Genomic DNA, 57,671 nt, shown 5'->3' with positions numbered 1-57,671 from the left:
AACGCGACGACGGCGTCGAGGCCGGCGTGTGGGAATGCACTCCCGGCCGCTGGCGGCGCCAGATCGTGCAACAGGAGTTCTGCCATTTCATTCAGGGGCGTTGCACCTTCACCCCGGACGGTGGTGAGGCCCTACATATCCAGGCCGGCGACGCGTTGATGTTCCCTGCGAACACGACGGGAATCTGGGATGTACAAGAAACCGTTCGCAAGAGCTACGTACTGATTTTCTGAACTGCCTTCATCCATAACGCCTAGAACAAAGGTTGAGGTCTCGCATGTTGAAGTCGATCTTTCCGTTACTGTTGATCGCGTCTACCGCTCAGGCAGCAGACACCGTCAGGATCTACAACTGGAGCAGCTACATCGCTCCAGATACCCTGCAAAACTTTACCACCCAGACCGGGCACCAGACTCAATATGACCTGTACGACAGCAACGAGGTGCTCGACGCCAAGCTGATGGCCGGCCACTCAGGGTATGACGTGGTGTTTCCGTCCAACCACTTCATGGCCCGGCAGATCACGGCCGGCGCACTCAAACCGCTGGACCGCGGCAAACTCCCGAACTGGCACAACCTCAACCCGACGCTGATGAAGGTTCTGGAGGCCAATGACCCTGGTAACCGCTACGGCTTTCCCTACCTGTGGGGCAGCACCGGCATCGGCTACAACGTAGCCAAGGTCAAGGCGGTCCTGGGCGATGTACCGATAGACTCGTGGGACATTGTGTTCAAGACGGAAAACATGAAGAAACTCGCCCGATGCGGCGTGGCTATGCTCGACAATGGTCCCGAGATCCTCCCCATCGCCTTGAACTACCTTGGCCTGCCGCATCACAGCAAGGACAAGGCCGACTATGAGAAGGCCCAGGCCTTGCTACTCAAGGTGCGCCCCTATGTGAGTTACTTCCACAACTCCAAGTACACCAGCGACCTTGCGACGGGGGACGTGTGTCTGGTCGTGGGGTTTTCCGGCGATGTGATGCAGGCCGCAGCGCGAGCCAATGAGGCCGGGAACGGCCAGCAGATTGCTTACGCCATCCCCAAGGAAGGCTCACCGATGTGGTTCGACATGGTCGCCATGCCCGCCGATGCGCCAAATGAAGGCGCCGGCTACGAATTTCTCAACTACCTGCTGGACCCCAAGGTGATGGCTGGCATCAGCAATCATGTGCACTATGCCAACGGCAACACCGCCGCCGAGGGGCTGGTCGACAAGGCCATCCGCAACGACCCGATGGTGTACCCGCCTGACAGCGTGATGAAAAAACTCTTTGTACTGGAGGCCATGCCATTGGAGAACGACCGGCTGCGCACGCGGGTCTGGAGCCGGATTAAAAGCGGGCAATGAAACCTGTCGCCGATGAAGCAGACACCCGGATCATCGGCGACATCTCCAGGGTCTCATCAGCCCTCTCGCGCATCGGGCAAGCGCAAGCGATCTATTTCGTCAAAGAGATTACAAAAGACGTCCACCAGGGAGGGATCGAACTGGGTACCGGCTTGATCGGTGATGAAACGCCTCGAACGCTCGACATCCCAAGCCTGTTTGTAGGCTCGAGGCATTCTTATGGCGTCATACACATCGCATATCGACACAATCCTTGCCGATAACGGAATCTCCTTACCTCGCAATCCCTTGGGATAACCGGTGCCGTCCCAACGTTCGTGATGCGCCAGGGCAATTTCCGCTGCCAAATCGGTCAAAGGGGAACCGTCCGGGTCATGCAGGATTTCATAACCGATACGGGCATGTTCCTGCATGATCTCTCTTTCCTGCGGTGTCAACGCGCCAGGTTTTTGCAGAATCGCGTCCTCAATGCCGATTTTTCCAATATCGTGCATCGGAGCCGCCATCTTCATGAGGTCGCACCATTGAGAGGGCATGCCGATCGCCTTGGCCAACATCGCAGCGGACTCGCCAATACGAACAATATGATGCCCCGTGTCATCGTCGCGATAGCTGGCCGCTCGACTCAAGCTGCTGCTGATCGCCTTGTAGCTGGAAGCCAGTTGGGCCGTGCGTAGCTCGACTTTGCGCTCAAGCTCAACGTTAACGTCGCGCAGCTGCTTCGCCGCCTGCGCCAGCTCCAGGCAATTGCGTACTCTGAGCAGCACCTCAGGCAGGTCAATGGGTTTGGAGATGAAGTCGTTAGCGCCCTTCTCCAGCCCTTTTCGTCTGCTCTGCTGGTCATTCAACGCCGTTACGATGATGACCGGTGACTCAGTGCGGTCTCGTTTATTGAGCCGATCAAGGATCTCGAAGCCATCGGGCGCGGGCATATCCAGGTCCAGCAACACCAGGTCCCAGGCGTTCGAAAGCAACCAATCCAGTCCTTGGACCGAGTCGCTGAAGGTCGTGATGTTGCGCAGGCCTACGGCTCGCAAGCATGAATCCAGAAGCCGGAGATTGGTGGGCACATCGTCGATAATGACAATCCTGCTTTCAGCATTTACTTTGGCGAACATGCATCTGCCCTCTTCGTGGCGAGCGTCAATACCAGATGGCGAATACTCTGCCTCTCCAAGGGAGAAGCCACGATGGCCTGGCACTCCAGCTGGCTAATCGAAGCGTGATCAGCGGCCGCACGAACCACGATGATCGACAGGGCAGTTTCTGCGATCCTCGTGCGCAAACCGCGGAAAAAAGTCTCCAGCACAGGCACACGGTCCGTGGTGGCGACGATCAACACGCTGATTGCCGTGGCATCAAGCACAACGCTGGCCTCGGGCAACGTGTTGACCCATTGCAACTCGAAATCACCGGCCAGTGCCTCCCGGACCACCTCATCATCCTTGGGGTTGCTGCTTACCAACAGGACGCGCGGCAACGCTATCGTCGACAGGTTGGACTCCCTCCCGGGTGCGGGAAAAGCCGACGAGTACATGTCGATCCAGAAAGTCGACCCCACATTGACGTGGCTTTCAAAGCCCATGCTGCCGTGCATCAGAAGTGCCAGGTCCCGACACAGCGCCAAGCCAATACCCGTGCCCTGGATGGAAGAGTTCTCTTTACCCAAGCGCTGGAAGGGCCTGAACAGCTCGTCCTGCAAAGCCGGGGGAATGCCCACACCGGTATCCGTCACATAAAGACGCAGCCGGGCTCCCCCCTCGACAACCATGGCCCCCAGGGTAATGTCACCACCGGGTCGGTTGTATTTGATTGCATTGGATAACAGATTGATCAGGACTTGCTTGAGGCGACGCTTGTCCGCCCAGACATGCCATGTATCCAGAGGAGCGGTGGTGTGCAAGATCTGGCCCTGCGCTGCGATCTGCTGGCGAACCATGTCAGCGCAGTTGGATAACAGGCTCGCCACGTGCACCGGCTTGAGATCCAGCAGGGGCCTCTCAGCCTGCAAACTGGAGAGTTCGAGCAGATCGTCCATCAACTGCATGAGGTGCTCGCTGGCCTCGATGATTTCCTGCAGGTTGGCCGTTTGCTGCGATGCGTCGTCAGGCGGCTGCATGAGTCCCAATTGAGCAAACCCGTAAATGGCATTCAATGGCGTTCGCAACTCATGACTCATGCTGGAGATGAACTTGGATTTGGCTGTACTGGCGGCTTCTGCCTCCAGGGTTTTCTCCCGCAGATCCAACTGGGTCTGCTTGAGCGTCGTGATGTCGACACACGCCACGACCACGACACTGGCATCCTCAAGCCGCGAGGGTTCCAGCATGCGCCCCCGGCAAAGGATCCAGATCAACTTGCCATGCACGTCCCGGATCCGGAACTCCGCTTCCGGCGCCACGCTGGCAGTGCCCCTGGCCTCCTCCAGAAACCGCATGAAGGTCTGCCTGTCTTCAATGGGTATGTTCTCCAGCAGTGTCGCCATCGGCACTTCATTGGCGGCAAAGCCGAAACGCTGGCACAGGGCGCCCTTGAGAATAAAACGCTGCCGCTGGGGGTAATACTCCCAGAGCCCTTCGGCAAAACTCTCCATGACCAACTCGAGACGCTGCTGTGTGGAACTGCGGACAAACTCGGCCTGGGCCAACTGCCTGCCCATTCCCAGTGCCTGGTTGGACATTGACCAGAGTTCGGAGATATCGGAGGGGCTCTCCGCCGGTTGCCAGTTACCCCGGCCAATCTCTCGCATCATTCGTGAAACCCCCTGCACCGGCGCGCTCAACTGGCGACTGAGGTCACGTGTCCGCCACCACATGAAGGCAAAGAACAAGGCGTAGAACAGGACCAGCCCCGCGACCAACAAATAACCCACATCGCGGTAATGACTGGCGAGCAGATTGGTTTCCTGCATGACCGCCGCTTCGTCCACCACCGCCAGCAAGAACCACCCGGTGGAGGGAATCACATTCCAGGCGACCAGATGAGGCCGTCCATTCAACGTCAGGGCAACAATGCCCCCCGGATGGCCCGGTAAGTTCTGATTGAGGCTGGCGAGGTCCGGATGACGGGTAAGATTTAAATCCGGGGACTGCAGACGCTCGTGATCAACAGGCTCTGCGGCGGGCTGGTTCTCGACTCGCAGGGAGAAGTCACGTTGGCCCGCCTTGGGTACGGCCATGACATCGAGCTTGTCATTGACCAGCATCAGGTAGCCATCCCACGGCATCTGCAACTGCTCTATTCGCTTCAAGATGCCGTCGACCGTGACATCAACTCCGGCGACACCCTCGAGAAAGTCGCCCTTATAGACCGGCGCAATGGCAGACATCATCCACCCCTGGCCGGCGGGGTCCAGGTAGACATCCGTCCAGACTACTTTTTTATCAGGATTGTGCTGTGCATCGGCCAGGTAGTAGAAGTTGTATTGGGTGATGTCCATATCATGGGGGTATTGCTCGAGCGTATTGAACCAGGGGTAAATCCGGTTGTAGCTGTCCCAACTGTTGAAATAGATACTGGCAATCAGAGGATCCCCGTCCTTCAACTGCTTCATCATGAAATCCTGATTGGCCAGCAGGGATACCTTGTAGAGATCCTGATCTTGCGGCGCAGTGATATTCGAATAAAACGAGGCGGATGCTCCATCGTTTGCTGCGCTGTAACGAACACCGTCGGCACTTAATGATAGCGATGCTGCCACGAGGTGCTGTTTCTCGGTGAGTTCATGCTCCGTGGATTTGGCATAAAGATCGATCGCCTTGTGGATCTGCTCAAGTTGTCCCTGCACCAGCAATGCATTCTGCTGAACCGAAGCCTGAATGTCTCGTGTTGCACTTTGATGCAGGTACTCGATCTGAGAACTTCGAATGGACTGGTTGGTGATGAAATAAGTGGTGATCAGCACACCCTCCACCAAAACAAGCGGCAAGAGGCTGGTACTGGCGAATGCTCGCCAGATCCATCTGCGCAAACTCACCCTCTTCTTCTTTGAAGTTGTTTGCATAAGCACGCTCGTTGCGTTGGCGGCACAAACGATATCACAATGATATCATTGTGAGCCCATCCTCGGTTTCTGTCCAACGGGACTCTTTTCTATCGTCCCCCGTCTACACGACCTTGCAGGTCCCCCCAGCATCGATCAAAAGCGTGTGGGCAGCCTTATGACCATAGTCGAACACTCGATTTCGGCCTCAAGACTTAAGCTATGCTCAAAAACAGTGATCAGAGGATGGGGCGAATGGATTCAGCCATAGCGGTAGCAACACCGTTCACGCAGGATGCGGATGACGTGGGTGTCGTGTTGCTGGATGCCCAGGGAACGTTGCTCATCATGGATGACTGCGCCAGTCGGCTACTGGGGCTGAGCGAAAGCGTCGCCGCCCTTGTTCCCTCGCCTGCATTGTTTTCTCTCAAGCCTCTGACTTTTGAAAAACACCTGACCCATGCGCGACTCAAAGGGAACTGGCATTTTCAAAGTGCGTCGGCGAACGGCGACACGCTGAAAGTGACACTCGACTACAGGGCACAACAATCCACATTCCTGGTGAAGATCCGCCGCGCCGAACGCATCCACCTTGCCGAACAGGATTATCGCCTGGCGTTCGATTCTGCCGGCACAGGCCTGGCCTTATTGCGAATGAGCGGTGAATGGATCGCGGCCAATCAAATGCTGTGTCAGATGCTTGGCTACACCGAAGAAGAACTTCGCGCCACGTCTTTCCAGCGTTTGACGCATCCGGACGACACCGATATCAGTAAGGATGAATTGCACAGACTCATCCTGGGACACCGTACGAGCCTGACGCTGGAAAAACGCTACATCCGCAAGGACGGCAGCACGCTGTGGGCACGCCTGACCCTGGGCATCGCCCGTAACGCTGATGCAGAAGCGCTTTACTTCGTATCGCAGCTGGAAGACATCAGTGAACATCTCGCCTTGCGCCAGGCATTGTTCAATAACGAACAGAAGTACCTCTCACTGGCCAAAAGCTCACAAAACATCATCCTTCGCTACAACCGGCTAGGACAGCAAATCTATGCCAATCCCGAGCTTGAGCGCGCCCGGGGTTTTCCCAACACTCACATCACCGAACGCGCCTCGACGCACAATCCGCTGGACGAATATTTTCGCACGCAAGTAGAACTCACGCTTTCAACCGGCGTAGCCCATACGTTCCTGCTGGAAAACAAGGACTCGCACTCACGTCGCTCCGTGGATTTCCTCTGCAACCTGACGCCGGAGCATGACGAAACAGGCGAGCTGTGCGGGGTACTGGTCACAGCCCAGGATATCAGTGCGTTGCGCCGACAGGAGCGGGCCGAGAACGCGCGCTCCGCCATTTTTCAAAAGATGGTCACTCACGACACACTCCGGGAGGTGCTGCCACTGCTCGGTGCCTACCTGGATATTCTGACGCCCGGGCTTCACAACGCCATGGCGTTCAAGGCTGTGCCTGGCGACGAATCCCTTCGCGCCCCTCCTACGGACACGTCCTCGATTACAACCTGCCTGGCCGAAGATCTTGATCGACAGCCCGAGCGGTTCGAGCACCATCACTTCATCGCGGATTTGAAAAGCGACGCCGCGGGCCTCGCGTTCAGCCAGCCCGCCTTGCAGGCAGGCTATCGAGGTTGTTGGGTAGAACCGGTGGTCAATAAGACCGGTGTCGCGATGGGGGCCATCCTGTTGTTCGTCGGTGGGGACGCCCAACTGAGCGAGCAGGATCGCAAGCATGCACAAATGGCCAGTCATATCGGTGCCATCGCCTGGGAGCGCTGCTCGGCCCATAGCCACCTGGCGCAAAGCGAACGCCGTTACCGCGAAGTCTTCGACCATTCGCAAGACATGCTTTGCCTGCTCGCCGTGGAAGCCGACCAGCAACTCAGTTGCCTGGAGGCCAATCCAAAGCTGTGCGACATGCTCGCCAAAAGTCACTCGGACATGATCGGCCAATCGTTGGGCCAGTGCCTGGAAAAAGAAGCCGCCAGTATTGTCGAGGCGATCTGCCTGCACTGCATCGCCGTGGGAGCCCCCATCGAACTGGATGCACATCTGCCCTGCGGTCAACGCTCACTCGTTGTCCATTTCAACCTGATACCCGTAGCCGACTCAAACGGGCGCTTGCATCGCCTGGTGTGCATTGCTCGCAACATTACCGACATCCTGGAGGCCCAGCGCAACGAACTGGCCCGGCAGCAGGAAATCGGCACACTGGTTGAAAACTCTCCAGACGGTATTGCACGACTGAGTCGAACGGCAGAGCTGCTGTTCGTCAATCCGGCATTGGAAGCCTGGCTGGATCGCCCGCAAATCGATTTACTGCACAAGGACCTGCTCGAGATTCTGCCGAAAAACCTGCAGAGCCAATTATTCCATGCAGCCGTCATAGAAGCGGTGGAAAAAGGCCAGCCTCTGGAGCATGAATATGTGCTCACCGAGCAACATCGATTGCAACGCGTCTATCACATCAGTCTCGTTCCCGAGCAGAACATCCAGGGGAAAATCGCCACCGTTCTGGCTGTCGTTCGCGACATATCGCAGTTGCGCCTGGCTGAACTGCGCCTGGCTTCGCTCAACAAGCAACTGCGCCAATTGATGTCCAGTCGAGAAAGTGCGCGGGAAGAGGAACGCAAGCTCATTGCGCAGGAGATCCACGATGAGCTCGGACAACATCTGACCGCCATACGCATGGGCACTTCGCTGCTGCGCTTTCAGTACGGCGAACAACTGCCCCAGCTCAGCGAACAGGTGGCACGCCTGCTGCAACTGATCGACCAAACGGTGCAGGTGGTCAGGAACATTTCCACCAGCCTGCGCCCCTCCATCCTCAACATGGGTATCGCCGCGTCACTGGAATGGCTGACCGACACGTTCAAGCAGCAACAAGGCATCGACTGCAACCTGCAGATCCACCCGCAGAAAATCCATTTGGACGATGCCAGCGCAACCGCTGCATTCAGGATCGCCCAGGAGTCGCTGACCAACATCGCCCGGCACGCCGAAGCCACTCGGGTCGATATCACGTTTGAGCAAGGCGAGAACGGCTGGACACTGGAAATCATCGACAATGGCAAAGGCTTCGAGCAACGCGAGCAATCGTCCAGGACCCTCGGCTTGCTGGGAATGCGCGAACGAGGCCTGACCTTGGGGGGAACCACCACCATAACCAGCACCCCGGGCAGCGGCACGACTGTCCAATTACGTGTACCCGCTTCAAGGAGTCAAGACTCATGATCCGTTTAATGGTGGCCGACGATCACACGATCATGCGCGAAGGCCTCAAGCAGTTGTTCGCGCTGGTCAAGGATATTTCCGTGGTGGCAGAAGCGGAGAACGGGGCCCAGGTCCTGGAGTTGTTGCGCCATACCGATATCGACGTGCTGCTGCTCGACATGACCATGCCTGGTTCGAGTGGCGAAGACCTGATCGGCCGTATCCACGCCCATTACCCCAAGCTGCCGATGCTCATTCTGAGCATGCACAATGAAGCCCACATCGCCCAGCGAGCCCTACGCGCCGGCGCTTCAGGCTACATGACCAAGGACCGCGACCCGGAGGCGCTGCTGGCGGCGATCCGCAAGGTGAGCACCGGTGCACGCTACCTCGACCCACAACTGGCCGAACAAATCGCACTGCAAAGCAGCGGTGTGACGCCCGAGAACGCCTCGCAGAGCCTGACCTCCCGTGAATTCCAGATCCTGCGCATGCTGGCCCAAGGGCTGAGCGTCAACCAGATCGCCGAACAACTGGTGATCAGCAACAAGACCGTCAGCACGCACAAGACTCGGCTGATGGAAAAGATGTGCTTTGCCACCAGTACCGACCTGGTGCGCTACGCCTTGAATGAAGGGCTGGTCTGAAGACGCCGCGACTCAGGGCTGATGGCCGCGAACGCCAAGGATGGCGGAAGCGATCTGCTCCAGTGGCAGCTCGCGCTCGACCGCGCCCAGCTTGAACGCCTCGCGCGGCATTCCATACACCACGCACGACTCTTCATCCTGCCCCAAGGTCCTGGCGCCGGCATCACGCATCTCCTTGAGGCCCCGAGCGCCATCATCCCCCATGCCCGTCATGATGATGCCCAAGGCATTGCTGCCGGCGCTGCGTGCGACCGAACGGAACAGTACATCCACCGAGGGTCGATGTCGGCTGACAGGAGGTCCCTGCACAATATCCACCTGGTATTGGGCGCCACTGCGCTTGACCAGCATGTGAGTGCCTCCCGGTGCAATCAGCGCACGCCCGGGAATGATGCGATCACCCTGTACCGCCTCGCGAACCTCGATCTCGCAAACGTGATTGAGGCGCTCGGCGAAGGCGGCGGTAAACTTCTCCGGCATGTGCTGCACGACGACAATGCCTGGACATACCCGCGACAACCCTTGTAGGACCTGTTCAAGGGCCTGGGTGCCCCCGGTGGAAGTGCCTATGGCAACGATGCTTTCAGTCGTGCGAGCCATGGCCATGGACGCAGGGGCCAGGATCGCGTCGGCATTGAGCCGGGGCGGTACATCGACAGGCGCCCGGGCGCCCGCTACGCACCGCATGTTGGCCTTCGCCGCCGCCCTGACGGCCTGGACCAGTTCATCCGCACTTTCAGTCAGGAACTGCCGCAGGTTGGACTGTGGCTTAGTGACGATACTCACTGCACCGGCTGCCAACGCCTGCAAGGTGGTCTTGGCGCCCTTCTCTGTCAGCGTCGAACAAATCACCACCGGCGTAGGCTTTTGCGCCATCAGCTTTTTCAGGAAGGTGATGCCGTCCATTCGGGGCATTTCGACATCCAACACGATGACGTCAGGCCATTGCCTGCTCATCTTCTCCATGGCGTATACCGGATCTATGGCAACATCGATCACCTGGATCCCGCTGGCCTGGTTCAGAACTGCACTCAGCACCTGGCGCACCACGGCGGAATCATCCACGATCAAGACCTTGATATCCGTCATCAGACATTACTCTTGGGCGATTCGAATACTTTGCGTACCGAGTCGGCATGATTGAGCTGAAGGCGTCCGGTGCTCACATCGAACACCAAGTGGCGATACCCCCGGCCACCTACGTGATACACCCGGCATTGCAACCCATGGTCCTGGATCAGGCGCCTGGCGGCGTTGACGTTCTGTTGGCCAATCCCGATAGCGTCACCGCGCTCCACCCCGGGAAACATGTCAGCCCCGCCAAAAAGGCTCACCTCGAACTGCTCGGGCCGGGCACCCGCTTGACGAATGCACTCGAACAGCAGCATCAACGCATCCGTCGCATAACGACCGTTCAGGTGTCCCGCGCCGTGCCCTCCCCGACGAGGCAACATGAAATGACACATGCCGCCCAACAAGCGTTGCGGATGCCAGAACACCAGGGCAACGCAGGAACCCAGTACCGTACATAAGCGCATCTGGCGCCCTCCGAACGCCACCTCGCCGGGCTGCAGGAAATACTCGACCACCCGAGCCATCTCAAGCATCCGGTTTACGATAGATCGAGGGCTTGACCACCTGCAATTCATCGCTGATGCCATTCAGGCTTTCCGAATGGCTCACGATGAAATAGCCACCCGGCCTCAGGTGTTTGCTCAAGCGCTTCACCACCTCGGACTTGGTCTGGTTATCGAAATAGATCATCACGTTGCGCAGGAAAATCACATCGAACTGCCCCACCGAAGGCAGCGCATTGTTCAAGTTGATCGAAGTGAATGTGATCCGTGACGCCAACGCGCGGTCGACCATGAAAATACCGTTGTTGCAACCCACGCCCTTCAGGCAGTACTTGTTCAACAGCGCCTCGGGAATACCGCGGATACCATCCAGTGGGTAGCGTCCGCCCTGGGCTTTTTCCAGCACCCGGCTACTGATATCGGAAGCGAGGATCTCCCATGGCCGGGTGCCCAGGCTGTCGGCCAGCACCATGGCCAGGGTGTAGGGTTCCTCTCCCGTGGAGCAGGCACCACTCCAGATACGCACTGGGCCATTGCCACGAAGCCCGGGAAGAATCACGTCGCGCAGAAACTCGAAATGCTTGGGTTCGCGGAAAAAGTAGGTTTCGTTGGTGGTCAGCAAGTCCACCGCCATTTGCAACTCGGCCCGATCCTTCATCAGCAAACGGTAATAGCTGCCATAGGTGGTCAAGTTGAAAAACTGCAGACGCTTGGCCAAGCGGCCACTGACCAGCTGTTTCTTGGCGACGGATAAGCTGATCCCGGCAATTTCATGAATCATTGACCGGAACTGCTGGAACTCGTTGTCGGAGAGAACGGCATTCATGCTTGCAACCCGTCCTCGTTGATGTTCGAAGGAAACAGCACCGGCCAGTCATCGCTTCCGAGCATGTGCTCGATGTCCAGCAACAAGACGAAACGGTCACTGAGCTTGCCAATCCCCACCACGAATTCAGGGCTAAGGCGCCCCTGGAGTGCCGGTGCCGGCTCGATCTGCTCGGCCGGTATCTCCAGCACCTCGCTGACGGCGTCCACGATGATGCCCACCAGGCCTGTGCCACCGCTGCCGTGGACTTCCAGCATGACGATGCAGGTGCGTGGGTTTTCCAAAGTCTGGGCACCGCCAAAACACAATCCGAGATCCAGCACTGGAATGGCCGCACCGCGCAGGTTGGTGATGCCGCGAACCTTTGGCGGCGCCATCGGCAACGGGGTAATCGGGCCGTATTCGACAATCTCCCGGACGCACAGGGTACCTACCGCAAACATCTCCTGACCCACGCTGAAGGTCAGGTACTGTGGGGCTGCCGTCCCTGGGGCCGGCGAACGCGACGCGGATATGGACATGTTTCACTCCTCGGGACCCACCACAGGCGGCGGCCCCCTCTCAAGACAACGTACGCACGCGTGGGCGCGACGACTCAATGCAACTGGCTGGCGATCTCACGGACACACAGCACCTGGTCGAGCTGAAGCACCGTCAGGAACGCCCCTCGTATCTTGACCATCCCTCGAATGAAGTCTTCACGGATCCGGTTCCCGATCGCTGGCGCGGCCTTGATGTCGGCCAGCTCGATTTCGATCACCTCGCTCACCGAGTCGACGACAATGCCCAGCACGTGGGGTTCGCCTTCCTGGATCAACTCCAGGATAACGATGCAGGTCCTGTTGCCTTGCTGCGTGGTGCCCTTGCCAAAGCGCGCCTGCAGATCGATCACCGGGACCACCGAACCGCGGAGGTTGATTACCCCGCGGATAAAATCCGGCATCATCGGTACGCTTGTCACCTGGCCGTATTCGATGATCTCGCGCACACACAAGGTATCGATTGCATAGACCTCCCTGGCGGACACGAATGTCAGGAATTGCAGGAACTCGCTGTCGCAAGGGCTCTGCGGCGCATACTCGAAATGACTCACGACTGCAGCGTCCATGGCTCAACTCCCGAAGCGAATGAAACCGCCTTCCTGGGCATGCTCACTGCTTTGCATGCCGCCCAGGCTGGAAGAAGCGGCCCGAGGAACGGCAGACACCGCCACCCGACCCTGCAGGGTGAAAAAGCCCATCAACTCCTGCAACTGTTCGGCCTGGCTGCTCATTTCCTCGGCGGTGGCGGCCAGTTCCTCGGAAGCCGAGGCGTTTTGCTGAGTGATCTGACTCATCTGCGACATGGCGGTATTGATCTGCTCGGAACCGATGGACTGCTCTTCAGATGCAGCGGCGATCTCCTGGACCAAATCGGAAGTCTTGGTGATCGAGGGCACGATTTCATCCAGCAGGTTGCCGGCCCGTTCAGCCAGGGCAACACTGCTTTTGGCCACCTGGCCGATTTCCTGCGCCGCGACCTGGCTACGTTCAGCAAGTTTGCGCACCTCAGCGGCGACGACCGCAAAGCCCTTGCCATGTTCACCGGCACGGGCCGCTTCGATGGCCGCGTTGAGCGCCAACAGATTCGTCTGATAGGCAATCGAGTCGACGATCCCAATCTTCTCCGCGATGGTTTTCATGGCCGAGACGGTGTCCTTGACGGCCTGCCCACCCTCGCTCGCTTCCTTGCTCGCCTTGCCGGCCATGCCATCGGTCACCTTGGCGTTCTCGGTATTCTGAGAGATCGACGCCGACATTTGCTCCATCGACGCCGACGTCTCTTCAACCGACGCCGCCTGTACCGAAGCCGATTGGCTGATGCTCTGGGCCGTGGCGGAGATCTCTTCCGAGGCACTGGAGAGCGAATCGGCGGAACTGCGAACCTCGCCGATGATCTGCGAGAGTTTGCTCACCGTTTCGTTGACCGCGTTCTTCAGGTCTTGCAGGCTGCCCTGGTAATCACCTTTGACGCTGCGGGTCAGGTCACCACCGGACAGGGCCACCATGACCTCCATCGCCTCGCTGAGCGGCGCGACGATCGAGTCCAGCGTGCTATTGATCCCCGCCACGATGCGGCGGAAATCCCCTTGATGGCGAGTACTGTCCGCACGGGTATCGAGCCGGCCGACCACCGCATTCTCGCTGAGCATCTGGGTGTCTTCGATCAGCGCCTGGATGTTGCGGCGCAGTTGTTCGATGTTGTCGTTGATAAAGGCTTTTTTGCCGGGGAACTGGGCCAGGGGCGCCGACAGGTCGCCTTCACCGAAAGAACGTATGCAAGCCATGGCCTGTTTTTTCACGCTGATGTGGCCATCGACCATGTCGTTGATGCCTTGGGCGATCTGACGGTACGAGCCTTGGAATCGCTGTACGTCGATATGCACATCGATGTCACCTTTCTCATGCTCCTCCGACATGTGACGCATCTCTTCGATCAACGCCATGATGGTGCTGCGCAGATGCTCGATGGTGACGTTAATGAACGCCTTCTTGCCGGGGAACGCTTGCAGAGGCGCCTGCAGATCGCCCTCGCTGATCGACTTGATGCAGGCCATCGCTTGCTTCTTGACGTTGATATGCCCGGCAACCATGTCGTTGATACCTTGCGCCATCAGCCCATAACTGCCAGCGAAGCGTGCCGCATCGATCTGCACGTCGATGTCGCCTTTGTCGTGCTCCGCGGACATCTGGGTCATATCGCTGATCAACTGATTCAAGGTCCCGCTCAGGCGGTCCATGGAACCCATCAGTCCGGTACGTTCAAGGCCATTGCTACTGCCTTGCACGTCCAACTGCCCGGCCACGAACCGCTCCGCCAGCAGGCGTACATCGTCGGGCTCGCCGCCCAAGGTGTGCAGCAGCCGGCGTACCAGGAAGAAACCGATCAAGCCGATCACCAGCAAGGTGGCGCCACCGACCAAGGCAATGCTGTAGATCGCCGTCTGTTCGGTCGATGCCGCGATCGCTGCGTTTTTTCGTCCCAGGTCCAGGTTGTGCTGGCGGATATCACTCAAGGCCGAAGTAACCTTTTCACGTGTCACGTCCAGGTCGAGCAGCACAGTGCGGGCTTCAGGGGCTGCATTGCGCAGGGCGTTGTCGAAACGCTCCACACCCCGGTTGTATTCGTTGACTGTGCTGCGCAAGGCGCTGAGCAGCGTCGCATCACGATCGTCGGAGACGAACTCTTTCTGGTAGCGATCGAGTGCCTGGAGTACCGACTCCTTGTCACTTTGCTGGGAACTGGCAGGTCCGGACAGGCTCTGCCATTGGCGGCTGTGGCTATCTGCAAGGGCCAGGGCCACATGATCCAGCAACTGCAGGCTGGGCACGGTATTGACTTGCGCATAGCTGGCGGTGCTCCTGACCCCACCCATCAGATAAAGACTGAGACTGACTAGGACCAGGATGCCCAACAGAGCAGAGGCGACCAGCAGCGAGATATTTTTTTTGACGGTCATGATGCTGTACTCCAGGGAAAACTATTGAGTCAATTCAGGGCTGAGGGTCGTACCGTGCTTCTGTCGGCTGACGACTTGCCCGAGTAGTTTGGGAATATCCAGGATCAACGCGACTGCTCCGTTCCCCAGGATGGTGAAGCCGCCCAGTCCATGAGCTGTACCGAAAATCTTGCCCAGCGGCTTGATCACCGTCTGGAACTCACCCAGCAATTGATCGACGACCAGGCCCACCCGCATCCCCGCGTAATGCACCACCACGATGTTTTCACGGCCATGGTTAGGCTCATCGATGGCGAACATCTCGCGCAGGCGCAGGACTGGAAGCACCGAGCCCCGCAGGTCTAGGAATTCTTGATTGCCGTAGTCGTCGGTCGACAGTTCGATGCACTCCTCGACCAGGTCCAGAGGCACGACATAGGAGGCATTGCCGACCCCGATCAGAAAACCATCGATGATGGCCAGGGTCAGCGGCAGGCGGATACGCACCGTGGTGCCCACGCCCTCCTCGCTTTCCAGATTGACCGAGCCGCGCAGGGCAACGATGTTCCGTTTGACGACATCCATTCCCACGCCGCGCCCGGACAAGTTGCTGACCTGATCGGCCGTGGAAAAGCCGGGTTCGAAAATCAGGTTGAGAATGTCGCCGTCGGCCAACTGTTGCCCTTCGGCAACCAGGCCGCGCTCCATCGCCTTGGCCAGGATGCGTTGCTTGTTCAGGCCACCACCGTCGTCACTGACTTCAATGACGATGCTGTTGGCCTCGTGATAAGCATTGAGGCGAACCGTGCCCTGCTCCGGCTTGCCACGTTCACGACGCAGTTGGGAGGCTTCTATGCCGTGATCCATGGCGTTGCGCACCAGGTGGGTCAGGGGATCGCCGATGCGCTCGACCACCGTCTTGTCCAGCTCGGTCTCGGCGCCAAGTACTTGCAAGACGATGTCCTTGCCCAACTCCTTGGATACATCGCGCACCACCCGCTGGAAGCGGTTGAATGTGCCGCCAATCTGCACCATTCGCAGGGTCAGGGCACAGTCGCGCACTTCCTCGACAAGACGCGAGAGCGAACTTGTCGCTTCAATCAGCTCGCCGATGCCGCTTTGGATGGCCCCCAGATTGGCGCCAGCACCGGCGATGATCAGCTCGCCCACCAGATTGATCAGTTGATCCAGTTTGCCGGCGTCGACCCGAATCAGATTACCTTCGGCCGGACGGGCCTCTTTTGCCCCCCGGCTCTTGGTCACGTCATCGCGCATCGCCTGGTCTGGCACCACCGGGGCAATCGCAACAGTCGTCGACTCGTCAGAAGACGAACCGGCCAGCCATGCCTCACGGGTCACGGAACCACAGGCGACAAAGGCCTCTACCATGGCATCGGGCTCAGCTTCGAGACGGCCGATCAACGCCCGGAAACCCGTCAAGTCGCCGTTGCACGGCAACACGCAGATCTGGCTGCCCTCGCGAACAAAGTCGAAGGCCCCTTCAATGGTGGCCTGGCCGGCATCGCTGACAAACCCCAGTTCAAACCCCAGGTAACACGCTTCCGGATCCATCGTCGCGATATCCGGCATGCCATCGGTCATGCATACGACTGCACTGATTTGGCCGAAACTGTTGAGGTAGCGCAGCAACGAAAGCGGATCCATACCGTTACGCAGGACGTCCGGACACAGGCGAAGGGACAGATGCCAACGCGCGGCACAAGCCGATTGCGGCGGCTCGATCGGTACCTGGGACAGCTCCGGTTCGTGACGGTTTTCCAGGTAACGGTTGAGACGCTCGACCAACGCCGCGCCCTGCCGCTCATGCTCTGCGGTCATGCCTTGCAAGTCACCGTGGCTGGCCAGCAATTCAATCAGCGTGCACAGGTGGTCCCGCACTTCCAGGAACAAGGCACTCAGCGACTCGTCCACCCGCAGTTCATGTCCACGGACGCGATCCAGTACGCTTTCAGCCACGTGGGTAAAGGCTACGATCGGCGTGAAGCCAAACAGGCCGGCGGAACCTTTGATGGTGTGGGCGACGCGAAACAGCGCGTTGATGGTGTCCACATCGTCCGGCGCCTGTTCGATCTGCAACAGCGCGTCTTCCATCAGAAGCAAGAGCTCTTGGCTTTCGGCGATGAACGTCTGTAGCACGTCGTCCAGATTCATGGGCGAACTCATGGTTTCAACCTCTCTGCCGACGGGTCGTCGACTCGTCGAAAAAGCTGTGCAGCCCACTCATATCCAGTGCATCGAGCACCGCTGTGCTGGGATTGCTCAGCAACAGACTGGAGCCGTGGCGCAGTGATTCCTGCTTGATCAGCACCAGCAACTGGAGCCCGGCGGTATCCATTTCGTCCACGCCCCCCAGATCCATTTCGACTTCCTGAGCCAAGGGAAACAGCTCCACCAACAGGTCTTTGCGTTCAGCGGCGGTGTAAATGGTCAGCGGCCCTTCGAGAACCAGAATCCGACGCAGACAAGCCGTGGTGTTTGTCATGACAACCTCCTTTTCCAGGAACTCTGGGCAGTGCTACGGCATGATCAGTTTGGAGACGGCGCCCAGCATCTGAGCCGGCTGGAAGGGCTTGACCATCCAGGCCTTGGCACCGACGGCCTGGCCCTGTTGTTTCATGGCCTCACCGGTTTCGGTGGTCAGCATGATCACGGGCGTGAACTTGTAGGCCGGCAGCTGTTTGGCTGCCTTGATGAAGCTCAGGCCATCCATGTTCGGCATGTTCACGTCACTGACAATCAGGTGGATCTTGCGTCCGTCCAGTTTGGTGAGGGCATCGCGGCCGTCGACACCTTCAATGACCTCGTATCCGGCGCCCTTCAAGGTGATGCTCACCACTTGGCGAATGGAAGCAGAGTCATCGACAATCAGGATGGTTTTGCTCATGGGGAAACTCCCTAGAAAAAAGTGATCTCGGATGAAGGACTGCTCACCACAGGCTTACCGTGATGGATCGCGTGCTGTTCAGGCATCGTGTAGGTGCTTGCCAATTGCTCAAGCCAGGTATCAGCGATAATCGGGCCAGGTGTACCGCCGGCGAGGGCCAGTTGCTGGCGTTCGGCGATATGCGCATGCAGCTTGCAAAGATCGTTGTTGACCAGGGAAAGCATCTGGCCCACCCGATCCTGGAACTGCAGGGCGACCAGTACCCCCGATATCTCAATGGCAACGTTTTCGCTTTGCTGCTGGAGACTGCTGCTGGTATCGACGATGGCCTGGGCGTTGTGCCGGAAGTGCTCGATCACCTGGGACACCAGTTGCTCTGACTGAGCCAGGGTTTGCGAATCCTGCTGCGCCTGATGCCGGGAAAGCTCGACGGTGCGGGAGATGGCAGCATTGACAGTGTTCACCGTTTCACTGATTTTCTGCCCCGTCTCCCCGGATAAGCTGGACAGCTTGCGCACTTCATCCGCCACCACCGCGAAGCCGCGCCCGGCATCCCCTGCCCGCGCCGCTTCAATGGCAGCGTTGAGCGCCAGCAAATTGGTCTGTTGGGCGATATCACCGACGAACTTGGCCATTTCCTGCAACTGCGAAGTGAAGTCGGAAAGGAGCAAGACCTCCTTGAGCTCCGACTCCTTGCGCAAAAGCGCGTCGCGCAGGGCAACCATGATCGAATCCAGGTCCCGCTGGCCAACTTCAAGGATTTCCAGCAACCGAGCTCCTGAACTCTGGCCTGCGCCGTGGGAAGCAGAAGCACTGATGTCCCCCGACAACGTCGCGAAGCGGTTGCTCAGCTTGAGGATCGATTCCTCGCTGAGGATGCGCGCCGCTTCGATCTGGTGGCTCCAGATCGGCAGTACCTGCGCGCACACTTCGCCCAGCCCTTCATCGGGTGAAACGGCCAGCGGGAGGTGACCTGGCTGATCGTCTTGCCGGGCGTGCAAACGGCGGCTCACTAAACGCTTGCTCCACATGCCCATGAACAGCGAGCCCAGCAGGACAAAAGCGCAACTGACTGCACTGCGCAGGGTGAAGTCCGCGTTGATCAGAATCGCGGCGCAACCGAGCGCTCCCGTCAAACCCGCAGGCAGCAGCATCAAGATCAGGGGGGAGGAAATTACCTGTCCTTTCACCTTCATCTCTCCAGTTCAGTGCGGATCCGGCGGGATCTGCGCAAGAGCATCCACCCTTGGGATGCCCGGTTTTGTTGGCCTGAAGAGATAATGGCCAAGTAGTGGCAGCGAAACTATCGGAGCATCCTGATTTGCAGCTAAGGATTGCGGCTGCGCTGTAGGAGAATTCCTACGCCCCGCTGACAGCCCCCAAGACGCAAAAAAAAACCAGCGACAAGCGCTGGTACGAAAACTCAGGCTCGCACCGCGCTACCCGAAATGCGCCTCGCTGCCTTGCACCTTGCCGGCCCAGAGCACTTCAAGGTTCTTGAAACCCCAGGTTTTCTCCGACTCGAAGCTGACAATCCTGTCCTGCCCGCAGGCCAGATCAACGCTTTCGGGCGGAAGTGGCGTGCGACTCGACGCCGAGAAGAAAACCTTCACGGTGGGCGTGAGCAAACATTCGGCGTGCTGCTCCATGACCACCGCCAACCTGCCGCTTTGCAGGCGCACCAACGCGCCCACCGGATAGATACCAATGCATTTGACGAAGGCGTGAAAGACTTTCTGATCGAAATGCCCAGTCCATCCGGCCATTTTTCGAATGGATTCGGCGGGGCACCAGCGATCTCGATAAGGTCGGTCGGACGTCACGGCGTCATACACATCGCACACAGCAGCCATGCGCGCGAATAGGCTGATTTGGGTTCCGCACAACTTATGGGGATAGCCAGTGCCGTCCACCTTCTCATGGTGATGCAGACAAACGTCCAGCACCCGGGCCGTGAAATGCCTGCTGTCGGACAGCATCCTGGCTCCCGCCTCAGGGTGGGTGCGCATCGTCGTATATTCGTTGTCATTCAAGGCTAATGGTTTAGCCAGGATGGCCGTGGGTATCGTCATCTTGCCCACGTCATGCAGCAAGCCGGCCAACCCGGCCTCTTCCACCAGCGGCGGTGGTAGATCCAGTTGACGAGCCAAACCAATCATCAACCCACAGACCGCGACGGAATGCATGTAGGTATATTCATCGGCGTTCTTGAGGCGCACCAGACTGAGCAGTGCGTCAGGATGACGTAGCAGCGAGTCGGATATTTCACCCACCATGTCCGTGACGCGATCGAGCTCAACGATACGCCCCATTCGCAAATCGCCGAACATCTCCATGACCGCAGCCTTGGACCTGGAGCAAAGCTTGAGCGCCCTCGACAACTCTTCACTCATCGACACCCGGGGATGGGGGCCGGCGGCTTGCGCGCAAGATTGGTCAGACGCACAAGGAGGTTGCCGTCCACCCCGATCCGCCTGCACAAGGCTTTCATCAGGCGCAGAAGCCGGCACATCCGCCCCCTTTGAAGGGTCGATCCATGCACCGGCGATGCCTGAAACAAGGATTTTTTCCAGCACTTCTTCATTCTGGATCAGGAAGCTCTTGTTCCAGAACGGACGTTCTACACAGGAACCAGATAGCTCCTGGACATACATTCCTACGCAAAGATCGGTCACGCCGATATGTTTCAGCACGATGCAGATCCCCTTTCTAACCCCAACCGACTTCCCTGAATTGTCCGAACGCAATCACCAAGTGCGGTATGTCTTGGATTGGTTTCAGGATGCCACTCCGGCCTTTGAATAATAGCCATGAGCCATTAAGCATAGAATCAGAGCAGTCCTATTTAGGCTTAGGGATTTAGGATGATGGCGTAGGAATTTCCCTACAGCGCTCCGTTCAACGGACATGGTTTCCAACAGAGTGAGCTATTTTATTTTTGCTTTGCGCGGCAGGAAAACCTGGCTATTCATGCGCAGGTTCGGCCTTGACCTTACCGCGAAAGACCCAAAATCCCCAGATGTTGTAAGCCAGTGTCACTGACACCAGAACAGCGAAACCGATGAGTATGATGCCTCCCACGCTGGCAATCAGCCCAGCGCGCGCCAAAGCTATTCGTCATGCAACAAACGGTAGGCGCCTCCCACGCCTGGCGCGACATCGTCGTTGTCCGGCGCGGTCCATTGACTGACCGCAGCGCCGGCATCTTTCAGCGCGAAGACCAACCGGTAGAACTCATCGGGCGGGACGCGCGAAAGCGCCATCGCGAGGATCGACAGGTTCTGAATGACGTTGAGCAGAAACGCCGTGTCCGCCATGCCATGGTCGAACAGGTAGCGTGACATTGCGCTGGCCCAGACGATGTCCGTGCTCGATCTGATCTGCCGGAACAGGTCGGCGCGCTCCGCCATTTCATGTTTGCGCGGATCGACCACCGGTAGCTTTTGTCCCCGATGCTTGCGCGCGGCCTTGATTTTCGAAGCGATAACCGGGTGGTTCTCCGCCCCCTGCGAAGCTTGGGGCCGGATGCATGGACGGAAAATGTTCAGTTACAGAATCGATATCTGAGCGCGGAAATTGTTCATTAATTTTGCCAGGTGGTTAGGCAGGCGGTTCCCATGTCTCAGAAGGTGTTCCACACAGCCATGCTCGCGATGCTGGTCGCGCAGTGGCTCTGCGCTCTATTGCTGAGGGCCACTCAGGAAGATGGTCACCCGAAGAAAACCAAGACGTGCCATTCATTATCTTGCGCTCCTCTGTCTTGCGGCGAGCGAATAGGTCACTTGCACTATTGATATAGATGACTCTTCAGCATCAAATGGACCTGAGGAGTGTGCTTCGCTGATTCAATAGTGTTCTGCCCTTGCCACTTCTCTGCTGTCTTATTCAGATGCACTTAGCTAAAAGTGGCAGCCCTGCCACAGGAATGGCGGCTGATTTGCCAACCGCGGCCCCTTCACCGGTTTACACCGTACGGCGACGAGTAATAAAGGGAGTTTCCATGAAAAACAAAATGAAGAAAGCACGTTGGACCATTGGAGCGGCGCTCGCCCTTTCAGTGGGGCTCGCATTTAGCGGCACCGCAAGTGCCTTTACCTTTGAGCACGGCTGGAGTTGCCAGAATAAGTGGTATCAAATGGGGCTTATCGAGCTGATTGCCTGTGGGGGTGGGGGCGAGGGTTGATCTACTCAGGGATTTTTTGCACTGTGAAGGCACATACAATAAACCCTTTAACCATCCAATAACTGGGGCGTTGCAAAATAATGCAACGCCCCAGCAAGATTATAAGCATCCACCTTTTAGCTTTCTGATTAACAAGCACTCATTCTAAAACAACGCAACGCAATTAAGTCCACACTCTTGAAAACCCCAACCCTGAAGGAATGACTGTATGCTTTTTTATAAAACACCATTACTCACACTTCTCTCTGCGTTTGCACTTTCATTAACAGGGTGCTCTACGATCGCACCTGAGCGTTCCGCTGCAAGTGAACTTATGGGAAAAAACATCCAGGAAGCATATAAAAAATTTGGCAAACCCTCTTTGACTTTGACAGAGCACTCAGTAAGTTCAAGTCATGAGTTATATGGACAAAAAATATACGTGTTCGACAGATACGGAACCAGTTACGACCAGCAAACAGTTGTAGGCTCAAACATGGACACTTCATCCGGACAACTGGTCAATGTCCAGCAGATTCAAACAAACCATATTCAGGAGCGCTGCACTGTAGCGTTCTGGGTTAATAACAAAAGTAGCGTAATAGATTATTACGAGGTAAAGGGGAACTGTGGAATATTTGGATCAGGACTAGGAAACACTGGAGCGCTTCATTACATGGGCATCAATTAAAAATATTAAGCAAGCTCTGAAACTGCGCTAATCATCTAGCCATCGCCAATCCCCGCCGCAAGTTCAATCAAAGTGTCGACACCTTGATATTCATTCACCCTCATACTGGATTCAGGGTTCTCTCAGCCGGCCCAGACAGGATAATTGCAATATAGAGGAGACGCTCGACGTAGGTGGAGTCTACGTTACACAGCTCGAACGACAGCAATCCGCTGCTCCAGTTTCCAAGGGCCTGGCGAACTAAGGATCCAGGTTAGAGTCAACGCTTCTGAATGGTTTAGGAGTATGGATATATGACCACTACCTATAGCGCCCCTGGGATCATGATCGTCGACATCAATGGATACGCCGATAACCACACGCCGATTGTCGCTGTCCCCCGAAGGGGTGCTGTACCTGGAGGGAGGTCGCCCGATTCTGCGCCAGCTCGAAGAACTGGAGAGCGCGCTCAGCAGCCGTCAGCCCACCTTGCAAGGCCGGTTGCGGATCAATGGCACGCTGGGTTTCAGGCGGCAGCACCTCGCCCCCGTGGTATCGAGCTTTGCCCGGCTGCACCCGGAACTTGAGATTTCTCTCCAGCTGACCAGCCAGCCACTGAGCATGCTGGACGATCAATTCGATAGCGGCGGGTGCATGGGCGAGCCGCCGGACTCACGGTTGATCGGCATTCGTCTGCTGGAGAACCCACGTATTCTCTGCGCCTCAGCGGGATACCTTGAAGCTATGCCTGAATTGACCACCGCTATTGCGAACAAGCTCGTGCACCCATTTGTTTATCGCGTTCAATCCTGGAGTGCGCGAACGCGCTGCATGCGTTGCTGCTCTACCGGTGCAGCGGCCACCTGCAGTTCAAAGTCAAAATCAATCTGCGCAAAGCTCCCCTCCACACCAAACTCCCGCGCCAGTTGCTGATCGTCACTGAAGCGGATCTGTGCAATCAACTCATCGCGCGTCGCATAGGCAAAGTCATCGTACAGATGCGGGTCGCCCGACAGATTGATTTGTGTAGTCAGGTGTCGATAACCCGGTGCCGAAATGAAAAAGTGAATATGCGCTGGCCGTTGCCCGTGGCGCCCCAATTGGTCGAGCAACTGCTGGGTCGGTCCAGTCGGCGGGCAGCCATATCCCGACGGTACAATGCTGCGAAAGCGGTAGTTGCCCTGGACATCGGTCTCGATGCGCCGACGCAGGTTGAACTCCGATTGCGTTTTATCGAACCAGGAATAGGTACCGGCGGTATTGGCTTGCCACACGTCGACGATCGCCCCCGCAACGGGTTTACCATCGGTATCGCGCACCTGGCCGCGCATGAACAGCGGTACCGCAGGGTCCAAGCCATCATCCAGGCGTGCTTCGTACTTGGACAACGGCGCACCGGCCACGTACAACGGACCTTCGATGGTGCGCGGCGTGCCGCCGGTCTTGCCCGCTTCTTCGTCGGCGGCGTCCATCAGCATATCCAGGTAATGCTCAAGGCCCAGGCCGGCGACGAGCAAGCCAGCCTCCTGGTTCTTGCCCAACTCGTTCAGGTAGTTGACGGCCTTCCAGAACTCTTCCGGGGTTACGCCCAGGTCTTCGATAATGTTCACGGTGTCGCGCAAGATCCGGTAGATCAACGCCTTGGTGCGCGGGTTACCACCGTCGTTGAGATTGCCGCTGACTTCTTCGAGAAAATGCTGGGCGTGGGCAGTCTGGGAAATTCGAACGGGCATGGTGTACTCCTCATCTTGTCGTTATTAGTTAGAAAGCAGGCTTAGCTGTCGTTCTCATGGATCGACGACGGATGCCGACACAGGGCGTCCACTTCGATGGCCATGTAGGGAAAAAGCGGCAGTTGCATCAGCAAGTCATGTAGATCCTGAGCGCTATCGACATCGAACACGCTGTAGTTGGAATAGTGCCCGGCGATGCGCCACAGGTGGCGCCATTTGCCCTCTTGCTGCAACCGTTGCGCCAAGGCTTTTTCTTCGGCCTTGAGGCTGGCGGCACGTTCGGGGTTCATGTCAAAGGGCAGGTTCACGGTCATTTTTACGTGAAACAACATGGCAGGCGCCTCTTATTGTTTGTCGCGACGAAAGAACGCCAGGCGCTCTTCATCAATAGCCAGGCCAAGGCCCGGAGCGGTGGAGACATGCAGTTGGAAATCGCGATACACCAGCGGCTCGCTGAGAATATCTTCGGTGAGCAACAGCGGGCCGAACAGTTCGGTGTCCCAGGCCAGCTTGTTCAGGGTGAGGAATGCATGGGCGGAGGCCAGGGTGCCGATGCCACCTTCAAGCATGGTGCCGCCGTACAAAGCGATACCGGCTGCTTCGGCGATCGCCGCCGTGCGCAATACCGCTCGCGGGCCGCCATTCTTGGCAATCTTGAGAGCAAACACCGATGCGGCACCTTCGCGCGCCAGGTTGAAAGCATCCTCGACACATTCGATGGATTCATCCGCCATGATTGGCGCCGGGCTCGACAGGTTCAGCCGCGCCATACCAGCACGGTTGTTGCGTGCGATCGGTTGCTCGATCAGGTCGATACCGTTGTCACCCAGTACCTTGCACGCTCGCAGCGCCACGGCCTCATCCCAGGCCTGATTGACGTCAACGCGGACACTGGCGCGCTCACCCAACGCCTTTTTGATCGCGATCACATGGCTCAGGTCGCGGCTGACTTCACCGGCACCGATCTTCAACTTGAAGATGCGGTGGCGGCGCAGGTCGAGCATCTTCTCGGCTTCGGCGATGTCTTGCTCGGTGTTGCCACTGGCCAGGGTCCAGGCCACCGGCAAGGCGTCACGCACACGGCCGCCGAGGAGTTCGCTCACAGGAAGATTCAGGCGTTTGCCCAGCGCATCGAGCAAAGCGCTTTCGACACCGGACTTGGCAAAGGTATTGCCGCGGATACTGCGCTCCAGACGCAACATGGCGGCGTTGATATTGCTGGCGTCCTGACCGATCAACAGCGGCGCAAAATGGCAGTCGATATTGATCTTGATGCTATCGGGGCTTTCGTTGCCGTAGCTCAGGCCGCCAATGGTGGTGGACTCGCCGATACCTTCGATACCGTCGGCGCAGCGTACGCGGATGATCACCAGCGTCTGGTTTTGCATGGTGTGCATCGCCAGTTTGTGCGGGCGGATAGTGGGGAGGTCGACGATAATCGTCTCGATCGACTCGATGGCGCAAATCGGCATGATAATACCCGTTGGGTTCTTTATGGGTTTCAGCTGATTCTGCGCCGCACATTTCCCGGCTTCCAATATAGAATTAGTCTTGATAAATACTCTGTAGGTATGAATGGAGCCATCATGGAACTGCGTCATCTGCGTTATTTTCAGGTGCTGGGCGAAACCCTCAACTTCACCCGCGCCGCCGAACGCCTGCACATCGCCCAGCCGCCATTGAGCCGACAGATCCAGCAATTGGAAGAGGAACTGGGGGTGATGCTGCTGGAACGTGGCCGGCCGCTGCGCCTGACCGAAGCCGGGCGGTTTTTCTATGAACACACCAATGTGTTGCTCGAACAACTGACCAAGGTCTGCGACAGCACGCGACGCATTGGTCAGGGCGAAAAAACCTGGCTGGGCATCGGCTTCGCCCCATCGACCTTGTATGGCGTGCTGCCGGAGCTGATACGACGGCTGCGAACCCATGAGGCGCTGGAACTGGAATTGGGCCTGTCGGAGATGACTACCTTGCAGCAGGTCCAGGCGTTGAAGGCCGGGCGCATCGATGTGGGCTTCGGTCGCATTCGCATCGACGACCCCGTGATCGTCCAGCGCGTACTGGTGGAGGATCGGCTGGTGGCGGTGCTGCCCGCCGCTCATCCGTTGCTCGCTGCGCCCGCAACCCTCGCCCAACTCGCCGCCGAGCCGTTTGTGCTGTACCCCGGCAACCCACGCCCCAGTTATGCCGACCATGTGATCGCGTTGTTCGACGCCCACGGCCTGAGCCTCAAGGTCGCGCAGTGGACCAATGAGTTGCAGACCGCCATCGGCCTCGTCGGCGCTGGAATGGGCGTGACGCTGGTGCCGGCCTCCGTGCAAGTGTTGCATCGCGCGGACATCGGCTACACGCCAGTTGTGGAAGCCACTGCGACCTCGCCGATTATTCTCAGCCGAAGGGTAAATGATAAGTCACCGGGGCTCAGTCATTGTTTGCAATTGGTGGAGGAATTGATCTGAATTCGTGTAGCCGACAAAATAGTTGCGCCAGACGATTCCACACCGGCCCTATCACCCAACTCAAAACGGGCCCTCGGAATCCGCCCGCCAGCACGCTGAGCGAGCTGGCCGCCGATACACCAAAGAAGCAGCCACCCGTCCAGGCTGCACACGCCGTGAGACTCAGCAAGCCTTCGATGCTTCGCCCAGACGATGGTAGGCCCGATTGAAGTACACCAGTCCCTCGTCCGCGCCGCTCTGGCGAATGGTCTGGATCTCGCAATAAAAAATACTGTGGGAGCCCACCTCGTGGACCTGCACGATGCGGCAGTCGAAATTCACCAACGCATCAAGCATCACCGGCGCACCACTTTCCAGGGTGGTCCATTCTGTGACGGCGAAGCGTTCATCCATCGTCAGCGTGCGGTCGGCAAAAGCGCCGGAGAGTTGCTGATGATCGCCGCACAGGGTGTTCACGCACACTGCGCCGTTACGCTTGAAATGCTCGTTGGAATGGGAAGAGCGGTTCATGCACACCAACAATGTGGGCGGCGAATCGGTCACGCTGCATACCGCCGAGGCGGTGAAACCGAACCGGCCCGCCACGCCATCGGTGGTGATGACCGACACGGCGCCACCGAGCATGGCCATTGCATTGCGAAAATTGCTTACATCTACCATGGTCGAATCCTCAGATATCCAGCACGAGTTTTTTGGATTTTGCGCGTGAGCAGCACACCAGGATTTGGTCGTTGCCGGCCTTCTCATCGTCGGTGAGGTACACATCGCGATGGTCCGGTTCGCCTTCGAGCACATCGCACAGGCAGGTCCCACACACACCCTGCTCGCAGGAAATCTCGATCTTGATCCCCGCCTGTGCCAGCGCGGCGAGAATGCTCTGCCCTTCGGCCACCTGCACGGTCTTGCCACTGCGCGCGGCAACCACTTCAAAACTGCCGCCGGAGCTGTCCACCTCCACCTGGAAATACTCCTTGTGGATATGCGCCTCGGTATAGCCCCGATCACGTGCCCCCTGAATCACCCAGTCCATGAAACCGGCGGGACCGCAGGTATACAGATGCACACCCGCCTCGCCCCGGCCCAGCACCTTGTCCAGGTCGAGCCGCTGTTCGACGCTTTCGTTGTCGAAATGAGTGAATACATTCGCCGCAAACGGCGCGCCGGCCAGCTCAGCGAGAAACGCACTGCGACCTCGCTCACGCCCGCAGTAATGCAGTTCGAAGGCCTTGCCTGCCGCGTGCAGGCTGTAGGCCATGGCGATCATCGGCGTGATACCGATACCGCCGCCCAGCAGCAGCGAACGACACGCATCGGCGGCCAGTGGGAACAGATTGCGCGGTGCGCTGATCTGCAACTGACGACCTTCGAGCAGGTATTCATGCACCCCCACCGAACCGCCGCGCGAGGCCGGGTCCTTGAGTACGCCGAGGCGGTACATACGCGTGTCGGCCGGGTTGCCGCACAGCGAGTACTGTCGCACCAGCCCCGAGCCGATATGGAGATCGACGTGCGCTCCGGCATCGAACACCGGCAGCGGCGCGCCGTCGCGACGGATCAGGTCGAGGACGACCACGCCGTCCCCTTGCAACTCGCGCTTGCACACGACTACGTCCAACAGTTCTTCAATCATGGCCGTTATTCCATGGAATTCGTAAAGGCCGCCGTGGCGGCTCGGTAATAGTCAGCGCATGAACAGGCCACCATTCACGTCCCAGGTCGCCCCGGTGGTGAAATAGGCCTCGGGCCGCGCCAGTTGTACAATCAGATCAGCCAGAAAATCCGCATCACCCAAGCGCTGCACGGGGATATTCGCCAGCAGCCCCGACAGGCGCTCCGGCGGTATCGCCGCGCGCACCGCCGCCGAATCGATCGGCCCTGGAGCAATGGCGTTCACCGTAACCCCACGTGCGGCAAATTCCTTGGCGAAGATTTTGGTCAGCGTCACGATGCCGCCCTTGCTCGCGGCGTAATGCGCGCCGGTTGCAGTGCCGCCGTTCTGCCCAGCCAAGGACGCCATGTTGATGATGCGCCCATAGCCGGTTTCCGCCATGTACGCGCCCAATACCTGGCAACCCAAGAACACGCTGCGCAGATTCAGGCCCACCACGGCGTCGAACTCCTCGGGGCTGATCTGCATCAGCGGCGTAGTCTTGGTCACCGCGGCGTTATTGATCACCACGTGCAGCGCGCCGAATCGCTCCAGCACCTGGGCCAAACCGTTTTCGAAATCGGTCTTGCAGCCTGCGTCCAGTTGCAGCGCGAGAGTGCGCTCACCATCGGGGTCCAACTGACTGGCGCAAGCTTGGGCGGCCTCAAGCTTGATGTCGGTGATCACCACCGAATACCCCGCCCGCAGCAGGCTGGCACAGAAATGCTGCCCCAGGCCCTGCCCTGCCCCCGTTACCAATGCGATCTGGCTCATGTCGGCGCTCCTTAAAGGATGTAGCCGATGCCGGCGAGGGCATCGTCACTGTTGATCAGGCTGATCACTTTGCGGTGGATCTTGAAACCGCGCTCACAACGGATCAGGTCGTAGGTCAAGTCAGCGCTGTAGAACTTCAGGCTTTCCTTGCGGAACTCACGCACGCTCTGCGCACAGCGCACGGTGACGTAATGGCCGTCATCGCGCATCACCCGGAAGCGCGACTGCATGCGCACAGTGCGTGGTTGCGGACTGGTGGAGATCGACTCGCCACCGATCAGACGCTGTACTCGCAGCTCACGCATATGATGATCGTCGTAGGCGTAATTGAGGGTGTTCTCAAAGTCGGTTTCCCTGGGGTCGATGGGAATGATGTAGGTGCCTTTTTCGGTCCACATCCTCAACCAGCTGTCGTATTCACCGTGGTCGAGCATGTCGCCTTCCTGCCAGATGAAAGCGGTCACTTCTTGCAGTAATTGCAGATCCATAAGGTTCTCCACGGTCAGGCCGACATCATCTTCTTCCACTGCTGGTAACCGGCGCGCATGCCGGTTTCGGCACTCACATCGGATACCAACCCGTCTTCACTCGCCTGCTCGCCAGGCAGGCCCCGGTTGAGCATGATCCACAGATCTTCACCGGCGCTGGCGCCCTTCTGCACGCGCTCCCAGGCCTCGGAATCATCCGGGGTGCCGAAGCCCATCGGTCCCTGGAAGTGCTCATGCAAGCGCAGGCGATAACGGTTGGCCACGGCCGGACCGCCGTCCATGGTGATCACCGAATGGTGGATTTCGGTCTCGGTCACTGAGATCGGTTGCAGCACCCGGAAGAACGCCATCGAGCACGCAACATTGGGAAACAGATTGAGGTTGAAGCCAGTACCGCCCACCGCGCGTACAATGCGGCGCACCTGTTGCTCCTCGATGCCTTCGTCGCGCAGTTCGGCCGCCAACTCCTCGAAGCGCTCGGGGATCGGCTTGTCCAGGTCAGCTTCGAGGTCGATCAGGTCAGGAATCATCACCATCACGCTGTGGCCGTTGCCTAGGTCCTCGACGTAGCCAGGGCCCTTGACGAAGTCGAAGAGTTCCATCGTTTGCTCATCTACCGACGACAGGAAACTCTTGTGCACCAACGGGAAGTGGTAGGCATCGGTAGTGTTTTCCAGCTGGATCTTCCAGTTACCGGGGAAGCGGAAACGATGTTCGCCCGGAACCTTGATGCCATAGCCGGCCCCCTGCTTCATGAACAGATCCATCCATTTCTTCGCCGCGCCGAGGTAATCCTCCAACGGCTCGATGTCGTCCTTGAAGGTGGCGAAGATCATGCCGGCGTAGCTTTCAGTACGCAGGCTGACCAACGGCAGCTCGGCCTTGTCGATGCAGTCGCCATAGCTTTCCGGGTGCGGAATGCCGCGCAGCGAGCCGTCCAACGCGTAGCCCCAGCCGTGGTATGGGCAAACAAAACTGTTGGTCTTGCCTTTTTTGTGTTCGCACACGGTGGCGCCACGATGGCGGCAACGGTTGAGCAGTACGTGCACGTCTTTCTTGCGATCACGCACCACAATCACCGGCTGCTTGCCGATGTAGGTGGTCTTGTAGCTGCCGTTATCGGGGATCTCGCTGGCGTGGGCCACCCAGATCCAGGTGCTGTAGAAAATCTTCTCCAGCTCGGCGTCGAACAGTTGCCCGTCGGTGTACATCGACGTGTGGACGCGGTCGGCCTGCACCAGATTGGCGGGATCAACGGCCAGGTTTACAGCGGGAATCAGCTTGGTCATGGGAGTGTCCTCGTCGGCATCAAGTACGCTGAATGATCAGCTCGCGCCCAACCCGGGCTTCAACCTTGGCGTAGCGCCAGAGCTTGTAAGGACCATCGCCCACCGGAGTGCTGCGAAACAGGTTGCACGCAGCATGCACGGTCTCGATGTCCGGCACGTCGGCCAGCAGGTAGGTAGTCCACGGGAAGCCATCGGACGGCCCGACCATGCTCTGGTCGTCATCCATGTTGCCCAGCACCTTGACCCCGGCGAGATCGTGAATGCCGTTCCACATAGCGCTGAACGCCGCCCACACCTGCAATTGTTCATCGCGCGGGGCATCGAAAAAATTCTGGTTGATGCCCATGCAGAACAGCACGCGCAACGTCTTTTTATCGCTCATTTTTCTTTCTCGACGGTTAGAGATAGCCAGGCAGAGGCTGTTTGCCGAAGAACATGGCTCCGGCGTTCTGGTAGGTGATATCGCCCATGAATGCGTGCTGGGTCACCACCTGTGCATCGTTGACGCAGCGCGCCAGTGGGCTGTCGTTGTACACGCCGCTCATGCCCGAGAGCATCTGCGCGGTCCGCGCCACATCCGCGGCTACTCGGGTGGCATGGGTCGATGAGAGGCGCAGCAGGTTGATCGCGGCCGCGGGCACTGCATCGCCGGCCAGTACGTGGTCCCAGGCGCGGTCGATGGACTCGTAGAAGAATGCCCGCGCGGCCCGCAATCCGGCTTCCGCCCGGGCGATGTCGACCTGGGCCAGGGGCCGATCGGCAATCGCCGGGGCCCCGGTGACCGAGACACGTCCGCTGGCCATATCGGCCAGGGCATCGAGTGCCGCGCGGGCCACGCCCAGGCCGACCACCGAAAGCACCTGGGTGGCGAATGACAGCGATGGGTAGCGGAAGAACGGCTCGTCCAGGTTCGGCAGGCCGCCGCGCACGAAGGTCCACTCTTCGGCGACCCGTACATTTTCGGCCACCAGATCATGGCTACCGGTGCCGAGCAAACCGACGGTGTCCCAGGTTTCTTCGATGCGGATCTCACTGCGCGGCATCACCGCGATACGCGGCAGGCCGAAGGTATCTCCGTTTTTCGGGGCGATGCCGACACCGACGATGTCCGCGCCCAGTGAGCCGCTGGAGTACTTCCAGCGACCGCTGACCACAAAGCCGCCATCGACTACTTCAGCCGGTTGCGGCGGAAAGATGCCCCCGGCGAACACCAGATCGGGACCGTCGGCATACACCTTGGCGATGCTCTCGAGCGGCAGTGCCGCCAGGTAGACCGGGCTCATGCCGAAACTGGCAACCCAGCCGGCGGAACCGTCGGCCTGGGAAATGCGCTCGATCACCTGACAGAACTCCGCAGGCGAACGCTCAAGGCCACCAAAGCGCTTGGGCACCAGCGCCCGGTAAATGCCGTGTTGCTTGAAGGCGTTGATCACATCCTGCGAGATGTAGCGCTGACGGTCGAATTCACCAGCACGGGCACGCTCACGCACCTCGTCAAGCAACACATCAAAACTGGGGCCACTGGCAAGCGAACTCGCAACATCTACCGCTGGTTTTTTTAGCGAATGCATAGATTTACTCCGTCGACAGGAACGGTATGGGCTGAGCTGAAAGTCAGAGCCGCGCTTGGATGGAAAAGCGGGCAGATCGAATGAGCGGTGCTGACGCAGTTGACGGGCCTTGGGCCTGAAGGACGACTGCGCGGGCAGAGCGAGCGGGATGAATCGGCATGGTGGTTACCTTTGTTTTTGTGGGTGCCGTTGGGGCGAATCTGAGTCAATTTACATGAATTGTCAATTGATTTATCACATTTAAAAACACCACAAATCACGTATAAAATGACAAAAACAAACCACAAAACAAAAATATCTCATTGTTTTTTATATATATTTAATTTTTTATCTGCTGAAAAAACCATCAACCATATAAAACATTTTTATATGGTTTTTTTAGTGAGCTCGAAAGCGACTCACTCTCCGCTATCGCGGGCAAGCCCGCTCCTACACTGGATATGCAGGCAAGCCACAGATGCCTTCAGCGCAACGGCGAGAACGGCGCCGGCAGGTAGACCGTGGAGTGCATCTGCAAGAGCTGCGGCGCGGAGTTTTCCGGTGGCCAGGCGCCGTCGGCTACGCAGCGGGTACGCACTTCAAGGCGCTGTTCCAGCGAGCTGTAGGGCCAGATGTGCAGGTAGCGCGGAATCTGCCCGCTGGTGGCATAGAACGCGGCATACACCTGGGAATAAGCCGCCCCGGTGCGACGCGCTACGGCCTTGCCCCAACCCTGCAGCGTTGGGGCTAGCCCACTGGGTACGAGGTTGTATTCGCGCAACTCGTAGAACGGGCCATGAACCCCGGGCGGCAACGGTTCGATAAAGGCAAAGGCGCTGTAATCATCGACTTGCTGGCCCAACAGAAATGCGCCAATCCCAAAGCCATCGACCGCTAGCAGATACCGTTCGCGCTCGCGTTCGCGAAACTCGCCATCGTCGAACCCACGCAGGACTGCGATACGATTCTGCGAACCGATTTCCGACACCCAGCAGCCCATCAAATGGACACCCTCGCCCGCCTCTCGCAAGCTCTGCTCAAGACGTAGCAAAGCTTCAGGCACCGTTCGTACACGCAGGGTAAAGGTCAATAGTTCGAACAGTTGCACGGCGGTCTCCAGAAGGTCATGCGCAGGGCGCGACCGCCGTTATCGGCAGTCGCGAGACAATCAAAGGTTGGGGGTTGTCAGTGAGCGCGCCGGGTCACCGTGCAGCAGGCTGGGGCACCGGCAGCTCGGCGTCACTGTTCCACGCCTGCACCGGGCGGCCGAAGAGGTTTTCGGTCTGAAAATGCGCCATTCTCCACTGCCCTTCTTCTTCGGCGAAGCGAACCGTCAGGCGTGCCGCATTGAGATGGGAGGCGCCGCTGGCGAAGGTGGACGTCTGCAACATCACCCAACTGCCGATGACGGCACCGTCCTGCACCTCGATCAGTTCGCTCGTGAGGAAGTGCACATTGAGGGCAAAGTGCGCCGGCGTTTTCATGTAGCCGGCAAACATCGTCGCAATGGCTTCGCGCCCGCGGTAACCGCCAAAACTCTTGGCGTACTTGGCGCCCTTGCCCTCCCATACCGCATCCTGGGTGAACAGACCAGCCAGCTCGTCAAGCGGCGTATGAGCGTCGAGCGCGTCACATAGCACCATGTAGCGGTTCATGCAGGCGCGGACTCTGTCCTGGATTTCTAAGCGGCGCAGGCGTTGTTCCAACTCTGCGCGCGGGATCACAGTGCTCATGCTCATCTCACCCCTCGTGGCTGGCGTACAGGCGTTCAAGCAAGCGGCTAGCAATGGCCAACAACTGTTCATCGGCGTCCTTGGCCCCCACCAGTTGCAGGCCTACCGGCAGGCCCTCGGCGCTGGCCAGCGGGATACTCAGCGCCGGGTGTCCCGACAGGTTGAACGGTCGCACGAAGGCCGTCATGCCCAACACCGACTGGGTGTCGGCTGCGTCGGCGAGGGCCAAGGGCAAGTCCGGCATGGTCGGCAGTACCAGCACATCGACCTGCTGCAATGCGGCGTCGACTTCGGCGCTGAACTGCACACGCACCTGCTCGGCCTGCGCCAGCGCTGCGGCCGTGGTGTTGCCGGCTGCGGCCAGGCGAGCGGCGATGTCGGCGCCCACCTTGCCGGTTTCCAGCAAGTATCCGCAGGCATCGAAGGTCTCGCGGTTAATCACCACCATGCCAGCGTCATAGGCCGCCTTGAGGCTGGGCAATGCAAGGCTTTCGCTGGGCAGTCGGCTGCCGGCGATGGCCACATCGATCACACGCTGTACCGCTGCGCTGGCCTGCACTGTCACGATGCCCAGGCGCGGCGTATTCGGTGCCGACACAGGCTTGAAGGTTGGGTCGATCGCCTGCATGGCCGTGACCAGCATCGGCAGGCTCGCGGCGAACGGGCCAACGCAATCGAGGCTACTGTGCGCCGGCATCACCCCACGACGACTGACCCGACCGAACGTCGGTTTAAAGCCGAACACCCCGCAGCAACACGCCGGGATGCGCACCGAGCCCCCCGTGTCGGTCCCCAGGGAAAAATCCGCCAACCCGGCCGCAACGGCCGCCGCCGAACCGCTGGAGGAGCCACCCGGGATACGCCCTGGAAAACGCGGGTTCGGCGCGGTACCGGTCCAGTGATTGATCCCCGTGGTGCCGAACGCCAGTTCATGCAGACTGGTCTTCGCCACCAGGCGGCAGCCCTTATCCAGCAGGGCCTGCACCACATCGGCATGGGCCGTGGCTGGCTCGGCGTCAGCCAACGCCTGGCTAGATGCACGGGTTGGCAGGCCGGCGATATCGATCGTGTCCTTGACCATTACGGTCGGCCCATCGCCGCCAAGGGAAAGCTGTTCAATCACCAGGGTCATGTCAGGTCACCTTCAGTGCCAAATGCGGAATCAAGGCGCCCGATGCGCCGCTTCCTTTTTCACACTCACCGAATATCACGTGAATTGTCAATCAAATTTCAGCCTTCCCATGCGACCTTAACCCACCCCCTCAACGCATGAAAAATTGCGCCGAAATCACGAGAAAAGTCTATTATTGACCGCCTCCCCTGACCTGAGCACACCATGACTTCTGCAAAAAAACCCGCAAACCGCTACGACCCCGGCAGCGAAAACTTTCACAAGGAAGACTTCCCGTACTACTGGTTGGCCATGGTGCATGGTCGCTACAGCCAGTACATGGAAAAGGCACTGAAGAAAATCGGCCTGGATATCCCGCGTTGGCGCGTACTGCTGATTCTCAAGGAGAACGGCCAGTCGAGCATCTCCGAGATATCCACCCACGCGATCGCCAAGCTGTCGACCATCACCAGGACGGTCTATCGCATGAAGGAAGACGGCCTGGTGGATACCGCGCCCTGCGAGGGCGACGGCCGTGTCACCCAGGTGCGGATCACTACCGAGGGCCGCGCGGCGATCGAACGCATTCAGGTGGCGACCAGCGATATATTCAAACGCAGCTTCACCGGCATGACTGAAGCGCAGATCCAACGCCTGAGCCGCTTGCTCAAAACGATGTTCGATAACCTCGGCGAACCTTGAGCCAGGAGCTGGCAGCTACCGTCAGGCATATCCAAGTTCCAGGCAGACTCGCACAAGCAGGCAAACGTGCATCCGCTTTTAATGCAGAGGTCTTTCGAGCGCCCTCCGGGCGCGACAACCCCTCATTGGAGCGCCGCCATGCACATTGCCTTATTGCCCTCAGTCGTTGCCTTCCTGGCCCGCGACCATTCCAACTTCATCGATGGCGCGGTGCACACCAGCGCATCCACCCAGCGTATCGGCATAGTCGACCCCGGCACCGGCGAGACGGTCGCCCATTTGCGTGACGCCCAAGCCGAGGATGTAAGCCTGGCCGTCGACAGCGCAGGCATTGCCTTCAAGGGTGCCTGGGCACACGTCACACCTTACCTGCGCGGTGTCCTGCTCAATCGCCTGGCTGACCTGATCGAGACCCATGGCGAAGAACTGGCGCAATTGGAAACCATGAGTTCTGGCAAGTCGATCAACCTGTCGCGCCATATCGAAGTGGGCCAGAGCGCGGTGTTCCTGCGTTACTTCGCCGGCTGGGCGACCAAGATCGGCGGCCAGACCATGAGCCCGTCGTTTCCCTCCATGGACGGTGAGCAATACAGCGCCTATACCCTGCGCGAACCCGTGGGCGTGGTGGCGGCCATCGTGCCGTGGAACTTCTCATTAATGATCGGCGTGTGGAAACTGGGCGCCGCACTGACCACCGGCTGCACCGTGGTGCTCAAACCCAGCGAATATACCCCCCTGTCCTTGCTGCGCCTGGCGGAGTTGGCAATCGAGGCCGGGATTCCGGCTGGCGTGATCAACGTGGTCAACGGCCGTGGCCAGGTCGGCCAGCAGTTGATCGAACACCCAGGCGTGCGCAAGGTGTCGTTCACCGGTTCAGTGCCCACCGGCATAGCCGTGGGCAAAGCCGCCATGGCCGCCGACCTGACCCGAGTTACCTTGGAACTGGGCGGCAAGAACGCCGCTGCGCTGCTGGCCGACGCCGATGTCGATGACGCCGTGGCGCGCTTCGTGCAGTCGGCCTATGTGCACCAGGGCCAGGTGTGTGCCTCGCCCGAGCGCTTGTTCGTGCACCGCTCCATCGTCGAGCAAGTGACGCAGAAGATTTCAACAATGTTGTCGCAGATGGTCATCGGTTCGCCCCTGGATGAACACGCCCAGTTCGGCCCGTTGTCGAACAAACCGCACTTCGACAAAATCCTCGGCTTTTTCGACCGAGCCCTGCAGGGCAAGCAGGTGGTGTGCGGTGCGCGCGCCGTAGACCGCGCCGGTTACTACGTGGAACCGACACTGATCGTAGCCACTGGCAAGGACGATCCGCTGCTACACGAGGAAACCTTCGGCCCGGTGGTGTGCGTACTGGCATTCGACGATGAAGAAGAACTGGTCAAGCTGATGAACGACAGCCCGTTCGGCCTCACCGCGAGTCTCTGGACCAACGACCTGTCCAAGGCCTTGCGCTTGATTCCACGGATCGAGGCAGGCACGGTGTGGGTCAACATGCACACGTTCGTCGACCCTAGCGTGCCGTTTGGCGGAATGAAGGCTTCGGGCATTGGCCGTGAATTCGGCAGTGCATTCATCGACGATTACACCGAGCTGAAATCCGTGATCATCCGCTACTAAACAACATCGATAGCGACGCTGTTCGCGAAGCGCGGACTTGGCAACCTTGCAAAAAGCAAGCTGCCAAGCCGTCGCTTAATCGATGACTGACAGGGTCAGAACCTGGTCGAGATCAGTACCGCGCTATACACATTGAGCTTGTCGTCACCTAACTGCACACCTCCATGGTCCGCATCTTTGCTGGGGTCGTAAAGGCCCAGCATTGGAGACAGGATGACATTGGGTGTCACCGACCAGTCCAGGATGAAATCCAATTCCCGTCCCGAACTGTCGATGGCGCCACGGGTACGCTGGTTACGGAAATCATAGGCCAGGATGTTCACCGCGAGGGTCTCGGACGGCTGTGCGCGCCAGTACACTTGCTGGATCGTGGTATTCGCGCCAAACGGTCCTGCATAGTTGGCGGCAACCTCACCCTGGAACCACGTACCGTAGCCACGACTGAATCCGTACAGCAGAGCATCCCAATCAGCGCCGTACTGGCTGAAGCGATACCCCAAGGTCTGTTTCCCCGGCAGGTCGGCAAAGGTCCATGCCGCCTCGACATAGCCGGCTTTCGCATTACCGCGACGAGTGCTCTGGACAGCGATTTCCGACGACAGGAACAAGCCCGGTACACCAGCGTCTCCTGTCGCGCGAAGGCTGTAGACGTCCATGCCATCGCGGTCCACCTGGGCACCGCTCGCAAACTTCTGGTCGACGCCGAGCCCATGCAGGTAGGTCATGCCAACCGTCCCCAGGTCTGCGGTGTATTCAAGGGTGGAAAAAGCCATCTCGACTTTTGCCTGGATCGGATTGTCCGACTTGAACCAGCCGAGCGAGCCATGCAAGCCCTGCTGCCCACCGAGCTTCAACCAGAATGTCTGGTCGAACGCACGCCGCGGCGTGATGTAATAGCCTCCCCCGCGATTGAAACGATTGTCCGCAAGCCCCCTGCCCGCGCTAATACCATCACCCGCAACCAGAAAGCCGTCCCCCAGCAGGATCGCCTGCCTGCCGGCAGAGACTTCCACGCCGTCCTTGCCAAGCGCCGGGAAGAGGTCAGCGGAGCGCCACCCCGCGAAGGCCTCTTCCCATTTATCAGTGCGCTCAGTGCCGTTGGTGAAACCAGCCGCATCGCCATCTCCCCAGGTCGCCGACGCGGTTCGACTCAACGTGCCAAACACCGAGCCCAGGTCGTCGCTAGCCAGACTGCCACTCAATCCATACTTGATGTAGCCCTCACGCCAACTGGAATGCCCCGGCTCACGATTACCCCATTGCTGATAATTTTTCTTGCTGTGAAAAACGCCCACGGTAGAACTCACATCCAGCGACAACGTGCGGTCCGGCTCATCAACCAGCACATAGGCCTGCCCGACAGTGCACCAAAGGCTCCCCGCGATGCAGACGCAACGCCCTATTACATTCGTTAATCCTGGTTTCATGACTCGCGCGCTCCCCTGGTGTGCCGCACAGCGGCACAGCGTTTTTATTATTGTGTTGACCGAGCATCTGTTACTGAGCGATTGCACCGTTGGCGAACATGTCCGCGACGATGAACCAGTTGCCATGCTCTTTTTTCAGCCAAACAGGCTCTTCATCTTGAAGGGAGAGACTCGTTGCCCATGCTCTCAATAACTGTGTGCAGCGGCATGGGCGATTGCGCGTGTGCGTGAGAAAAGCCACAGTCCAGAGCAGCCAGAAGTACAAGGGGGGACGAAACTTTCTTGTTCATGGGGCACCCGTTTCAATGATTGAATTGATCAGATCGCTGTAGGCCAGGTTGTAATTGGCACACAGAAATTTTGAAGCAGATGGGCGCCGATTGATTGGTCGTGCTGGACAGCATTTTGCAAATCATTGCCAGTTCGCGCTCAAATCGCGACCAGCAAAAAGCCGTGCGGATGCGATAAAAAGGCAGTCACATCGCACGGCTCCCTGAACCCAAGGTCAGTGTCCCAGGCTTCTGTAGCTACTCGGTGTGAGGCCCATCTGCTTCTTGAACGTCTTGGAAAAATGCGCCGAGTCGGCAAACCCCCAGTAGCTACCGATATCGGTGATTGAGCGATGTGCGCAAACCGGGTCACGAAGATCCTGCGCTGCCTTCAAAAGCCTCTCACGCAAGATGTAACGGCAGACACTATCGCCACTGGCCTCGAACAGTCTGTAGAGCTGGCGACTGGAAATGCCCAGTTCTTCGGACAGCGACGCTGGCGACAGCCGCGGTGAGTCAAGCCTTTGCTGGATGATGGATTGCACTTCATGCAACTGCCATCCCGGCGAGTGCTCGCTCGCACGGTACTCCAACACCGACTCAAGCAGGGCCACCAACGCCCTCTGCATGCCATCGCCATCCTGCGGGCAAGACCAATGAGGCAGCTCGCCTCCAGCGACCTGACGCACCAGCGTGCCAAGCAGTTGGCCGCAGACGCCCGTGGTCGACAGCTTGCCAAAACGGGTACGGTCCAGGCCTTTGAACAACTCACGCGGCAGAGGGATCGACACATGGGAAAACAACCCATGGGGTGTCATTTTTACCGAATCGGAAAAGTCGAGCAGAGCGAGGTCACCTGCTCGCAGGTCAACGACCCGGTCACCCAGCTCAATGGCCATCGAGCCTTGTTGTTGTAACACAAGGAAACACCTATCCGACGAATCGCGCGCGCCTACCCGAATTGACTTGGCAATCACATTGGCATTGCTACGAATGTGGGCGACAGCCGTGCTACCCACCTGCGTCTGTTTGATTTCCCCAATGAAAAGGCTCTGGCAATGGTCATAGCGTGTTTCGAAACGGCCGCAGGCCGCGCGTACACTTTCGTTCCATGCCGACAACGCTTGACCACTCATAGATATTCTCTCCGGGGCACGCCCAAATTTAGTGCGTATTTCACGTGATTTCGGTAACAAAAAAAGCCTTTTCAAGGAGCAAGCACAGAGCGAGCCAACTCGCGAATAAAAAAAATGAAGGGCGTCATTTGTCTGTCAACGCCAAGCCTTTGTGCCAGGGTGCCAGCCCATATGGTTTGCAGGTCAAGCCCGCTAGCCTGTGGTGCCAACCACGCGCCGCGGAATCGAACACATGATGAGTCTCGCATTGAGCATTCAAAACAAGATCGCCCTGCTGGCCAGCGTCTGCCTGGCTACAGTAGTGGCACTGGTCGTGGGGCTGTCCCTTGGGCAACGCCAGACCAGTGAGGACTTGATCGTCGACACATCCGGCCAATTGTTACTCACGTCGGCCCAGAACAACTTGCAGGCCCAAGGCCAGTCCCAGGCCCTGGCTATTCAACAAGGATTCAACCGGGCCTACGAGTTCGGTCAAGGTCTCAGTCGCCAGGTGATGCATCTGCGCGACCGCGCCGACAAGGCCCCTGACCCTGCTGCGTCCCACGCCTTGAGGCAGGACCTGGCGCAGGTGCTGCATCAGGCAATTACCGAACGTCCTGAATTGCTGGGCCTGTTCATTGTCTTCGAACCCGATGCATTGGATGGACGCGATGCAGACTTCATCGGTCAGCAAGCGCTGGCCAGCAACGACAGCGGGCGCTTCTCGATGTACTGGCTACAGCCCTCGTCCGGAAAGCTGGAAATGGTACCGGGCGATGAAAAGCTCCTTGCCGATATCTCTCCAGGCCCCAGCGGCGCGCCGTTCAACACGTTCTACACCTGCGCCCGCGACCATGCCAAAGCCTGCCTGCTCGACCCCTACGTCGACAATTCGAGCGCACCGGCGAGGCTGGTCACCACGATTGCCTTGCCACTGATTGAAAACGGCAAAGTCGTGGCGGTACTGGGTCTGGACATCAGCCTGGAGACCCTGCAGCGGGATGCTCAAAAAGCGAGTACCACTCTCTATGACGGCCAGGGCGGCATTTCGATTATCAGTGCGGCAGGCCTGGTGGCCGGTGATAGCCTTCATCCGGAGCAACTGGGCAAGCCATTGCAGGCAACACTTCCCGCCCAGGCCACGGATGTGCTCGAGACTATGCGCGAGGGACAGGTTCGAACCCTTGAAAATGACCAACGAATCAGCGTGATCGTGCCGATTCGCCCCTTTGCCGATGCAACGCCTTGGGGTGTGGTGGTCACCGTTGCAAAAGAGGTGCTAGCCGCCCCGGTGGTCACCTTGAAGGACCGGATGTACATGCAGCGGGTAAACAGCCTGCTACTTGAACTCGCTCTCGGCATCGCTGCGGCGATACTGGGGGTCGCAATGATGTGGCTGACGGCCCGCAGCGTAACCCGCCCTCTGCTGCGGGTGGCTCGACTGCTCGAGGATATCGCCGATGGCGAAGGTGACCTCACGCGGCGTCTGGCCTACCCTGCCAAGGATGAGCTGGGCCGATTGTGCAATGCCTTCGACCGGTTCCTGGATCAACTGCAACCGGTGATCGCCACGGTGCAGAGGGCCGTACACAACGCTCGCGAGACGGCCAATCAATCGGCCCAGGTCGCCAGCCTCACACATGCTGGCATGCAGCAGCAGATTCGCGAGTTCGAACAAATGGCAACCGCTCTGCACGAGATGTCGGCGACCTCGCAGGATGCCGCCCAGAGTGCCGCGCAGGCAGCGGATGCCGCGCGGCATGCCGACCAGGCCACCAGCAATGGGGTGCGCGTGATCGAAAACACCGCCCAAGGCATCCAGGCGCTGGCCACAGGCATGAGCAATGGCATGGTGCGTCTGCAGGCGTTATCGTCGAGCAGTCAACAGATCGGCACAGTCATGGAAGTCATCCTCTCGATTGCCCGGCAGACCAACCTGCTCGCCCTCAATGCTGCCATTGAAGCCGCGCGAGCCGGTGATGCCGGTCGTAGCTTTGCAGTGGTGGCCGATGAAGTCCGTAGCCTGGCCCAACGCACTCAGGCGTCGGTCGAAGAGATCGGTGCCGTGGTCGAAAACCTGCACAGCGGCACCCACGATGTGACGGCAGCGATGCAGCAGAGCCATGACTTGGCCCAACGCAATGCCATCGAGGCGCGCCTGGCCCTTGAAGCGCTGGAACAGATTCGCCAGGCCGTCAGCGTCATCACCGACATGAACGTGCAGATTGCCTGCGCAACGGAAGAACAGAGCAGTGTCGCCGAAGAGATCAACCGCAATGTCGTAGCGGTGCGTGATGTCACGGCTTCGCTGTCGACCCAGGCCGAACGCTCGGCGAGCATCAGCCAGCAACTGAACGAACTGGCCACCGAGCAACAGGCGCTGGTGCGGAAATTCAAGACCTGAACGCAGACCAGGCAGACGCTTTCGCTCATTCAGGTGCTGTACGCGTGCGCACTGGTCACTTCCTTTTTCCATCACCCACTTATGTTCAAAATCCCTTTGCTGACGTTATCGCTGACGTGCACACCTGTACTTGCCGAGACGAATATGAATTAGAAGTTTCAGCACGCGCCTCAAAGGCCAGTCAGCAGCGTTGTACGACTGGCCGACACCCAAGCGCATGATTACGACCATGGCGCAGGCGACCGGGGAATATTATCAAGAGCTACATGACGATGCCGCGCAGGTACCTGCGCGGCATGAGGATGACTACCAGCACGTCTTACGCCAGGGGAAGGTTCAAGTTGGTGCCCTTCACCCTGGCCGACAAGGATGAGTACGCCACCGTCAGCGAACGCCTGGCGGCGTTCGTCGAGGCTTAGCGCAATGCCCCGGTGCGCGCTGAATAGCTCTCACAAAGCACTCACAGTCGGGAAAGGACGGCGATGTCTGAATCCTGTGTGCGCTTGAACGCTAGCTGAACTCTCAACACCGCAGCACCGTAGATAGCCAGGACCGCCACCGAACAGGCGCCGGAGAACACCAATACCGCAGAGTAACCAAATGCCTCGATCAGGAACCCACCAATGGCCGGCCCGAATGCCGCACCGAGGGACAGGCAAAGCGCGCCCAGTGCGACCAGCTTGCCCGACAGGTCGAACTCAGCCATGACGCCAAAGGTATAAGCCAGCACGAAGCTGATCGAAAAGAGAAAGCAAATAACCCCTGCGACATAGGTAGCTAGGGAAGAAAACTGCGCCAGTGCCACCAGGCCCAGCAACTCCGCCAGGATGATCACGGCCACCGGCATGAAGCGCCCCACCTTCAGGCCGATCGCCGAGGCGATGAAACCACCGCCGGCATTGATCAAAAAGCCCAATGCCAGCACCATCCCGATGGTATCGGATGTCAGTCCGGTCTTTTTCCCCATGAGCTCAAGGAACGCCCACACAGACATGATGCCGGTCAGGAACACCAAACTGGCAACCAGACTCAACCACACGATGGCTCGACTCTCTACGCTGGCAATCAGCCCGCAAGCATCGGAGGCATCCAATTGCCGCTCACTGCGGCGCGGCACCCACGGCAGCGGCAAGATGCCCATCACCACCATGGCAATGGCGATGGTAATCAGCATGCCCTCAAAGCCCCAGACTGGCGCCACCGCCACCGGCAGCACGATGAGCAGAAAGGCGCCCGGCACGGTCTCGATACCCAGCTTGAAACCAAACGCACGTTCAGGCTGAGAACTGTCACCGAAGATCGTCATGGCCAGGGCATACAAAGCGCCTGTCCCAGCGCCGGCCAGGGCCATGATCACCAGCAGTATTTCATAGGAGGGGGCGCGCAAAACAGACAACACCGCGCCCACCACCACAGCCGACGACAGTGCCGAAATAACCCGCCAACTGAGCTGGTGAATCCACAGCAAGGAGGCCAACCCGAACGCCCCAAACCCCAGGTTCATGGCCATGGCGAGGTTGCCCAGTTGATGCTCGCCAAGTCCGAAGCGCTCCGCAAGCGCTCCAAACAGCACGGGAAGCACGTTCAATAACAGCGCGCCTGCGCCCGAGACCAGCCCTGCACACAGATAAACGGATACTTTATCGATCGGATTTTTTTTTGTAGTTTTCATTTTAAGTGTCCTGGCTTGATAGACAGAGGCTCAAGTTTGCTTAATGGTGGCCTACACGGTAGGCATTGAGTCGGTGAGAAACCTTGCCCAGGGAGCACAGCACAGCCCTGAAACGGTCCTTACCGAAAATACGCTTGAGTGCGCAGGAGTAGATGTCGGACCCGACAATACTGCGTACCTGTGAACCTTCCAGATCAGTGATTTCCTGATCTGGGTTCAGGCTCTGGAAGTCTTTGGTTAAGGCTTGCAACAGCTTGCCCTGACGCTTGTTGATCACGACCTCAGCCTCGATATCATTTGCGAGGCTCCGATAATGCAGGTCGTACTTGCGGGTCATGGCGTAATACGAAGAAGGGTTTTCCAGAGACGACGACATGCCAGCCTACCTCTCTATTATCAGGGCCATGCAGTGACGAGCCCCTCTGGATGCATCGATAGCCAACATTGCATTGGCCGCGTCATGCACATCCGAACGACACCGCTCTGCTTATCACGCCAACAGTGTGTAGCGAATTGGCTGGGCTGGCATGTCCAATATTGCCGGATTTTTGGTTAAGGCTGACAAACCACCCGCCAGTTGACTCAAGCCTGCACTGCTACCGAGCGGACAGGCGTACGGAGGGTAAAAACATAGGCTACGAGACAACCCAGCCCGCAACACCCCACCACCAGACACATGGGCCACGACGTGCCGTCGGCCAAATAGCTCACCCACAGACTGGCCAGCGCTCCGGTAGCGAATTGCACCGAGATCCCCAGTGCAACGCTCGCCCCGGCCTGGCGTGGAAATAGCGCCATCAGGCAGGCCGTGCAATTGGCCCCTAGTAAGCCGGTCACGCCCATGTAGAGCACCATGCAACACACGATGCTTGCCAGCCCGCCCCATTCGGTAAGCCCTACGAGCAACAGCATCAGCCCAGCCCCGCCCGCCAGCACGGCGCCCACGCCCAGCATGCGTTGCGGCCCGTAACGGCCCACCCGGCGGGCATTGATGAAGGTCACCAGGATGATGCCGAGGATGTTCAGGGCAAATAATCCACTGAACACCCGTGGCGACACCCCGAAGTACACGACATACAAAAAAGGCGAAGCAGTGATAAAGGCGAACATGCCGCCAAACGCCAGAGACATGCACAGGATCAACGCCACCGCCCTCGGCTGGCCGGCGATGGAAAGGTAGGCCGCGAAGGCCGTCTTAACCGATGCGCCACGCTCCTGCACCGGAAGGCTCTCCTTCAAGCCCAGCGCGACCACCAAGAGGCACAGGCTGGACAGGATGAACAACGCGGCGAAAATCGTACGCCAGCCTTGAATCAGCACCAGCCAGGTACCGATCATCGGCGCGACCAGCGTCGCCATCATGGTCAACAGGTGCATCCACGACAGCACCTTGGCTGCCTGCACCAGGCCCACCAAATCCCTGGCGATAGCGCGGGCCAACACCAATGCACCCGCCCCGCCCAACGCCTGAAGAAAGCGCCAGGCAATCAATTGCTCGACGCTGCAGGCAAACAGGCAACCCAGGGTTGCCACCACGTAGAGCACCAGACTGCCCAATAGCAGGTGACGACGACCATAACGGTCTGACAGCGGGCCGTAGAACAACATGCCCAGGCACAACCCGGCGAGGAAGGCGCTGATGGTATGTTGCACCTGCGCGGTGCTGCTCGACAGGTCCTGGGCGATTTGCGGAAGACTGGGCAGGTAAGTGTCGATCGAAAACGGCACAAAGGCCGTCAGCGATGAAAGCAATGCAGTCAGCCGCGTACGAGCGTTCATCGGCCCAGGATCTCGATGCGTTCAAGAAACTCGGCGCCCAGCCGGTTGAAGATCTCACCTTGGTCGTCGTGCACAGAGTGGCTGGCGTCCGCGACCTCGGCCGTGTGCGCCTGCACATTGCTGTCGCGCATGGCTTGAAATGTCGCCGCTGGCAGAGAATCCAAGCGCACGCCGCGAATGAACAAGGTCGGGCAGTCCAGGGCACGCACCGCCGGACTGATGAAAAAACGGCTGTCCGGGAACATCGTTTTGCTCCGTGAGTGCAGGACCTGCGACTTAGAAACGATCAAAGCGATATGGGCTTGGATCGATGATCGGCGTATGCCCGCTGACGAGATCGGCTGCCAGGTGACCAGCCGCCGGCGAAGTACCGAAACCGTGCCCGGAAAAACCGGTGGCCAGGGTCAGGCCGGGAATGTTCGCGACCGGCCCTATCACCGGATTCGAATCCGGAGTCACATCGATAGTACCCGCCCAGGCTTGGGCTATCTTCGCTTGCTCGAACACCGGCCAGGCAGCCTTGAGGTTATTCATCGCATCATTATTGAGCCGCGGGTTGGCGGCCGGATCCTGCACGCGTACGCGTTCGAACGGGCTGACGCTGTCGGCCGACCAGCGCCGGGACAGCGCCAGGTCGTTGAAAAAATACTTGCCCAGCGACACGTTCAACACACTGCGCTGCGCACGAAATTGCGGCATGTATTGCTTGGCAAGTAACAGGTGGTCGAGAGTCAAAAAGGCGTCCAGCTTGCCGCGCTGGGTAATGATGAAGCCGCCGTCCTTGTGTTTGCGAAACGAAAAGTCCGGCGCCCCCACGGCAATTTCGGTGGGCCCTTGCATCGGATGTGTACGCAGCACCGAGCAGGTCAAGGCCAGCGTCGGCAATGACACGCCAAGGTTGCCCAGAAAACGCCGCGACCACATCCCGCCTGCAAGCAATACCTGGTCGCAGCGGATCTCGCCTTTCTCTGTGACCACGCCACTGACCTTTCCGGCGGACATCTGCAGCGTCCGCACCGCGCACTGCTCGATGATCACAACACCCAGGGCCATGGCAGCCTTGGCAATCGCGCTGCTGGCCAACGTCGGTTCCGCGCGGGCATCGGACGGCGTGTAGATCCCGCCGGCCCAGTCATCCTTGCCGCCCGGCACAAGCTGCGCGATCTCACGCTTGCTGAGCAATCGCGAATCAAGGGATAGGTGCTCGACCGATTTGAGCCAGCCTGCATGCATCGCCATCTGCGCTTCGTTGCGCGCGACGAACATGATGCCCTCTTGCCGGTAGCCCACATCCGCGCCAACACGCTCAGGCATTTGTGCCCACAAGCGGTCCGCGGCCAGAGCCAGCGGAATATCGCCGGCATGGCGGCTGGTCTTGCGCACCCAGCCCAGATTGCGTGAAGACTGCTCGCCGGCAATACGGCCTTTTTCCAGCACCACTACGGCAATATTGCGTTCGGCCAGTGTCAATGCAGCCGTCAAGCCGATGATTCCGCCACCGATGATGACGACGGAGGTCACGGTGGGAAACACGGTAGACGTATTCACGGGCGCAATAGTCGGGGCCATGATCAAGACTCGATAAGCAATGGAGGTTAGCCGCGCAAGCGTACGGCCGTGTAATGGTTTACTGCGACAGACGAATGACTTCGACTTGCGCCTTGGAGGCGTTGCGATAGGCCGTCACTTCCAGTTCCACCTTGTAGACCGTCGAACCCAACGGCGGGCACGTGACCGTACTGGCCGGGTCGACGCCGCGAAACTTCTCGCCGATCAGGGTCATTACTGCCGGCACATCCTTGGGATCCTGGATGAACACCCGCGAACACACCACGTCGGCCAGGCTTGCATCGACGGCGGCCAGGGCGGTTTCGATATTAGCGAAGACCTGGTGCGTCTGTTCGAGGATGTCCTCCGGGATCAGTTTGGTTTGCGGGTTGCGGCCGGCGGTATTGGACACATAGATCCAGTTGTCCACCACCACCAGGCGGGAATAGCTGGCCTGGTCTTCAAACGGGGAACCGGTCTTGAGCTTGATGATTTTTGTCATGTCGAAGGTCTCGTCAGTTTGGTCAGAAATGGCTCAGCGCAGCACCGGGGTTTCCCACAGATTCAGTTTCACGCCGATGCCTTTTTCGATGGCATTGCGGTACACCACGGTGCCCCAGGCCACATCTTCCACGGGCATGCCGCCTACCGACATGATGATGATTTCTTCATCGTTCCTACGGCCCTGAGCTTCGCCGGCAACGATCTTGCCGATGTCTTCGAGCTCGTCCGCCCGCATCTTGCCTTCGGCGATCATGTCCATGAAACGTACGCCGATCACCGGTACGCAGTGGTGCGCAGGCTTGGGCAACTCTTCGAACCAGGCTTCATAGAGACCGGTATTGTCCAGCACCTTGCGCACGTCGGCACGCTCCATCCCTTCATCCAAGGAGCAGGACGCCGGCATCGCCATGAAGGCTCCCGGTTTGACCCACTCGCGTTTGACGATTGGGTAGTTTGAGGGGTCGCCTACCTCACCGGAGCTACAATAAGTAACAAGATCGGAGTCACGTACCACCTCTTCGAGGCTGTCGACTACTTCTATCGTGGTGACCTGTGGGTAGGTTTCCTTAACCCAGGCAATAAAATCATTCAGGCTTTTCTCGCCACGGCCTTTGACCTTCAGGGTGTCGATTAGTGGGCAAACGGCAATGAATGCGGCGAGTGTCGTCTTGCCCATCACACCCGGGCCGAGCAAACCGACCACTTTCGAGTCCTTACGGGCCAGGTGGCGCGCGCCGACACCGGGAATCGCACCGGTGCGATACGCCGACAGCAGGTTGGCGGACATATGGGCCAGCGGTGCGCCGGTGTCGGGGTCATTGAGGGTAAACATCAGAATCGAGCGTGGCAGGCCTTTTTCGCGGTTGGCGATATTGGAGCCGTACCATTTGACGCCCGCGGTGCAAAAGTTGCCGCCCAGGTAGGCCGGCATTGCCATCATGCGCCGGTCAGCGGTGGGCTTGGGCATGTTCGGGAACGGCGAGTCCTTGGGAAAAACCACCATCGCGCCGTGGGAATCGTTGTTCGGGCCGGCCATGCGGTAATCACCGATGTACAGCAGGCCGAACATCTCTTCCATGGTGTTCACACAGGCCAACATGTCGGTCACGCCAGCGCGGATCATGTCCTGCTCGGACAGGTAGATGAAGTCTATTTTTGTAGTAGTTGACATAGTTATTCTCGAACTGAAGGTGATATCGCTGCGGTAGGCGCTGCTCCCACGCTATCGAGGTCGAGTATCAAGCCGCGGTTTGCGGCGGTATTGTAAATTTCGGACATTGACACTTGCCCCTCCCGAACGTAAGAGTTGGCGCGAAAAATGCGTGATTATTCCCGTATTTTTCCACTCAAAGGTCCGGTCATGGTCAACCTGCGCACGCCGATGCCACGGCACCGCACCGCGTACGAACAACCCTGGTTCGTACTCAGTTCATCGCGATTTTCGGTAATACCTTCCGACCACCCGGCCATTTCGCATTTCTATGCCTTTGATGTCGCCCACTCAGCAGACCTGCTGGCGGTGCCGGACGGCTGCGTGGACATCGTGTTCGACTGTGATAGCACGCGTCCGAGTGTGAGAATCTGTGGCACTCCGTTGGAGGCGCAACGGGTTGAACTGCTCCAGGGGCATCATTACTTCGGTGTACGCTTTTCGCCGGGGGTAATTCCTGGCTTCATCAACGTACTGGCTGAGGACCTGACCGAACAGGAATGGGATCTGCTGGAAGTATCTGCGTTTGCCCAGCGCATTTTCGAAAGCATCGTCAAAGCCCCGCAGTTGCACGAACAGATGAAGCTGTTCAACGACTACCTGACCCCACGCTTGATGGGCAGGACATCGAAACTCACCGCGATGGTCATCCACCAGGCACTCGCGCGCCGTGGGGATCTACGCATTCAGCAGCTTGAAGATCTCAGTGGGTACACCAGTCGTACCATCCATCGCCAGTTCAGCCATGACACCGGCCTGTCACCCAAGACCTTCTGCAGGATCATCCGCTGCCAGACAGCCCTCGACACCCTCAATACCCAGCAAGCAGTGTCATTCTCGGAATTGGCCCTGGACCTGGGCTTTTCCGATCAATCGCACTTCCTGCGCGACTTCAAGAAGCTGATCAGTACAACCCCTTGCGATTACCAGCGCATAATGCTGCGGAACGCTTATATCGACCGCATCAGCTTCGCCTGAGCCCTGCTCCTGCTCGCGGGAAGAATTTTAAGCATCTGGGCGTTAGACGATTCAGTGCAGGTTCGAGCATCGCGAGTTTCCGTACGGTGCCATGGGAGCATTGGTCCGCAGTTCCTTGGACGATGGCCAAATCAGTCTCTTAGACGGAATAGGAGGTAATAACGTCGTATCCGCCCGGCCAAGTCATCTACCCATCCCAACGATATGCGTCTGACAAGGCAATGGCAGAAAACCCTAGGCCTCATTATTTTCAACATGGGCTGTGGTGCATTCCCTCAGGACTTCGATGAATGCCTGCAACCCAGATGGGATATGGCGATGTCCCGGGTAATATAAAAACAATCCTGGAATTGGCGGGCACCAGTCTTCCAGAACCTTCACAAGTCGCGCGTCAGCCAAAGATCGCGAGACTACGCGCTCTGGCACGTAGGCGATGCCAAGTCCAGAAATGGCGGCGTCGGCCATGATTTCCGGGTTATCGAGGATCAACTGTCCTTTGGGATCGATGACCAATGACTGCCCATGCTTTTCAAACTCCCATCGATAAGGTTTACCACTCGGCATTCGGATGCCGATGCACTGATGTCGAAGCAGATCATCTGGGGTCAATGGGTATGAATGAGTCTTGAGGTAGTTCGGGGAAGCGACGGTTACAAACCGAATATCCGGGCCTATCGGAACGGCGATCATGTCTTGAGGTATTGACTCACCCAAACGGATGCCCGCGTCGAAGCCGTTGGCAACGACATCGACCAAGCGACCATCGGTGACAAGATCGACCGACATCTGCGGGAAACGTCGCAGGAATGTCGGCAAGGCATGTTCCATCAAAACGCGGGCAGCCTGATCGCTTGCATTGATGCGCAGGGTGCCACTTGGAAGATCCCGATACTGATTAACTTCATCTACAGCCAGCGCAAACTCTCGCAATACCGGGCTCAACCGGCTCAGTAGGCGCTCCCCCGCTGCCGTCGGAGCGACGCTGCGCGTTGTGCGATTGAGCAAACGAATCCCGAGCCTTGCCTCGAGGGTTCTCATCAAATGGCTCAGCGTGGACGCGGACAAACCCAGCTCATCCGCCGCTTTTCGGAAGCTTCGGTGACCAACGATCAGCGCCAACGCACGTACGTCAGTGAGTGACAGGGGGAATTCATTCATGGCTATTTTTCACCAGGTCATCCTCATTCTGCTCGATAGTAGCAGCAGTCCAGGACGCGTAGCGTTAAACCCTCGCAAGCCTGTCCGGCTCGCTCTGAGGAGAACATACCGATGAATAAAACCTGGTTAGTCACTGGCAGCTCGTCCGGCATTGGCTTGGCGGTAGTTGAGCAATTGCTGGGACGTGGGGATCGCGTGGCGGCTACGTTGCGTGAACCTCAAGCACTCAGTCACTTGAAAGAGCGCTACGGCGAACGGCTGTGGACAGCGGCACTGGATGTGAACGATACATCCGCCATTCGGAATGTCGTTAACCGCGCATTCACTGAACTAGAGCGCATTGATGTCGTGGTCAGCAGCGCAGGATACGCATTATTCGGCGCCGCCGAGGAATGCAGTGACGAACAAATCAATCAGCAATTGCAAACTAACCTGGTCGGCTCAATCCAGTTGATTCGCGCTTGCCTGCCTTTTCTCCGTCGGCAAGGGGGCGGTCGAATTCTGCAAGTATCGTCGGAGGGCGGCCAACTGGCTTATCCAAACTTCAGCCTTTACCACGCCAGCAAATGGGGCATTGAGGGTTTTGTCGAATCGGTCGCGCAGGAGGTTGCACCATTTGGCATTCAGTTCACCCTCGTAGAGCCAGGCCCGACTCGTACGAACTTTGCCGCGGCCTTGATCAGCCCTCCGGTGATGGCGGAATACGAACAGACGCCTGCCGGCGAGGTGCGTAGAGCTGTCGCCAGTGGTGCTTTCCCCCTGACAGGAGATCCGCAGAAAATGGCCAAAGCCATGCTGGGGATCGCCGAAGCCGAACCGGCGCCAAAACGTCTGCTGTTAGGCAGCGGTGCTTATGGACGTGTCCACGCAGCGCTGAGCCAGCGAGTGGCTGAGCTGGAGCAGTACAAGGAAATCGCAATGAGCACTGAGATCGAGTGAGTTCCGTTCAGAGAAGAGTTGCAACAGGTATTTGCTTTGCAGAATGTGGCGGCGTTAAGGTTTCCAGTTACTAGACAGCAGATCAGTAAGCTCACGCGCCCGCTGCGTCGGCAGGCGCGTGAGAACGTCCTTGAGATAGGCATACGGATCATGCCCATTGAGGTACCGCCGTTTCCTACCTCACAGAGGTCCCATACTTAAGCAACTGCATTGCACAACCGGCCCCTAACACGTCGCCCTTCGCCATTAAAAGCATACCTTTCAAAGGAATTGGACTGTCATGACTGCACTGGATACCGCTTTTCACCATCTGCATCAGAACGGACTGCTGGTCCTGGCCAATGTGGCCGATGCGGGCGGTGCGCGCATCGTCGAACGCCTGGGCGGCAAGGCGGTAGCGACCAGCAGCGCGGCCATGGCCTGGTCTCATGGTTATCAGGATGGCAACAAGTTGCCTCTCGACCTGCTGAGCACCACCGTCAAGTCGATGGCACGGGTGCTCAGCGTACCGCTCACGGTGGATATCGAAGGCGGCTACTCCGATGACCTGGAGCAGGTCGGTCGAGTAATCAACACAGTCATCGCCGCCGGGGCGGTCGGGATAAACATCGAAGACGGCCTGGGCTCGCCAGAGCTGCTGGGTCGCAAGATCGACGTTGCGAAAAAGGTGGCAAACCAGGCGGGCGTCAAGCTGTTCATCAACGTACGGACCGACGTCTACCTTAAGAACCTGTTCCCCGCCGAACAACGCCTGGAGGAACTCCTGAAGCGCGCCGCACTGTATGCCAGCGCCGGGGCGGACGGCCTGTTTGCCGCTGGCGTGATCGATTCAAACGAAATTGCCACCCTCTGCCAGGAGACCAAACTGCCAGTCAACCTGCTGTCCCGGGACGGACTGCCCTCCCCCGACGAATTGAAGCGTCTGGGGGTCAGACGACTCAGCGCGGGCTCCAGCATCGCCGAGTTTCTGCACGGCGCCATGGGAGCATTGGTCCGCAGTTTCTTGGACAACGGCCAACTCGACACCCAAACCTTGAAAGCCCACACATACGGCGAATTGAACGCTTTGATGGCGGTGAAAAACGAGTAATGCCTGTCCTCGGACGAGGCCAAACGCCAGTCCGAGCAGAAATTGCACTGCCAGCTCCAACACGTTGCCCAGATAGACCGGACACCAAGGCCTGCAAGCGTATTTCTATAATGATCGCAATCAACCTGAAGCGAGCACATCGCCCGCAATCACGGGCCTTGCTCTGCTGGTCCTGGCTACAAATCGTGTTACTCAAATCGATGTTATCGGTGGTCAGTACGCCGCACTGGCAGTTTCATCCTGAAAGGTGCTGGTAGTCAGGGCTGCACCGTTCGCCGTTCCATCCAAGGGGGCCGCTCCTACGCTCGCCTCTCATGTATCCCGCCTGCAAGGGGCGGGGACCGCCCCCCCGGTGAGCGAGCAGGCAACGCACGGGCTCAAGCCTGCGCGGCAGCTCTAGCCCGCGGCGGGGCGAGAAAAAAATTCCTATACGACATCGTACAACAATTAAAAAAGTGCTTCCCATCTGCAAAAGCGCTGCTATTTTAAATGCGCATCAAGCCCGCCCCACCCCATCAAAAGGCGCCGGAAAACCGTTTCCAGCGCGGCCATACCCGGCCGAGGGGCAGCGTCGAGGCTTGTATGCCGTTGTTTTTCTAAACAGGACCAGTCCGTATCGCGCAGGCCACAAGCCTTGCCGCGTCGACCCAGGGGCACGACCCCTGCACAAGGAGGTGTCATGATCGAACCGCGATGCATTTCGTTGAGTTCCACGCAACAATCCGTCTGGCTCGACCAACTGCTATCGCCCGACACACCCTCCTACAACATCGGCGTAACCGTGGAAATCCACGGCACGGTGGACCACGCGCTGTTCGCCTCGGCGCTGCGAGCCGTGGTGGCCCAATTCGATGCGTTGCGGCTGATGATCAGCGACCGCGATGGGCAGGTGCAGCAGCAGGTCGCCGAACATCTACAGGTGCCGTTCACCTTCCACGATTGGCGCGGTGAGTCCGAGGAGCGGGCCATGGCCGCCATCGAGCAATTGAATCGCACGCCGTTCTCGCTCCACGGGCAACCTCTGTGGGGCATGGAATGGTTTCAACTGTCCGACACCCATGCGCTGTGGAACAGCCGCTACCACCACCTGATCAGCGACGGCACTTCGGTGGGCCTGGTCGGCCAGGCTGTCAGCGCCGCCTATAACCAACTGTTCGTCGGCGAGCCACTCCAACTGGACCCGGTGTTGGCTCAGGGCTATCGCAGCTTTGTCGCCAGCGACCGCGATTACATCGATTCGGCGCGCCACGCCAAGGCGCGGGATTTCTGGCTGGAACAGTTCCCGGCACTGCCGGAACCGTTGTTCCAGAGCGCTTCGCCGTCCCGCGATCCGGCCAGCGCCAGCGAGCCGCAGCCCAGTGCCCAGGCGATCTGGACCCTGGGCCACCAGCGCCTGGCCCTCATGACCCAGTGGGCAAGAACCCAGGGCGCGACGTTGAGCCATTGTCTGAGCGCATTACTGGGCGGCTACTTTAGCCGGGTGACCGACCAGCGTGAGCGGCTGGTCATCGGCGTTCCGGTGCACAACCGCAGCAATCCCCTGCAGAAACGGACCGTGGGCATGTTCTCCTCGGTGCTGCCGCTGACGGTCGAGGTCGACCCCGCCGCCAGCTTCGTCGAGACCGTGCAAAAGGTAGCCAGCCAGACCCTGCGCAGCTACCGTCACCAACGCTACCCCCTGCAAAGCCTGCATCGTGAGTTGCGGGCTCGCGCCGGCCATCCCGGCCAGTTGTTCGAGCTGATGCTGTCGGTCGAACAGTACCCCGGCGACGTCAACCTGGCCTCGGCCCGCTGCGCTTTGCGTACCTGGCACAACGGTTATGAGCGCTATCCGCTGGCGATCTATCTGCGGCATTACGAAGCCCAGGTCGAACCCTTCCTGGAATTCAACTACGACCCGCGACTGTTCAGTGCCGAGCAGATGGCCACGCACCTGCGGCGCCTGGAGTGCTTGACCGATCAGGTCCTCGCCGAACCAACCCGGGCCCTGGGCGACTGGGTCCTGCTGGACACAGCCGAACGGCAGCAGATCCTTGATGATTTCAATGCCAGCAGCCGTGACTACCCGGCCGATGAACCGCTGCCTGTGCTCTTCGCCGGGCAGGTGCAACGGCGCCCCGATGCGTGTGCGCTGCTGGACGGCGCGCAGACCCTGAGCTATCGCCAGCTCGACCAACGGGCCGAGCACCTGGCTGGGCATTTGGCGACCTGCGGGATTGGCGCCGGTGATGCAGTGGCGCTGTGCCTGGCCCGGGGGGCGGCGTTGATCGTGTCGATCCTGGCGATCCTCAAGCGCGGCGCATGCTACGTGCCCATCGACCGGGAGGCCCCGACGGCCCATCAGGCGCGGGTACTGGCGGACTGTGGCAGCGCCTGGCTGCTGGTGGCGGGTGATGATCGGCCCGCCCTGGAAAACGTCCGCTTCATTGACGTTGCAGCGTCAGACCATGCATTGGCTGAATCCCACCCGGCCCGCGGGGCCGGCGATGTCGCCTACATCATGTACACCTCCGGCTCCACCGGAACGCCCAAGGGTGTGCAGGTGCCGCACCGCGCCATCACCCGGCTGGTGCGCAACAACGGCTTCGCCGAGTTCACCGCCCAGGACCGCTTCGCCCTCGCCGCCAACCCGGCCTTCGACGCCAGCACCCTGGAGATCTGGGGCGCGCTGCTCAACGGCGGCTGTCTGGTGGTCTGCCCCAGGGAAACCCTGCTGGACGCGGCCCGCTTCAACGAGCACCTGCTGCACCACGAAGTCAGCGTGCTCTGGCTCACCGCCGGGCTGTTCCATCAGTACGCCGAGGCCCTGGCGCCGGCCTTCGGCGCGCTGCGCTACCTGATGGTCGGCGGCGACGTGCTCGATCCGCGACGCATCGAAAAGGTCCTGCGCCATTCGCCACCCAAGCACTTGCTCAACGGCTACGGGCCGACGGAAAACACCACCTTCACCACCACTCACACCATCACCCTCGAGGACGCGTTGGCCGGTGACATTCCCATCGGCCGGCCCGTGGGCAACACCCAGGTCTATGTGTTGGATGAACAGCGCCGCCCGGTGCCCATTGGGGTGGCCGGCGAGCTCTACGTTGGTGGTGATGGGCTCGCCCTGGGGTACCTGAACCAACCGCGACTGAGCGCAGAACGCTTCGTCGCCAACCCTTTCAGCCAGGTGCCCGGGGCACGCTTGTACCGCACCGGCGACCTGGTGCGCTGGCGCGTCGACGGCGTGCTGCTGTTCCTGGGCCGCAATGATTTCCAAGTAAAGATCCGAGGCTTTCGCATCGAGTTGGGGGAAATCGAAGCCCAGCTCAAGGCCCTGCCGGGGATCGGCGAGGCGCTGGTGCTGGCCGATGCCCAGCAGCGCCTGCTGGCCTACTTCAGCGCCACCGAGGCGCAAGCGCCCAACGCCCTGCGCGCCCGCCTGGCGGCCGTGCTGCCGGACTACATGCTGCCGGCGGCTTTCGTCCAGGTGGAAAGTTTCGCGCTGACCGCCAACGGCAAGCTCGACCGCCACGCCCTGCCCCAGCCCGACGAACAGCATTTCGCCCTGCACTGCTACGAAGCGCCCCAAGGGCCAGTGGAAACCCGACTCGCCGAGCTGTGGGCCGAGGTCCTCGGGGTGCCGCGGGTCGGTCG

Annotated in this window: 51 protein-coding genes and 3 pseudogenes (1 of these 54 running past the window's edge); 16 read left to right on the top strand and 38 right to left on the bottom strand. The window is 59.0% G+C overall.

Annotated elements, in window-relative coordinates:
• Both BM317_RS06930 and BM317_RS06925 read left to right on the top strand, forming a co-directional pair.
• Positions 1 to 233, top strand: partial view of a cupin domain-containing protein gene (locus BM317_RS06930; RefSeq protein ID WP_092168971.1) — the 3' portion only. It extends 109 nt beyond the left edge of the window; only the last 233 of its 342 coding nucleotides appear in the window; the start codon falls outside the window, past its left edge; the stop codon is at positions 231 to 233.
• Between the two features lie 32 nt (positions 234 to 265).
• Positions 266 to 1,351, top strand: a complete 1,086-nt coding sequence (locus tag BM317_RS06925; protein ID WP_170866247.1) for a polyamine ABC transporter substrate-binding protein — start codon at positions 266 to 268, stop codon at positions 1,349 to 1,351.
• A 56-nt stretch (positions 1,352 to 1,407) separates the two neighbouring features.
• On the opposite strand, the gene BM317_RS06920 is transcribed toward BM317_RS06925, so the two are convergent.
• Positions 1,408 to 2,469, bottom strand: a complete 1,062-nt coding sequence (locus BM317_RS06920) for an HD-GYP domain-containing protein (RefSeq protein WP_092473639.1) — start codon at positions 2,467 to 2,469, stop codon at positions 1,408 to 1,410.
• A complete protein-coding gene (locus tag BM317_RS06915) occupies positions 2,454 to 5,354 on the bottom strand; it encodes a sensor histidine kinase (RefSeq protein WP_092168980.1) in 2,901 nt (966 codons plus the stop codon). Before BM317_RS06915 ends, BM317_RS06920 begins: the two co-directional genes overlap by 16 nt.
• Positions 5,355 to 5,588: 234 nt before the next feature.
• Here BM317_RS06915 and BM317_RS06910 point away from each other — a divergent pair, with 234 nt between their 5' ends.
• Positions 5,589 to 8,585 carry a sensor histidine kinase gene (locus BM317_RS06910; protein ID WP_092168983.1) on the top strand — a complete coding sequence of 999 codons (2,997 nt, stop codon included), beginning with the start codon at positions 5,589 to 5,591 and terminating at the stop codon, positions 8,583 to 8,585.
• Positions 8,582 to 9,211, top strand: coding sequence for a response regulator (locus BM317_RS06905; protein ID WP_092168985.1), 630 nt, complete (start codon positions 8,582 to 8,584; stop codon positions 9,209 to 9,211). The genes BM317_RS06910 and BM317_RS06905 overlap by 4 nt, the downstream gene beginning before the upstream one ends.
• A 12-nt stretch (positions 9,212 to 9,223) precedes the next feature.
• Here the strand turns inward: BM317_RS06905 and BM317_RS06900 are convergent, their stop codons facing one another.
• From BM317_RS06900 to BM317_RS31010, 12 genes are all read right to left on the bottom strand, one after another.
• Positions 9,224 to 10,300 carry a protein-glutamate methylesterase/protein-glutamine glutaminase gene (locus BM317_RS06900; protein ID WP_092168988.1) on the bottom strand — a complete coding sequence of 359 codons (1,077 nt, stop codon included), beginning with the start codon at positions 10,298 to 10,300 and terminating at the stop codon, positions 9,224 to 9,226.
• A complete protein-coding gene (locus BM317_RS06895) occupies positions 10,300 to 10,818 on the bottom strand; it encodes a chemotaxis protein CheD (RefSeq protein ID WP_368665045.1) in 519 nt (172 codons plus the stop codon). Before BM317_RS06895 ends, BM317_RS06900 begins: the two co-directional genes overlap by 1 nt.
• Positions 10,811 to 11,614: a CheR family methyltransferase gene (locus BM317_RS06890; protein WP_060742933.1), complete on the bottom strand. Its 804-nt coding sequence runs from the start codon at positions 11,612 to 11,614 to the stop codon at positions 10,811 to 10,813. Before BM317_RS06890 ends, BM317_RS06895 begins: the two co-directional genes overlap by 8 nt.
• Positions 11,611 to 12,135 (bottom strand): chemotaxis protein CheW, encoded by a 525-nt coding sequence (locus tag BM317_RS06885; RefSeq protein WP_092168991.1) that lies wholly within the window; start codon positions 12,133 to 12,135, stop codon positions 11,611 to 11,613. The genes BM317_RS06890 and BM317_RS06885 overlap by 4 nt, the downstream gene beginning before the upstream one ends.
• A 74-nt stretch (positions 12,136 to 12,209) precedes the next feature.
• Positions 12,210 to 12,722: a chemotaxis protein CheW gene (locus BM317_RS06880; RefSeq protein ID WP_060742935.1), complete on the bottom strand. Its 513-nt coding sequence runs from the start codon at positions 12,720 to 12,722 to the stop codon at positions 12,210 to 12,212.
• Positions 12,723 to 12,725: 3 nt separating this feature from the next.
• A complete protein-coding gene (locus BM317_RS06875) occupies positions 12,726 to 15,113 on the bottom strand; it encodes a methyl-accepting chemotaxis protein (RefSeq protein WP_092473637.1) in 2,388 nt (795 codons plus the stop codon).
• A 21-nt stretch (positions 15,114 to 15,134) separates the two neighbouring features.
• Positions 15,135 to 17,264 (bottom strand): chemotaxis protein CheA, encoded by a 2,130-nt coding sequence (locus BM317_RS06870; protein ID WP_092473635.1) that lies wholly within the window; start codon positions 17,262 to 17,264, stop codon positions 15,135 to 15,137.
• Between the two features lie 16 nt (positions 17,265 to 17,280).
• On the bottom strand, positions 17,281 to 17,595 hold the full coding sequence (locus tag BM317_RS06865; RefSeq protein WP_092473632.1) for an STAS domain-containing protein: 315 nt from the start codon (positions 17,593 to 17,595) through the stop codon (positions 17,281 to 17,283).
• A 33-nt stretch (positions 17,596 to 17,628) separates the two neighbouring features.
• On the bottom strand, positions 17,629 to 17,997 hold the full coding sequence (locus BM317_RS06860) for a response regulator (RefSeq protein ID WP_013692986.1): 369 nt from the start codon (positions 17,995 to 17,997) through the stop codon (positions 17,629 to 17,631).
• Positions 17,998 to 18,008: 11 nt separating this feature from the next.
• Entirely contained in the window at positions 18,009 to 18,722 is a 714-nt protein-coding gene (locus BM317_RS31015; RefSeq protein WP_256574077.1) for a methyl-accepting chemotaxis protein, read from the bottom strand.
• A gap of 714 nt (positions 18,723 to 19,436) precedes the next feature.
• On the bottom strand, positions 19,437 to 20,690 hold the full coding sequence (locus BM317_RS06850; protein ID WP_092169003.1) for a cyclic di-GMP phosphodiesterase: 1,254 nt from the start codon (positions 20,688 to 20,690) through the stop codon (positions 19,437 to 19,439).
• 417 nt (positions 20,691 to 21,107) lie between these two features.
• Positions 21,108 to 21,431, bottom strand: a complete 324-nt coding sequence (locus BM317_RS31010; protein ID WP_256574062.1) for a hypothetical protein — start codon at positions 21,429 to 21,431, stop codon at positions 21,108 to 21,110.
• A 566-nt stretch (positions 21,432 to 21,997) separates the two neighbouring features.
• On the opposite strand from BM317_RS31010, the gene BM317_RS06840 reads away from it, so the two are divergent.
• From BM317_RS06840 to BM317_RS06835, 3 genes and pseudogenes are all read left to right on the top strand, one after another.
• Entirely contained in the window at positions 21,998 to 22,180 is a 183-nt protein-coding gene (locus tag BM317_RS06840; RefSeq protein WP_092169006.1) for a hypothetical protein, read from the top strand.
• 208 nt (positions 22,181 to 22,388) lie between these two features.
• Positions 22,389 to 22,850 carry a hypothetical protein gene (locus BM317_RS29930; RefSeq protein ID WP_139197857.1) on the top strand — a complete coding sequence of 154 codons (462 nt, stop codon included), beginning with the start codon at positions 22,389 to 22,391 and terminating at the stop codon, positions 22,848 to 22,850.
• Between the two features lie 339 nt (positions 22,851 to 23,189).
• Positions 23,190 to 23,615, top strand: a pseudogene (locus BM317_RS06835) (LysR substrate-binding domain-containing protein); the annotation flags it as partial.
• Between the two features lie 17 nt (positions 23,616 to 23,632).
• Here the strand turns inward: BM317_RS06835 and catA are convergent.
• Genes catA through BM317_RS06820 form a run of 3 tightly spaced genes read right to left on the bottom strand, consistent with a single transcriptional unit; the run spans position 23,633 to position 26,034 of the window.
• Complete coding sequence (catA, locus tag BM317_RS06830; RefSeq protein WP_092169009.1) at positions 23,633 to 24,562, bottom strand: catechol 1,2-dioxygenase; 930 nt, start codon at positions 24,560 to 24,562, stop codon at positions 23,633 to 23,635.
• Positions 24,563 to 24,603: 41 nt separating this feature from the next.
• Entirely contained in the window at positions 24,604 to 24,894 is a 291-nt protein-coding gene (gene catC, locus BM317_RS06825) for a muconolactone Delta-isomerase (RefSeq protein ID WP_092169012.1), read from the bottom strand.
• 12 nt (positions 24,895 to 24,906) lie between these two features.
• Complete coding sequence (locus BM317_RS06820; protein ID WP_092169015.1) at positions 24,907 to 26,034, bottom strand: muconate cycloisomerase family protein; 1,128 nt, start codon at positions 26,032 to 26,034, stop codon at positions 24,907 to 24,909.
• A 114-nt stretch (positions 26,035 to 26,148) separates the two neighbouring features.
• Here BM317_RS06820 and BM317_RS06815 point away from each other — a divergent pair, with 114 nt between their 5' ends.
• Positions 26,149 to 27,024, top strand: coding sequence for a LysR family transcriptional regulator (locus BM317_RS06815; protein ID WP_092473630.1), 876 nt, complete (start codon positions 26,149 to 26,151; stop codon positions 27,022 to 27,024).
• A gap of 162 nt (positions 27,025 to 27,186) precedes the next feature.
• Here the strand turns inward: BM317_RS06815 and BM317_RS06810 are convergent, their stop codons facing one another.
• The 10 genes from BM317_RS06810 to BM317_RS06765 form a co-directional block, all read right to left on the bottom strand.
• Positions 27,187 to 27,684 (bottom strand): flavin reductase, encoded by a 498-nt coding sequence (locus tag BM317_RS06810; protein ID WP_092169021.1) that lies wholly within the window; start codon positions 27,682 to 27,684, stop codon positions 27,187 to 27,189.
• 10 nt (positions 27,685 to 27,694) lie between these two features.
• A complete protein-coding gene (locus tag BM317_RS06805) occupies positions 27,695 to 28,654 on the bottom strand; it encodes a PDR/VanB family oxidoreductase (RefSeq protein ID WP_092169024.1) in 960 nt (319 codons plus the stop codon).
• A 51-nt stretch (positions 28,655 to 28,705) separates the two neighbouring features.
• Positions 28,706 to 29,446, bottom strand: a complete 741-nt coding sequence (locus tag BM317_RS06800; protein WP_092169027.1) for an SDR family NAD(P)-dependent oxidoreductase — start codon at positions 29,444 to 29,446, stop codon at positions 28,706 to 28,708.
• Positions 29,447 to 29,457: 11 nt separating this feature from the next.
• The gene (locus tag BM317_RS06795) at positions 29,458 to 29,934 is read right to left on the bottom strand and encodes an aromatic-ring-hydroxylating dioxygenase subunit beta (protein ID WP_092473629.1); all 477 of its coding nucleotides are present in this window, start codon (positions 29,932 to 29,934) and stop codon (positions 29,458 to 29,460) included.
• A gap of 14 nt (positions 29,935 to 29,948) precedes the next feature.
• Positions 29,949 to 31,223, bottom strand: coding sequence for an aromatic ring-hydroxylating oxygenase subunit alpha (locus BM317_RS06790; protein ID WP_092473628.1), 1,275 nt, complete (start codon positions 31,221 to 31,223; stop codon positions 29,949 to 29,951).
• A 19-nt stretch (positions 31,224 to 31,242) separates the two neighbouring features.
• The gene (locus tag BM317_RS06785) at positions 31,243 to 31,605 is read right to left on the bottom strand and encodes an IacB protein (RefSeq protein WP_092473627.1); all 363 of its coding nucleotides are present in this window, start codon (positions 31,603 to 31,605) and stop codon (positions 31,243 to 31,245) included.
• Positions 31,606 to 31,621: 16 nt separating this feature from the next.
• Positions 31,622 to 32,794 (bottom strand): indole-3-acetate monooxygenase, encoded by a 1,173-nt coding sequence (gene iacA, locus BM317_RS06780; protein ID WP_092473626.1) that lies wholly within the window; start codon positions 32,792 to 32,794, stop codon positions 31,622 to 31,624.
• 463 nt (positions 32,795 to 33,257) lie between these two features.
• Positions 33,258 to 33,881 (bottom strand): NIPSNAP family protein, encoded by a 624-nt coding sequence (locus BM317_RS06775; protein WP_092169040.1) that lies wholly within the window; start codon positions 33,879 to 33,881, stop codon positions 33,258 to 33,260.
• A gap of 94 nt (positions 33,882 to 33,975) precedes the next feature.
• Entirely contained in the window at positions 33,976 to 34,506 is a 531-nt protein-coding gene (locus BM317_RS06770) for a nuclear transport factor 2 family protein (RefSeq protein WP_092169104.1), read from the bottom strand.
• A gap of 7 nt (positions 34,507 to 34,513) precedes the next feature.
• Positions 34,514 to 35,638: an amidase gene (locus tag BM317_RS06765; protein ID WP_092473624.1), complete on the bottom strand. Its 1,125-nt coding sequence runs from the start codon at positions 35,636 to 35,638 to the stop codon at positions 34,514 to 34,516.
• Between the two features lie 204 nt (positions 35,639 to 35,842).
• Here BM317_RS06765 and BM317_RS06760 point away from each other — a divergent pair, with 204 nt between their 5' ends.
• Together BM317_RS06760 and BM317_RS06755 are read left to right on the top strand one after the other, a co-directional pair.
• On the top strand, positions 35,843 to 36,319 hold the full coding sequence (locus tag BM317_RS06760; protein ID WP_092169044.1) for a MarR family winged helix-turn-helix transcriptional regulator: 477 nt from the start codon (positions 35,843 to 35,845) through the stop codon (positions 36,317 to 36,319).
• Positions 36,320 to 36,457: 138 nt separating this feature from the next.
• On the top strand, positions 36,458 to 37,942 hold the full coding sequence (locus BM317_RS06755) for an aldehyde dehydrogenase family protein (protein ID WP_092473623.1): 1,485 nt from the start codon (positions 36,458 to 36,460) through the stop codon (positions 37,940 to 37,942).
• Positions 37,943 to 38,037: 95 nt separating this feature from the next.
• Here BM317_RS06755 and BM317_RS06750 read toward each other — a convergent pair whose 3' ends face one another.
• A complete protein-coding gene (locus BM317_RS06750; RefSeq protein ID WP_092169048.1) occupies positions 38,038 to 39,369 on the bottom strand; it encodes an alginate export family protein in 1,332 nt (443 codons plus the stop codon).
• Between the two features lie 505 nt (positions 39,370 to 39,874).
• A complete protein-coding gene (gene feaR, locus BM317_RS06745) occupies positions 39,875 to 40,774 on the bottom strand; it encodes a transcriptional regulator FeaR (RefSeq protein ID WP_092169050.1) in 900 nt (299 codons plus the stop codon).
• 235 nt (positions 40,775 to 41,009) lie between these two features.
• Between feaR and BM317_RS06740 the strand changes: the two genes are divergently transcribed.
• Both BM317_RS06740 and BM317_RS31005 read left to right on the top strand, forming a co-directional pair.
• Positions 41,010 to 43,157, top strand: a complete 2,148-nt coding sequence (locus BM317_RS06740; RefSeq protein ID WP_092473620.1) for a methyl-accepting chemotaxis protein — start codon at positions 41,010 to 41,012, stop codon at positions 43,155 to 43,157.
• 296 nt (positions 43,158 to 43,453) lie between these two features.
• Entirely contained in the window at positions 43,454 to 43,576 is a 123-nt protein-coding gene (locus BM317_RS31005; RefSeq protein WP_256574061.1) for a hypothetical protein, read from the top strand.
• 41 nt (positions 43,577 to 43,617) lie between these two features.
• Here BM317_RS31005 and BM317_RS06730 read toward each other — a convergent pair whose 3' ends face one another.
• The 7 genes and pseudogenes from BM317_RS06730 to BM317_RS06700 all read right to left on the bottom strand — a co-directional run bounded on the left by BM317_RS06730 (position 43,618) and on the right by BM317_RS06700 (position 49,831).
• Positions 43,618 to 44,829, bottom strand: a complete 1,212-nt coding sequence (locus BM317_RS06730) for an MFS transporter (protein WP_256574060.1) — start codon at positions 44,827 to 44,829, stop codon at positions 43,618 to 43,620.
• Positions 44,830 to 44,869: 40 nt separating this feature from the next.
• Positions 44,870 to 45,205, bottom strand: coding sequence for a hypothetical protein (locus BM317_RS06725; protein ID WP_256574059.1), 336 nt, complete (start codon positions 45,203 to 45,205; stop codon positions 44,870 to 44,872).
• Between the two features lie 206 nt (positions 45,206 to 45,411).
• Positions 45,412 to 46,608: a multidrug effflux MFS transporter gene (locus BM317_RS06720; RefSeq protein ID WP_092169056.1), complete on the bottom strand. Its 1,197-nt coding sequence runs from the start codon at positions 46,606 to 46,608 to the stop codon at positions 45,412 to 45,414.
• Positions 46,605 to 46,823, bottom strand: a pseudogene (locus BM317_RS06715) (alpha/beta fold hydrolase); the annotation flags it as partial. The pseudogene BM317_RS06715 and the gene BM317_RS06720, both read right to left, overlap by 4 nt.
• Before the next feature lie 61 nt (positions 46,824 to 46,884).
• Positions 46,885 to 48,177, bottom strand: a complete 1,293-nt coding sequence (locus tag BM317_RS06710; protein ID WP_092473616.1) for an NAD(P)/FAD-dependent oxidoreductase — start codon at positions 48,175 to 48,177, stop codon at positions 46,885 to 46,887.
• 58 nt (positions 48,178 to 48,235) lie between these two features.
• Positions 48,236 to 48,658: a RidA family protein gene (locus tag BM317_RS06705; protein ID WP_092169062.1), complete on the bottom strand. Its 423-nt coding sequence runs from the start codon at positions 48,656 to 48,658 to the stop codon at positions 48,236 to 48,238.
• Between the two features lie 33 nt (positions 48,659 to 48,691).
• Positions 48,692 to 49,831, bottom strand: coding sequence for an ornithine cyclodeaminase family protein (locus BM317_RS06700; protein WP_092169065.1), 1,140 nt, complete (start codon positions 49,829 to 49,831; stop codon positions 48,692 to 48,694).
• Between the two features lie 189 nt (positions 49,832 to 50,020).
• On the opposite strand from BM317_RS06700, the gene BM317_RS06695 reads away from it, so the two are divergent.
• Positions 50,021 to 50,848 carry an AraC family transcriptional regulator gene (locus BM317_RS06695; RefSeq protein ID WP_092169110.1) on the top strand — a complete coding sequence of 276 codons (828 nt, stop codon included), beginning with the start codon at positions 50,021 to 50,023 and terminating at the stop codon, positions 50,846 to 50,848.
• A 234-nt stretch (positions 50,849 to 51,082) separates the two neighbouring features.
• On the opposite strand, the gene BM317_RS06690 is transcribed toward BM317_RS06695, so the two are convergent.
• On the bottom strand, positions 51,083 to 52,006 hold the full coding sequence (locus BM317_RS06690) for a LysR family transcriptional regulator (RefSeq protein ID WP_092473614.1): 924 nt from the start codon (positions 52,004 to 52,006) through the stop codon (positions 51,083 to 51,085).
• A gap of 111 nt (positions 52,007 to 52,117) precedes the next feature.
• Between BM317_RS06690 and BM317_RS06685 the strand changes: the two genes are divergently transcribed.
• Positions 52,118 to 52,945 (top strand): SDR family oxidoreductase, encoded by an 828-nt coding sequence (locus BM317_RS06685; RefSeq protein WP_092473612.1) that lies wholly within the window; start codon positions 52,118 to 52,120, stop codon positions 52,943 to 52,945.
• A gap of 54 nt (positions 52,946 to 52,999) precedes the next feature.
• On the opposite strand, the pseudogene BM317_RS06680 reads toward BM317_RS06685, so the two are convergent.
• Positions 53,000 to 53,107, bottom strand: a pseudogene (locus BM317_RS06680) (transposase domain-containing protein); the annotation flags it as partial.
• Between the two features lie 118 nt (positions 53,108 to 53,225).
• Between BM317_RS06680 and BM317_RS06675 the strand changes: the two are divergent.
• A complete protein-coding gene (locus BM317_RS06675) occupies positions 53,226 to 54,035 on the top strand; it encodes an isocitrate lyase/PEP mutase family protein (protein ID WP_092473611.1) in 810 nt (269 codons plus the stop codon).
• A 679-nt stretch (positions 54,036 to 54,714) separates the two neighbouring features.
• Positions 54,715 to 57,671: non-ribosomal peptide synthetase (locus BM317_RS06670; protein ID WP_139236020.1), on the top strand; the 2,957-nt coding region annotated here is incomplete at its 3' end.

This window comes from Pseudomonas sp. NFACC24-1 (assembly GCF_900115235.1).
Classification (GTDB): Bacteria; Pseudomonadota; Gammaproteobacteria; order Pseudomonadales; family Pseudomonadaceae; genus Aquipseudomonas; species Aquipseudomonas fluorescens_AA.
This window is presented reverse-complemented; position numbering and strand designations above follow the sequence as displayed.

What these genes read in the sequence shown, in the direction of transcription:
- BM317_RS06700 (WP_092169065.1), bottom strand. Translation starts at nt 49,831, where the DNA reads ATGTCAACTACTACAAAAATAGACTTCATCTACCTGTCCGAGCAGGAC.
- BM317_RS06820 (WP_092169015.1), bottom strand. Translation starts at nt 26,034, where the DNA reads ATGCCGATTTGCGCCATCGAGTCGATCGAGACGATTATCGTCGACCTC.
- BM317_RS06675 (WP_092473611.1), top strand. Translation starts at nt 53,226, where the DNA reads ATGACTGCACTGGATACCGCTTTTCACCATCTGCATCAGAACGGACTG.
- BM317_RS06900 (WP_092168988.1), bottom strand. Translation starts at nt 10,300, where the DNA reads ATGACGGATATCAAGGTCTTGATCGTGGATGATTCCGCCGTGGTGCGC.
- BM317_RS29930 (WP_139197857.1), top strand. Translation starts at nt 22,389, where the DNA reads ATGCTTTTTTATAAAACACCATTACTCACACTTCTCTCTGCGTTTGCA.
- BM317_RS06840 (WP_092169006.1), top strand. Translation starts at nt 21,998, where the DNA reads ATGAAAAACAAAATGAAGAAAGCACGTTGGACCATTGGAGCGGCGCTC.
- BM317_RS06810 (WP_092169021.1), bottom strand. Translation starts at nt 27,684, where the DNA reads ATGGTAGATGTAAGCAATTTTCGCAATGCAATGGCCATGCTCGGTGGC.
- BM317_RS06880 (WP_060742935.1), bottom strand. Translation starts at nt 12,722, where the DNA reads ATGGACGCTGCAGTCGTGAGTCATTTCGAGTATGCGCCGCAGAGCCCT.
- catC (WP_092169012.1), bottom strand. Translation starts at nt 24,894, where the DNA reads ATGTTGTTTCACGTAAAAATGACCGTGAACCTGCCCTTTGACATGAAC.
- BM317_RS06760 (WP_092169044.1), top strand. Translation starts at nt 35,843, where the DNA reads ATGACTTCTGCAAAAAAACCCGCAAACCGCTACGACCCCGGCAGCGAA.
- BM317_RS06740 (WP_092473620.1), top strand. Translation starts at nt 41,010, where the DNA reads ATGAGTCTCGCATTGAGCATTCAAAACAAGATCGCCCTGCTGGCCAGC.
- BM317_RS06690 (WP_092473614.1), bottom strand. Translation starts at nt 52,006, where the DNA reads ATGAATGAATTCCCCCTGTCACTCACTGACGTACGTGCGTTGGCGCTG.
- BM317_RS06815 (WP_092473630.1), top strand. Translation starts at nt 26,149, where the DNA reads ATGGAACTGCGTCATCTGCGTTATTTTCAGGTGCTGGGCGAAACCCTC.
- BM317_RS06795 (WP_092473629.1), bottom strand. Translation starts at nt 29,934, where the DNA reads ATGGATCTGCAATTACTGCAAGAAGTGACCGCTTTCATCTGGCAGGAA.
- BM317_RS06790 (WP_092473628.1), bottom strand. Translation starts at nt 31,223, where the DNA reads ATGACCAAGCTGATTCCCGCTGTAAACCTGGCCGTTGATCCCGCCAAT.
- BM317_RS06730 (WP_256574060.1), bottom strand. Translation starts at nt 44,829, where the DNA reads ATGAAAACTACAAAAAAAAATCCGATCGATAAAGTATCCGTTTATCTG.
- BM317_RS06915 (WP_092168980.1), bottom strand. Translation starts at nt 5,354, where the DNA reads ATGCAAACAACTTCAAAGAAGAAGAGGGTGAGTTTGCGCAGATGGATC.
- feaR (WP_092169050.1), bottom strand. Translation starts at nt 40,774, where the DNA reads ATGAGTGGTCAAGCGTTGTCGGCATGGAACGAAAGTGTACGCGCGGCC.
- BM317_RS06725 (WP_256574059.1), bottom strand. Translation starts at nt 45,205, where the DNA reads ATGTCGTCGTCTCTGGAAAACCCTTCTTCGTATTACGCCATGACCCGC.
- BM317_RS06920 (WP_092473639.1), bottom strand. Translation starts at nt 2,469, where the DNA reads ATGTTCGCCAAAGTAAATGCTGAAAGCAGGATTGTCATTATCGACGAT.
- BM317_RS31015 (WP_256574077.1), bottom strand. Translation starts at nt 18,722, where the DNA reads ATGGTTGCCCTGCGCGACGCGCTTTTGCGCAAGGAGTCGGAGCTCAAG.
- BM317_RS06685 (WP_092473612.1), top strand. Translation starts at nt 52,118, where the DNA reads ATGAATAAAACCTGGTTAGTCACTGGCAGCTCGTCCGGCATTGGCTTG.
- BM317_RS06905 (WP_092168985.1), top strand. Translation starts at nt 8,582, where the DNA reads ATGATCCGTTTAATGGTGGCCGACGATCACACGATCATGCGCGAAGGC.
- BM317_RS06695 (WP_092169110.1), top strand. Translation starts at nt 50,021, where the DNA reads ATGGTCAACCTGCGCACGCCGATGCCACGGCACCGCACCGCGTACGAA.
- BM317_RS06865 (WP_092473632.1), bottom strand. Translation starts at nt 17,595, where the DNA reads ATGACAAACACCACGGCTTGTCTGCGTCGGATTCTGGTTCTCGAAGGG.
- BM317_RS06705 (WP_092169062.1), bottom strand. Translation starts at nt 48,658, where the DNA reads ATGACAAAAATCATCAAGCTCAAGACCGGTTCCCCGTTTGAAGACCAG.
- BM317_RS06710 (WP_092473616.1), bottom strand. Translation starts at nt 48,177, where the DNA reads ATGGCCCCGACTATTGCGCCCGTGAATACGTCTACCGTGTTTCCCACC.
- BM317_RS06885 (WP_092168991.1), bottom strand. Translation starts at nt 12,135, where the DNA reads ATGTCCATATCCGCGTCGCGTTCGCCGGCCCCAGGGACGGCAGCCCCA.
- iacA (WP_092473626.1), bottom strand. Translation starts at nt 32,794, where the DNA reads ATGCATTCGCTAAAAAAACCAGCGGTAGATGTTGCGAGTTCGCTTGCC.
- BM317_RS06805 (WP_092169024.1), bottom strand. Translation starts at nt 28,654, where the DNA reads ATGATTGAAGAACTGTTGGACGTAGTCGTGTGCAAGCGCGAGTTGCAA.
- BM317_RS06890 (WP_060742933.1), bottom strand. Translation starts at nt 11,614, where the DNA reads ATGAATGCCGTTCTCTCCGACAACGAGTTCCAGCAGTTCCGGTCAATG.
- BM317_RS06910 (WP_092168983.1), top strand. Translation starts at nt 5,589, where the DNA reads ATGGATTCAGCCATAGCGGTAGCAACACCGTTCACGCAGGATGCGGAT.
- BM317_RS06755 (WP_092473623.1), top strand. Translation starts at nt 36,458, where the DNA reads ATGCACATTGCCTTATTGCCCTCAGTCGTTGCCTTCCTGGCCCGCGAC.
- BM317_RS06875 (WP_092473637.1), bottom strand. Translation starts at nt 15,113, where the DNA reads ATGACCGTCAAAAAAAATATCTCGCTGCTGGTCGCCTCTGCTCTGTTG.
- BM317_RS31005 (WP_256574061.1), top strand. Translation starts at nt 43,454, where the DNA reads ATGAGGATGACTACCAGCACGTCTTACGCCAGGGGAAGGTTCAAGTTG.
- BM317_RS06895 (WP_368665045.1), bottom strand. Translation starts at nt 10,818, where the DNA reads ATGCTTGAGATGGCTCGGGTGGTCGAGTATTTCCTGCAGCCCGGCGAG.
- BM317_RS06800 (WP_092169027.1), bottom strand. Translation starts at nt 29,446, where the DNA reads ATGAGCCAGATCGCATTGGTAACGGGGGCAGGGCAGGGCCTGGGGCAG.
- BM317_RS06750 (WP_092169048.1), bottom strand. Translation starts at nt 39,369, where the DNA reads ATGAAACCAGGATTAACGAATGTAATAGGGCGTTGCGTCTGCATCGCG.
- catA (WP_092169009.1), bottom strand. Translation starts at nt 24,562, where the DNA reads ATGCCCGTTCGAATTTCCCAGACTGCCCACGCCCAGCATTTTCTCGAA.
- BM317_RS06770 (WP_092169104.1), bottom strand. Translation starts at nt 34,506, where the DNA reads ATGAGCACTGTGATCCCGCGCGCAGAGTTGGAACAACGCCTGCGCCGC.
- BM317_RS06785 (WP_092473627.1), bottom strand. Translation starts at nt 31,605, where the DNA reads ATGAGCGATAAAAAGACGTTGCGCGTGCTGTTCTGCATGGGCATCAAC.
- BM317_RS06860 (WP_013692986.1), bottom strand. Translation starts at nt 17,997, where the DNA reads ATGAGCAAAACCATCCTGATTGTCGATGACTCTGCTTCCATTCGCCAA.
- BM317_RS06870 (WP_092473635.1), bottom strand. Translation starts at nt 17,264, where the DNA reads ATGAATCTGGACGACGTGCTACAGACGTTCATCGCCGAAAGCCAAGAG.
- BM317_RS06720 (WP_092169056.1), bottom strand. Translation starts at nt 46,608, where the DNA reads ATGAACGCTCGTACGCGGCTGACTGCATTGCTTTCATCGCTGACGGCC.
- BM317_RS06765 (WP_092473624.1), bottom strand. Translation starts at nt 35,638, where the DNA reads ATGACCCTGGTGATTGAACAGCTTTCCCTTGGCGGCGATGGGCCGACC.